Raw genomic sequence first — 51,310 nt, 5'->3', positions numbered from 1 at the left:
CCGGCGAGCCAGCGCCACGGTCTCCGCCGGAATCCCCGACACACCACCAGGACGCAACACGACCCACCCCCACAGACAGCCAACCCGCCCCGACCGGCACACACTTACTGTCCCACGCCCAACCCAACCGACTTCGCCAGCAGAGTCGCCGTTCCGACTTCCTGCGCCGGTAGCCCTACCCGGCGGCTCCTTGCTCCCCGCAAGGAGCCGCCGGGTGGGGATGTTCGTTTCCTCTTGGCGTGAGGCGGAGCCAATGTCCTTGCAGGGGCGTGTTGTTGGTCGGGAGGCCTCGCGATCTTGATCTTTAGTCCGATACGGGAATACCCCCCTTCCGTCGTGGACAGCCGCTGACCAGCCCTCTAGCGTCGTGCCCAGGTGCTCTGGCAGGGCCGCTCTCCAAGGGAGTTGAGATGGACACCAGGTCGGGTCTCACACGGCTGACCAACACGGGCGACGGCGGTGGCTCGGGGGAGTGCAATCAGAACGACTGTCCCAACGTCTACCGCACCGAGCGGGGGACGTTCGTGATCCAGGGGGCCGTCTCCGGCGCCTTCGCGCCGCCCGGCGGCGAGGGCCTGGTGGAGATCCCCGAGAGTGTGCTTCGGGAGGCTGTTCGTGCGCTTGGATGGTGAGGCCTGGCAAGCCAGGTTCCGTCAGTTCGAGACGGAGGCTTGGCGGCTTGAGACCCTTCCGGCCTACAGGGTTCCGCAGGAGGAAGAGGAACTGCGAGCCTTTCGAGCCGGTGAACGGATCGACCCGCATGCGCATTCCAACGAGTACACGGAAGACCTCAAGCGCGTGCGGCGGGAGGGGAAAACCAAGGGGCGGGTGCACATCGTCACGCGACCGCTCTCCGAATACCTACGCTACGAGTTCATGTACTACCTGCCGCATGTGTGGGCCGGCGAGGACGTCCGGATCATGGACGTCACGGATCGGCCCAACCCGTTGGCGGGAGTCACTGACTACTGGATGTTCGACAAGGCGGAGGTGGTGCTCATGAACTACCTTCCCGACGGAACACAGATCGACCGCACCGTGTTCGAGGGGGATGTCGACCCGTTCATCGAATACCAGCGGATCGCCATCGCCGAATCGGTGCCTTTCGAGGAGTACGTGAAGGGAATTGGCGCTTGATCCGCAGGATCTAGGCCGATCGAGTGCGGACCTGGCGGCGATCCTTCAAGAGCTTCGCAAGCGAGCTGGACTCTCCGGGGTCCAGCTCGCTCGGCGTGTCAACATGCCGCAGTCAAAGATCTCCAAGATCGAGACCGGCAAGGTCATACCGTCCCTCGTCGATGTCGAACTGATTCTGCGGGCGCTCGATGCGCCGGCGGAGCTGATCGCGCGGGTGACCGCTCTCGCTCGCATCGCGAACACGGAGTGGCAGGATGCCAAGGCCTTGCGCCGAAAGGGACTGGACAAGAAGCAGGTCGAGCTGGCCGCCCTTGAACGGCACTCGACGGAGTTCAGGTACTTCCTGCCGACCATGATCACCGGTCTGCTCGCGACGCCCGAATACATCAGGGCGAGCCTCGCCCTGTTCCCCGGCGATCATTCGGAGGCCATCGCCAGGAAGCTGGAGAGGCAGGCCGTTCTCTATGAGAGGGCCAAGAGCTTCACCTTCATCCTGACCGAGCAGGCCTGCCTCTGGCCGCTCGTCTCGGAACAGGCCATGGCCGTGCAGCTCGATCGACTGGTGTCGGTCTCCCGGTTGCCGAATGTCCGGCTGGGGGTCATCCCCATGGCCGGCCGCATGCCATGGGCTCCGCTGAATGTCTTCACGGTCTACGATGCCGTTCTGGCCACCGTGGAAGTGTCCACCGGCGCGCTCGTTTTCCGTGATCCGAGGGATGTTCAGGAGTATCTGAACGAGTTCGGGAGATTCGAAGGCTACTCGCTCTGGGGTGATGAGGACCGCGTCAGGCTGGAGGAGTGGGCCGCCCGTTTTCGAGGGGGCCGGCGAGATCTTTAGTCGATTTCCGGAATAACGTTGATGGGATTTCCGAAATTCCCCTAACCTGATTTCTGCATGAAGGGCGGGTCCATGAAGAAGGTCGCCGTGAAGCTCTGGCGGATCATCCGTGGTCCGATGCAGTGGCGCGTTCTCTGGCTCTGGCACTCGAAGTTCATGGTGGGCGTCACGGGCATCGTGCGTCACCAGGACGGCCGGGTCTTGCTGCTGAAGCACCGGATGTGGCCGGAGGGCCGGCAGTGGGGCTTGCCCACGGGCTACGCGAACGCGGGCGAGAGCTTCGAAGACACGATCGTGCGTGAGGTCCGGGAGGAAACGGGGCTCACGGTGAAGGTGTGCGAACTGGCGCACCTGAAGAGCGGCTACAAGCTGCGCGTCGAAGTCGCCTACGAGGCCTTGTACGTCAGTGGACAGACCAGCGCCCCCTCGTTCGAGATCCTGGAGGCTCAATGGTTCTCACCGGACGAACTCCCCGACGGATTGCAGGAATCGCACCGGCAGTTGATCAGCCGTCGACGTCGCTGACCCTCGGCCGCTCGCTCACGCCCTCCTGCCTGGGCCCGAACGAGCACCTGGCGGGCAGCCCGGACGAACGGGCTGAACTGGCACATCTCCTGGCCGTACGGCGGGCGACCGCCGCACTCGGCCAGGCGCACCCGCACATCGCGTTCTCGCTCCTGCACTGGGTTGTCGAGGCGTGGCAGGACGAGGGGGCCCGGGAGGTGTTCCGGCAGGGAGCGGCTCTTCTGGCCGATCGCTACCGTGAATTGGGGCTGAGCCGGATGCTGCCGATCGACCGGGTGTGGGTGGGGGTGCGTTCGACGCGCCCGGACGCGTTCGGCGGTTTCCACCACCCGAATCAGGGCTACCGGCATGTGCAGTTGGCGTCGGTGATCACGAGGTACGGCCGGCTGAGTGATCCTCGATGGGCATCGCCGGAACTCGTGGCACTCGACCTACTGCGGTCCTACGCCCATGACTGCCTGCACTGGGGCTCGTTCCGGGAGTACCGGCTCCGGGGCGGCCAGGTGGTTCGTAGCCGTTACGGGATCAACTGTGTGGACGCGGAAGGGCGTACGTACTCGGCGAGGGACGGCGATGGAGCCTCCTCGACGCGGAATCTCGGCATCATCATGGAGGGGGCCACCGACCGGGAAGCACGGTCGATCGCCGCTGCGGTGGCCGATCTCCTCGGCATCGCCGAGCGCATCGAACCGGATGACCGTCTGGCCTTCCGAGACACCACCGGGCAGTTGGAGGCGGTCGACTTCGACCGTGTCGAACCGGGTGTTGCCACCGACTTCCATCAGGCCCTGGCCGGATACGAGTGTGGCGTCGGCATGAGGTACCAGTGCTTCCTCACCGATACGGGTGGAACCGCTGCGAACACCCTGCACGCACTCATCCTCTCCGCCATGATCAGCGGAGACCTGTCCTGCCTGACCGACTGGCTCGACCAGCGGCACGGGCCGGAGGCGTTCCGTCGGCGTTTCCGCTCGCCGGTCTACACGGGGCCGGACCCCGGCAAGCAGGTCTCCCCCTGAGGTGAACCCCAGTGGGCTGCTGCCATCTGCGACTACTTGGAAGGGGTCCGTCAGACATGACGACTGTCCTCCACAGCGAAGACCAACTCCTGCGGGCGCGGGTCGCGTTGGCCTCGGAGATCGAGCGGGTGAGCGCGGTGCTGTCTCGCGGGTGGTCGAGGCGTTCCTCAATGTGCCGCGGCATCGGTTCGTTCCGGTGTTCTACCGGGAGGAAGGGGGTGTGCACCGCCCCTGGCCGGCCGGTGAGGCGTGGCTGCGGGAGGTGTACGCGGACCGGGTGCTGGTCACCGAGGTGGGCGGCGTGCACGCGGAGGATGCCGGGCCGGACGGCGTCCGCGGGGTGGCGACCTCCTCCTCCACGCTGCCGAGCCTGATGGCCGACATGCTGGACGCGCTGGATGTCCGGCCCGGGGACCGGGTGTTGGAGGTCGGGACGGGGACGGGCTACAACGCCGCTCTGCTCTGCCACCTCGCGGGGGCGGCCCACGTCACGACCGTCGACCGCACCGAGCACCTGGTGGCGACCGCCCGTGCCCGGTTGGGCGAGGCCGACTTCGCGCCCGCAGTGGTTCGGGCCGACGGCGCCGACGGGTACCCGCCGGGGGCGCCGTACGACCGGATCATCGCCACCTGTGGTGTCCGTCGTGTGCCCCGGGCGTGGCTCGACCAGTGCGCGCCGGGTGGCCTCGTCGTCGCCCCGCTGGGTGGTGCGGTGGCCAGGCTCACCAAGGTGTCGGATGGCCGCGCGGTCGGGCGTTTTCTGCACCGTCCGGCCGCCTTCATGCCGTTGCGCGGCGGAGGGGACGCGGCCCCGGGAGTACCGGAGCCGCAGGCGGACAGCCGGAGGACGGAGATCGGCGCTCGCGTCCTGGACGACCCGGGGTTCGCGTTCTGGGCCGACCTCCACCTCGGTCCCACCGTCGTCCGGGACGGCCACGTCCTTCGCGACGTCGCGGACGGCTCGACCGCCCACGCGCACGGCGGCACCGTCGCCCGCAGCGGCCCCCGCGACCTCTGGCGAGCGGTCGAAGCCGCCCACCGGAGCTGGCTGGGCCAGAACCGCCCCCGCCGTGAGTGGTTCACGGTCGAGGCCGGGCCGGAGGGGCAGTTCGTGAGCTACTCGGCACCGGACGGCGGCGTGACCCGCTGGGCGCTCTGAGCGCACAGGAGTCGGCCATGTCGACTTCCTGCGCAGGGAGTTGTGGGATCCGGGCGGTGCTCAGTCGAGGCAGAACTCGTTGCCCTCGACGTCCTGCATCGAGAGGCACGACTCGTTCTCCTCGTCGGCGACCAGCAGCTGGACGCGGGTCGCGCCGAGGGCGACCAGCCGGGCGCACTCGGCCTCCAGGGCCGCGACGCGCTCCGCGCCGACCAGGCCGGTGCCGGCCCGTACGTCGAGGTGCACCCGGTTCTTGACGACCTTGCCCTCGGGGACGCGCTGGAAGTACATGCGCGGGCCCGCACCGGTGGGGTCACTGGCGGCGAACCACGAGCCCCGCTTCTCGGGCGGCAGCGAGCGCTGGTAGTCGTCCCAGGTGTCGAACCCCTCCGGCGTGGACGGCGGGACGTACCCCAGGGCCTCGCACCAGAAGCGGCCGACGCGCTCGGGCTCCGCGCAGTCGAAGGTGACCTGGAACTGCTTGATCGATGCCATCGGGCCACCATAGCCATGACAAGAAAGTCACACCGCTCAATTTCCGGCACCGCACAGGGGGGAGAGAACGACGCCGCCCCGCCGAGCCGGTGCTCGACGGGGCGACGTGCGAGGCGACGCGCGGGGAACGGGGCGTCAGGGCTGCTGGTCGTTCTCGGTGGTCGCCGGGCCCGCCGGGGCGGTCGCCTGGCCCCCGGGGGCGCCGGTGCCGGTGCCGGACGGGGTCTTGTTCGGGTCGGTCCGGGGGGCCGGGTCGGGGATGTCGGCCATCGGCAGGGACTGCTTGGGGGTGCCGCGCAGGGCCTGGTTCATGGCGTCCCGCCAGATCGGGCCGGGGCCGTCGGCGCCGAACACCTCGGCCCGGTACTTCCCGTTGATGGTGATGTTGCGCATCTCGACGCCGCCCTGGGGGCCGCCGATCCAGACGGCGGTGGCGAGCTGCGGGGTGTAGCCGTTGAACCAGGCGGCCCGCTTGCGGTCCGAGGTGCCGGTCTTGCCGGCGATCTGCCGGTTGTCGTCCAGGCTGAGCGCCGCGCCGGTGCCGTTGTTCTCGGTGACGCCGTTCAGGACGGTGTTCAGCGCCCGTGCCGTCGAGTCGGAGAACGCCTTCTCGCACTGGGAGGACGGGACGGGGACGTCCTTGCCCTCCACGGTGGTGATCCGGTTGATGGCGACCGGGGCGCAGTGGGTGCCCTGGGCGGCGAAGGTCGCGTAGACGTTGGCCATGGTCAGCGGGCTCATCTCCTCGACGCCCAGGGCCATCGCGGGGACCTCCTCCAGGGGCTTGCCGCTGGCCTTGGTGGTGATGCCGAGCTTGTTGGCCATCTGCTTGACCGCGCAGAGGCCGATCTCCTGCTCCATCTGGATGAAGTAGGTGTTGACCGAGAGGGCCATCGCCATCTTCAGCTGGTACGGGCCCTTCTCGCTCGCGGACTCGTTGGGCACCACCGTCCTGGGCCGGGCCTCGTTCTTCCAGGTGCCCTCGCAGGTCTTCATCGTCGGGTACTCGAGCTTGTTCGGGGACGAGTACTCCTGGGTCGCCGGCAGGCCCGCCTCCAGGGCCGCGGCCGCGACGACCGGCTTGAAGGTGGAGCCGGGCTGGAAGCCGTTGCCGCCGCCCATCGCCGCGTCGACGTTGAGGTTGACGACGGTCTGGTTCTGGTTGGTGTCCAGGCCGTACGGGCGGGTCTGGGCCATGGCGAGGATCTTGCCGGTGCCGGGTTCGACCATGGAGGCGGCGGCGGAGACGCTGTCCGTGACCCGGACGTTGCTGCTCACCGCGTTCTGGGCGGCGGCCTGCTTCTCCGGGTCCAGCGTGGTGTAGATGTTCAGGCCGCCCTGGTTCCAGAACTTCTTGCGCTCGTCGGAGCTCTGGCCGAAGGCCGGGTCCTGCTTGACCACGTGGCGCACGTAGTCGCAGAAGAAGCCCATGCCGGCCTGGGCGGTGATGCAGCCGTTCTGCGGCGCCTTGTAGTTCAGGCCGAGCGGGGCGGCCTTCGCCTCCTTCGCCTGCTCGGCGGTGATGTGCTTGTTCTCCAGCATCTTGTCGATGACGGTGTCGCGGCGGTTCTGCGCGGCCTGCGGGTGCAGCTTCGGGTCGTACTGGGAAGGGTTCTGCACCAGCCCGGCGAGCGTCGCCGCCTCGGCGACGGTGAGGTCCTTGTTGCTCTTGCTGAAGTAGCGCTGGGAGGCGGCCTCCACCCCGTAGGCGCCGTTCCCGTAGTACGTGATGTTGAGGTAGTTGGTGAGGATCTGCTCCTTCGGCACCTCCTCCTCCAGCTTGATCGCGACCTTGAGCTCCTGGATCTTGCGGCCCAGGGTCTTGCGCTGGGCCTCCAGGACGGCGTCCCGGTCGTCGCCGGCCTGCTCGACGTTGACGTTCTTGACGTACTGCTGGGTCAGCGTGGAGGCGCCCTGGGAGGCGGTGCCGCTCTCGGCGTTCTTGCTGATCGCGCGGAGGACGCCCTTGAGGTCGACGGCGCCGTGCTCGTAGAAGCGGGCGTCCTCGATGTCGACCTGGGCCTGGCGCATGAACGGCGACATCTGCTCGGCGGTGATGACGGTGCGGTCGCGCTCGTAGACCTTGGCGATCAGGCCGCCCTTGGCGTCGAAGATCTGGGTCGCCTGGGTGAGCGGCGGGGTCTTGAAGTCGGACGGGACGTCCTCGAACCCCTCCGCCGTGCTCTTGGCCGTCAGCCCGATGCCGCCGGCGACGGGTAGGACGAGGCCTGCCAGCAGCACACCGGACACGACGCTCACCCCCAGGAAGGTCGCACCGAGGCGGGCCAGCCGGAGCGGGGCCTTGCGGGACGGCTGGAGGTCCGCGTTCTCGGAGGAACTCCATATCGGGGGGAGGTTCGATGCCATTCCGGAATGCTAACCCTTGGAAGTCTCCGGTCGAACGGTTTTTCGCGTGCGGCTGTCACGGCTCTGCAACAGGCTCCGGGGTCGATTCCCGGGGGGTGAATCGCATACGTACCGAATGAATTCGGGGGAATTCGGCGGCCGGCCTCCGACTCGGTCCGCCCCGCCCCGCCCCCGGCCGCCCTGGTCCGCCCCGTCTGCGGCGCCCCTCCCGTGGCCCGACCCCTACCAGGTTGATGCCGTGAGCGGGCCGAAAGGTTGCGGCGCCCGGACGGTCAGGTGCCCCGGACGGTCAGGTGCCGCGGACGGTCAAGTGCCGCGGACGGTCAGGTGCCCCGGACTGGCAGCGCCGCCACGGCCGGGCCAGGCTGGTGGGGACGGACCGCCCAGCCGAGGAGGCAGCTATGACCGGCGAGCCGATCCCGGGAATCGACCCCGCCGCGGTGCCCAGCGGCGACGGCTGCGCGGAGTGCCTGGCCGGCGGCGGATGGTGGTTCCACCTGCGCCGCTGCGCGGCCTGCGGCCACATCGGCTGCTGCGACTCCTCCCCCGCCCAGCACGCGACGAAGCACGCGCGCCAGGCCGGCCACCCGTTCCTGGTCAGCTTCGAGCCCGGCGAGGAGTGGTTCTGGAACCTGGACACCGGCGAGTACTACGAGGGCCCGCCGCTGGCACCGCCCACCGCCCACCCGGTCACCCAGCCCACCCCGGGCCCGGCCGGCCGGGTCCCCGTCGACTGGCAGTCGCAGCTGCACTGACGATCCCCACCGCGACGGCCACCGCCTCCTCCCCGTACGAGGCGGTCGGCCGACGGCGACCGCACCGTTCCGGCGGCCCCTCGCACCGCGCAGGGGCCGCCGACCCCTGTCCGCCGTCCGCCCGGACACCGGCCGCCGTCCGCCCGGACACCGGCCGCCGTCCGCCCGGACACCGGCCGTCGTCCGCCCGGACACGAGGGAAAACCCCGCGACTCCCACGGGCTTGATCCTCTACGGTGAACGCGCCCAGGGCGGCCGTTTACCGCCCGTCGACGTGGCGCGACCAACGCGCCCGCAAACCCGGGGAGTTCCCTGTCATGACGCGCACCCTTGTCGCCGAGCTGCCCGCGCACCTGGAGGAGACGGTCACCGTCTACGGGTGGGTGAACACGCTCCGACTCCAGCGGCGCATCCAGTTCGTCCTGGTCCGGGACCACACCGGTCTCGTGCAGGTCACCCACCTCCGGGGTGGGGAGGGCGACGTCATCGAGGCCGCCTTCGAGGGCGTGACGGTCGAGTCCGCCGTGAAGATCACCGGCCGGGTGGTCGCCAACCCGCAGGTCAAGCTCGGTGGTCTGGAGATCGTCCCGACCCGCGTGGAGGTCGTCTCACCGGCCGAGCCGAAGCTGCCGATCGACGAGAAGACGGGGATCGACCAGCGCCTGGACTGGCGGTTCCTCGACATCCGGCGGCCCTCCCAGCAGCTGGTCTTCGACGTCCAGACGACCGTCGAGCGGGCGATGCGGGAGGTGGCGGCCGAGGAGGGCTTCACCGAGCTGCACACGCCGAAGCTCATGGGGACGGCCTCCGAGTCGGGCGCCGAGGTGTTCGAGGTCGGCTACTTCGGCCGGACCGCCTACCTCGCCCAGTCCCCGCAGTTCTACAAGCAGATGGCCATCGCGGGCGGCATCGACCGGGTCTTCGAGATCGGGCCGGTGTTCCGTGCCGAGCCGTCCTTCACCTCCCGGCACGCCACCGAGTTCACCGGGGTCGACGTCGAGATCGCCTGGGTCGACGGGGTCGAGGACGTGATGGCCTTCGAGGAGCGGATGCTGCACCGCGTCCTGACCGCCGTGGCCGAGCGCCACGGCGCGGCGATCGCCGAGCACTTCGGCACCCGGGTCGTCGTCCCGGAACTGCCGTTCCCCCGGATCACGATGGCCGACGCGCTGGCCAGGCTCCGCGCCACCGGCTGGGACCCGGAGGGCGTCAAGGAGGACCTCGACCCCGAGGGCGAGCGGGCGCTGTGCGGCCTGATCGCCGAGGAGACCGGGCACGAGTTCGTCTTCGTCACCCGCTTCCCGGCCGCCGTGCGGCCGTTCTACCACCTGCGGCCGGAGGACGACTCGACCGTCACCGAGTCCTTCGACCTGCTGTGGAAGGGCGTGGAGATCACCACCGGCGCCCAGCGCGAGCACCGGTACGACCGCCTCGTCGCCCAGGCCCGGGAGAAGGGCATGGACACCGGCCCGCTCTCCGGGTACCTCGACTGCTTCCGCTACGGCACCCCGCCGCACGGCGGGCTCGGTCTGGGGCTCGGCCGGCTGCTGATGCTGGCGCTCGGCCTGCCGTCGATCCGCGAGGCGACGTTCCTCTTCCGGGGCCCGCACCGCCTCGAACCGTAGGGCGTCGAACCGTAGGCGGGGGACCGAGAGACGGAACGGGCCGCGCCCGAGGAGATCCTTTCCTCGGGCGCGGCCCGTTCCGTTCGTGCGTTCCGGCCGCGCTGCCCGGCGGTCAGCTGCGGCGGAGGGCCTCGGTGAGCCGGTTGGCGGCCTCGATGATGGCCTGGGCGTGCAGGCGACCCGGGTGGCGGGTGAGCCGCTCGATGGGGCCGGAGACGGAGACTGCGGCCACCACGCGGTTGGACGGCCCGCGGACGGGGGCGGAGACGGACGCGACGCCCGGCTCGCGCTCCCCGATGGACTGGGCCCAGCCGCGGCGGCGGACGCCGCTGAGCGCGGTGGCGGTGAAGCGGGCGCCCTGGAGGCCTCGGTGGAGGCGCTCGGGCTCTTCCCAGGCGAGGAGGACCTGGGCGGCGGAGCCGGCCTTCATCGGCAGGGTGCTGCCGACGGGGACGGTGTCGCGCAGACCGGAGAGTCGTTCGGCGGCGGCGACGCAGATGCGCATCTCGCCCTGGCGGCGGTAGAGCTGCGCGCTCTCCCCGGTGACGTCGCGCAGGTGGGTGAGGACGGGGCCCGCGGTGGCGAGCAGTCGGTCCTCGCCGGCGGCGGCGGAGAGTTCGGACAGGCGGGGGCCGAGGATGAAGCGGCCCTGCATGTCGCGGGTGACCAGGCGGTGGTGTTCGAGTGCGACGGCGAGTCTGTGGGCGGTGGGGCGCGCCAGACCGGTGGCGGCGACCAGCCCCGCCAGTGTGGCGGGGCCCGACTCCAGTGCGCTGAGCACCAGAGCGGCCTTGTCGAGAACGCCGACGCCGCTAGTGTTGTCCATAGCATGATATTGCAGTCTCAGGTAGCGAGACGCAAGTCTGTTTCGATGTCCGCCATCCTCTCAGATGCCCGCAAAGCACCACTTCCGGGACTCGGCGTCTCGGATGGCGGACGCGCCGCTGCGGGCGGGTCGGCGCCCGTACCGGGGGCGGGGAACGGCCGGGGAACGGCCGGAGAAACGCAAAAAGCCCCTGCCGTGTCTCTTGCGAAACACGGCAGGGGCCGTAAGAAGAATTCGGCGGCGTCCTACTCTCCCACAGGGTCCCCCCTGCAGTACCATCGGCGCTGAAAGGCTTAGCTTCCGGGTTCGGAATGGAGCCGGGCGTTTCCCTCTCGCTATGACCACCGAAATGATCGGGCCGGGCAATTGCTCGAAAGCACTGCCTACGCCTCGCTGTAAATCATAGCAGGAGGAAAAGCGAACGGATTCCGCGGTCCCGAGGGGCCGGTCGCGTCCGGGGGGTCGCTCGCGTCCGGGGGGTCGGGCCGACCGGCGGGCGGTGTCCACCCACCGGCTCCCGTCGACCCGCTCGGAGGGGGAGCCGGCACACCGAGGGGGCGCGTCACGCAGCGTGCGCGCCCCGTCCGTCGTGTCCACGCCCGTGCGCACACCACCGACCCCACCCCTGTGCGCCGATCGCCCAAAAACCGACCGATAAGGTGTTAATCCAACATTCATCCATGCCGCATAGCCTCCGGGGGCTAGCCTCATGCTGAACGTCATCGTCCGACCGGGAGGCGAAAGCCCCGTGCAAGGCACTGTCACCACACCAGGCGGTTCCACGGTGCCCGGCGGCCAGGGCGAGGCGTTCCTGCTCGTCGTGGACGACGAGCCCAACATCCGCGAGCTGCTCTCCGCCTCGCTGCGCTTCTCCGGCTTCCGCGTCGCCTCCGCCGCCACCGGCACCGAGGCGCTCGAACTGGTCGCCGCCGAGCGCCCGGACCTGGTCGTCCTCGACGTGATGCTCCCCGACCTCGACGGCTTCACCGTCGTCGAGAAGCTGCGCGAGCGCACCAGCCGCGGGCAGATAGCCGGGCCGGCCCACGGGCACCCCGCCGACCACCTGCCGGTGCTCTTCCTCACCGCCAAGGACGGCGTCGGCGACAAGGTCCAGGGCCTGGCCGCCGGGGCGGACGACTACGTCACCAAGCCCTTCAGCCTGGAGGAGCTGATCGCCCGGATCCGCGCCATCCTGCGCCGGGCCGGCGGGCCCGCCGAGGACGGCCGACTGGTCGTCGCCGACCTCAGCCTCGACCCCGTCGCCCACGAGGTCACCCGGGGCGGCACCCCGGTCTCGCTCTCCCCGACCGAGTTCAAGCTGCTGCACTACCTGATGGCCAACGTCGGCCGGGTGGTCTCCAAGTCGCAGATCCTCGACCACGTCTGGGCCTACGACTTCGGCGGGGACCTCTCCATCGTCGAGTCGTACATCTCCTACCTGCGCCGCAAGCTCGACTCCGGCCCGGCGCACGGCCCCAAGCTGATCCACACCGTGCGCGGCATCGGCTACGCCCTTCGCCGCCCCCCGCAGGGCTGACCGGACCCGCTCGTGCCCGCCCGCTTCTCCTCCCGGCTGTCGCTGCGCGCCCGGCTGCTGGTGCTCGTGTTCGCGCTGGTCGCCACCGGGCTCGCGGTCAGCGACACCTTCGTGCTCGGCGCCGTACGGACCCAGCTGGTGGAGCAGCTGGACGAACAGCTCCAGCGGTACGGGCTGCCGCTCTCCCGCAAGCCCCCGAGCCAGGTGGTCGCGCCGGCCGCCGGGAAGCCCCTGGTCGCCGGGCGGCGGGTCAGCCTGCCCAGCCAGTACCTGGTGCAGTACCTCTCCTCGGACGGCAAGGTCCAGGCGCTGATGCGCCAGCCCGTCTCGGACAGCGACCCGGCGCCCCAGCTGGCCGGACTGGACCCGACCCGGACCGCCCCCGACGTCCCCTTCGACCTGCCCGACCAGCGCGGCCGGCACAGCTGGCGGGTGCTGGTGCTGCCGCTCCAGGCCCCCCGCGGGCAGGCCGCCAACCCCAGCGCGTACGCCTCGCCCGCGGTCACCCCGACCTACGTCATGGTGGCGGTCTCCCGCGAGGACATCGACGCCACCATCGGCAGGCTGAGCACCTCCTTCCTGGCCATCGGCGGCGGCGTCCTGGTGCTGATCGCCGCGCTCGGCTTCTTCGCGGTGCGCGCCGGGCTGCGGCCGCTGCGCCGGATCGAGGCGGGCGCCGAGCGGATCGCGGCCGGCGAGCTGTCGCACCGGATGCCGGAGCTCTCCCCGGGCACCGAGGTCGGCCGGCTGTCGATCGCGCTCAACGGGATGCTCACCCAGATCGAGGCGGCCTTCGCGGCCCGCGCCGAGTCCGAGGCCCGGATGCGGCGCTTCGTCGCGGACGCCTCGCACGAGCTGCGCACCCCGCTGGCCGGCATCCGCGGCTTCGCCGAGCTGTACCGGATGGGCGCGCTGCCCACCGAGGCCGACGTCAAGCGGACCATGACCCGGATCGAGAGCGAGGCCGACCGGATGGGCGCCCTGGTCGAGGACCTGCTGGTGCTCGCCCGGCTGGACGAGGAGCGCCCGCTCGACCTCGCCCCGATGGACCTGCGCACCCTCGCCGCCGACGCGCTGCACGACCTCACCGCCCTCGACCCGAGCCGCCCGGTCGCGCTCACCGGCCCGGCCGGCACCGGCGCGCCCGGCGCGGCGCCCGTCCTCGGCGACGAGGCGCGGCTGCGGCAGGTGGTCACCAACCTGGTCGGCAACGCGGTCAAGCACACCCCGGCTGGCACCCCGGTCCGGATCGGGGTGGGCGCCGGCCCCGGCGGCGTCTGCCTGCTGGAGGTCGCCGACTCCGGCCCGGGCCTCACCGAGGAGCAGGCCCAGCGGGTCTTCGACCGGTTCTTCCGGGTCGACGCCTCCCGCAGCCGCGACAACGGCGGCGGCGCCGGCCTCGGCCTCGCCATCGCCACCGCCCTCACCCGCGCCCACGGCGGCACCCTCACCCTGCACACCGCCCCGGGCGAGGGCGCCACCTTCCGCGTCGAACTCCCCCGGCAGCGCTGACCGGATTCCCGCGGGGCCGAATGCCGCGAATTCGGCCCCGCCGACCCGAATGCCACGAATTCGGGCGTTCGGGGCGCGCTTTTGCCCTAGCTTTGTCGACTCGTCAATTCCCCGGCGAACCCGGAAGGTTGGACGCCCGGTCATTGCCGGAATCCGGCATGGAGCGTTAAGAATGCGTGTGCCTATGATCGGCGTCGTCCGGCCGTGAGGAACCCTCCGGCCGTGACCCTTGCTTTTCCTTTCGACCCGAAAGGGGTCATCGTGAACCTCCGCCGTTCGCTGGTCTCGGCCGTCCTCGTCGCCGCCGTCGTCTCGCCCGCCGCCGTGCTCTCCGCCGCGCCCGCCTTCGCGGAGTCGGCGTCGGTGACGCAGACCCGGAGCGACAGCGGCTCGATCGCCGAGCTGGAGCAGGCCGCCGCGGCCGCGGCCAAGGCCCACACGGCGGCCGTCGCGAACGAGGCCGAGGTCACGGCCGAGGCCACCGCGTTCCTGAAGGACCCGCAGCCCTACCAGGGCAGGCTCCAGGAGGCGCGGGCCGCCGCCAAGCAGGCCGCCGCGACCAGGGAGACCACCGACAAGGAGGCCGAGGAGGCCGCCCGGGCGTACGGCACCGCCAAGGAGGAGGACCTCCCCAAGGCCAGGGAGCGGATGCTGAAGGCGTTCGAGGCCGCCAACGCCGCCACCGCCGCGGACGAGAAGGCCAAGGCCGCCGTGACCGCCGCGGGCAAGGCCCTGGACGACGCCAAGGTCGAGGCGTTCCGGCGGATCTCCACGGCCCAGGAGGCCACCAAGGCCGCGGCCGCCACCAAGGCCGCCGCGGACAAGGCGCTCGCCGACGCCCGGGCCGCCGCCGCGAAGCCGGTCGAGAAGCCCGTCGAGAAGCCGGCCGAGCAGCCTGCCGCCGGCACCCCGGCCTCGGACACCGCCGCGACCAAGGCGTCCACCTCGACCAGGGCCACCACCGCCTCGAACACGTCGACCACCTCGACCAGCACCGCGACCGCCACGCAGGCCGCCACCACCGGCTCGGCCACCGAACTCGCCGACACCGGTTCCAACCCCGCCACCCCGTACCTCGCCCTGGGCTCCGGCCTCGCCCTCGGCCTCGGCGCCGCCGCCCTCTACGTCTCCCGCCGCAAGCCGGCCCGCTCGGCTTCCTGACCCACCCCGCCCCACCCGGCTCCGCACCCGCCCGGAAGGCGGGCGCGACCACCCCGAACCGCAGGACAGGCCCCGGCCCGCCCTGCGGTTCCGGCGTTCCCGGCCCCGAAACTCCCCGATCGAGTGAACCCGTTGCCGTTCACCCGGCCGACCCCCAGGTCGCGTGCGACCGTGCTGCCGTTGCTCGCGCGGGCTCGCGCGGGCCGATCACTGGACGGGAAATTGGGGTGTTCCGATGAGCGCGGTTGCTGTTGAGGAGACCGGCGTGGACCTGGACCAGGCGCTGTGGGAGATGTGGAAGTCCATGGACGTCCCCGAGGGCATCCATGTGGAGATCATCGAGGGGTTCGACGCCGTCACCGTCCTCACCGGCCCCGACCCCGAGCGCCGTGCCTACGCGACCTCGACCCGGGTCCCGTACGGCAAGGAGGCCGTGATCCCCGAGGGCCCCGCCAAGGGCTTCGTGATCGGTCCCGAGATCACTGGTGAGCGCCGTGGCTGAACGCGGCGCGTCGTTCAGGCGGGACCTGTCGGAGTGGCGGATCGTGCTGGTCGCGTGGCGGCTGCTGGTGCTGCAGGCGGCGGATCCGGTGGTGGCGGCGGGGATGGCGGAGCACTCGACGTACCGGGCGCACCCGTGGCGGCGGGTGGAGCACACGCTGGGCAGCGGGCGGCGGCTGTTCTACCAGGACGCGGACGCGCTGCGCCGGGAGGTCGCGCGGCTGGAGCGGGCGCACAAGCGGATCCGGGGGACGGGGCCGGACGGGCGGCCGTACGACGCCGGGGACGCGGCGACCAGGGCGTGGGTGCTGCTGACGCTCTTCGAGGGCGTGGTCGCGATGCGCCGGCTGGGCGGGGACCGGTACGACGCGGGGGAGTTGGCGCAGGCGTACGCGGAGTTCCGGGAGGCGGTCGCCGTCTTCGACCTCCCGAAGGGCGAGATCCCGGAGACCGTGGGGGAGTTGCCGGCCTACTTCGCCCGGTACGCGCGGGAGCGGCTGGAGCACACCGAGGCGGCGCGCCACCTGTTGGACGACCTGCTGCGCGAGGCGCCCGCGCCGCGCCGGCTCCGGTTCCTCGGCGACGCGGGCTGGCGGGTGGTGCGGGTGGTGGTCGCCCGGGCGATCCGCGAGCTGACGGTGGCGGACCTGCCGCCGGCGGTGCGGGAGCGGTTCGGGCTGGTCCGGACCCGGCGGGCCGCGCTGCTGTCCGCCGTGCTGCACCGCGGTGCCGGTGCGGTCGTCCCGCTCCTCCCGGACCGGCTGCGCTACCGCTCCCCGGAGGAGCACCGGGCGCCGAAGCGTCACCGCCCGCACCGGGACGGCCGGGGGCCCCGGCTGGACCGCTTCTTCCACGAGGTGCTCGACCAGACCGGCGACGGCTTCATCACCGCGCACGACCTGCGGGCGATGGCGCACAACGTGTGCTGGCAGCTGGAGTTGGACGAGGCGGGCGAGGCCCGGGTGTACGAGGCCTTCGACAGCTGGTGGGAGCAGCTGCGTGCGGTGATGGACGCGAACGGGGACGGGAGGGTCAGCCGGGAGGAGTTCGTGGCGGCGACCCTGGCCGGCCTGGACCGGGACGAGGCCTACCTGGAGCGGGGGCTGCTGCCCGCGCTGCGGGCGGTGTTCACCGCGGCCGACACCGACGGCAGCGGCTTCCTGGAGTTCGACGAGTACCGCGCGGTGTTCGGCGGGCCGCGCGTGCACCCGGCGGAGCTGTCGCACGGTTTCCGCCGACTGGACGCCGACGGGGACGGGCGGATCACCCGGGAGGAGTTCCTGGCCGGATTCACCGGGTTCTTCACGGCCCGCGCCGATTCCGTCCCGGGCACCGAGCTGCTCGGCCGCCCGTAGGGCGTGGCCCGTAGAGGCGAGTCCGAAGACAGCCCCTAGCACGCGGATCCCGTCGGGGCGACCGGGTCGCGGGCCTGTCAAGCGCCGGTTCGGCCAACAACTTCCGGCCGTCCGCCCGGTCGTTCGTTGCCCCGGCCCGCGGTGGGTCCGCAGACTGTGCGGACCGCGCCGCGGCCCGTGACGCAGCGCACAGCCTGTCAATCCCACCCCACCTGCGGTTCCCCCGTAAGGATGGTGGATACTGCTCCTTGTGAACGTGTTCACGTTCACAAGCGGACAAGCTTGCGTGGTTGAGCAACGGTCTACGGCTATAGATGAAGTTTGTCCGGAAGATGCCCGTCGTCACGCGGGCAGGTTGGGAGAGAGGGCGACGTGGAACTGGCAATCGCTCACGAAACCATCGCGCGATGGCAATTCGGCATCACCACCGTCTACCACTTCCTCTTCGTCCCGCTCACGATCAGCCTGGCCGCGATCGTGGCCGGTCTGGAGACCGCCTGGGTGCGGACGAACAAGGAGAAGTACTTCCACGCCACCAAGTTCTGGGGAAAGCTCTTCCTCATCAACATCGCGATGGGCGTGGTCACCGGCATCGTCCAGGAGTTCCAGTTCGGCATGAACTGGTCCGACTACTCCCGCTTCGTCGGCGACGTCTTCGGCGCCCCGCTCGCGATGGAGGCGCTGATCGCCTTCTTCTTCGAGTCCACCTTCATCGGCCTGTGGATCTTCGGCTGGGACAAGCTGCCGAGGAAGATCCACTGCGCCTGCATGTGGATGGTGGCGCTGGGCACCGTGCTCTCGGGCTACTTCATCCTGGCCGCCAACTCCTGGATGCAGCACCCGGTCGGCTACGCGATCGACCCGGTCACCGGCAAGGCCCAGCTGACCGACGTCGTCCGGGTGCTGTTCCAGAACACCACCCTGGTGGTCGTCTTCCACACCCTGACCGCCGCCTTCCTCACCGGCGCGGCCTTCGTCGTCGGCATCGCCTCCTTCCACCTCTGGAAGGCCAAGCGCAAGCCCGAGACCGCCGACCCGAAGAAGACCGCCGCGATGCGCACCTCGCTGCGGCTCGGCCTGGTGCTCGCGGTCGTCTTCGGCGCCGGCACCGCGCTCAGCGGCGACACCCTGGGCAAGGTCATGTTCGAGCAGCAGCCGATGAAGATGGCCGCCGCCGAGGCGCTGTGGGAGACCCAGGCGCCGGCGCCGTTCTCGGTCTTCGCGGTCGGGGACGTCAGCAAGGGCCACAACTCGGTCGCCCTGGAGATCCCCGGGATACTCTCCTTCCTCGCCCACAGCGACTTCAGCTCGTCCGTCCCCGGCATCAACGACACCGCCGCCGCCGAGGCCGCCCAGCACGGCGGCGACCCCAAGGACTACATCCCGAGCATCTTCGTCACCTACTGGGGCTTCCGCCTCATGATCGGCTTCGGGATGACCTCCTTCCTGGCCGGCCTGATCGGCCTGTGGACCACCCGGAAGAAGCTCTTCCTGCACCCCGAGTTCCGCACCGGCGAGACCGAGGTGCCCCGGCTGATGCTCACCCCCAGGCGCGAGCTGGGGCCGCAGCTGACCAAGTGGAGCTGGCGGATCGGCATCCTGACCATGGGCTTCCCGCTGATCGCCAACAGCTTCGGCTGGATCTTCACCGAGATGGGCCGTCAGCCCTGGGCCGTCTTCGGCCTGATGACCACGGCCAGCGCGGTCTCCCCCAACGTCAGCGTCGGCACCCAGATCGGGGCGCTGGCCACCTTCACCACGCTGTACGCGATCCTCGCCGTCATCGAGGTCCGGCTGCTGGTCAAGTACGCCAAGGCCGGCCCGGTGGTGACCGAGCAGCCGCCCACCAAGGACCCGTCGTTGCGCGGACCGTCCTCGGACGAGGACGCCGACAAGCCGCTCGCCTTCGCCTACTGAGGCGCCGGGACACCGGGGAACTGAGGATCTGACATGCAACTCCACGACGTCTGGTTCGTGCTGATCGCGGTCCTGTGGATCGGCTACTTCTTCCTGGAGGGCTTCGACTTCGGGATCGGCGTGCTGACCAAGCCGCTGGCCCGCAACACCGCCGAGCGGCGGGTGCTGATCAACACCATCGGCCCGGTCTGGGACGGCAACGAGGTCTGGCTGCTGACCGCCGGCGGCGCCACCTTCGCGGCCTTCCCGGACTGGTACGCGACGCTCTTCAGCGGCTTCTACATCCCGCTGCTGGTCATCCTGGTCTGCCTGATCGTCCGCGGGGTGGCCTTCGAGTACCGGGCCAAGAACGACGGCGCCCGCTGGCAGCGGAACTGGGAGGAGGCCATCTTCTGGACCTCCCTCCTCCCGGCCTTCCTCTGGGGCGTGGCCTTCGCCAACATCGTGCGCGGCGTGGACATCGACGCGCAGAAGAACTACGTCGGCACCCTCTGGGACCTGCTGAACCCGTACGCCCTGCTCGGCGGCCTGGTGACGCTCGCCCTGTTCACCCTGCACGGCTCGGTGTTCGCCGCGCTCAAGACGGTCGGCGAGATCCGCGAGCGGGCCCGCAGGTCCGCCCTGGTCTCCGGCCTGGCGACCGCCGTGCTGGCGCTGGCCTTCCTGACCTGGACCCAGGTGGACCACGGCAACGGCCGCAGCCTCGCCGCGATGATCGTCGCGGTGGTCGCCCTGCTCGGCGCCCTGGCGGCCAACCAGCTCGGCCGCGAGGGATGGGCGTTCAGCCTCTCCGGGGCGACCATCGTGGCCGCGGTCGCGATGCTCTTCCTGGCGCTCTTCCCGGACGTCATGCCCTCCACGCTGAACCCGGAGTGGAGCCTGACCGTCAGCAACGCCGCGTCCTCGCCGTACACGCTGAAGGTGATGACCGTCGTGGCGGCGATCTTCACCCCGCTGGTGCTGCTCTACCAGGGCTGGACGTACTGGGTGTTCCGCAAGCGGATCGGCGTCCAGCACATCCCCGGGCACAACCCGGCCGCCCCGCTCGACCAGGCCTGACGCCGTGAAGCCGGTCGACCCCCGACTCCTCGGGTACGCCCGCACCACCAGGGCCTTCCTCGCCGGATCCGTGCTGCTCGGCGCGGTCGGCGCGGCCCTGGTGGTCGCCCAGGCGAGTCTGATCGCCGAGATCGTCGTCCGCGCCTTCCAGCGCGGGGCGACGCTCGGCGAGCTGACCACGCCGTTGCTGCTGCTCGCCCTGACCGCGGTCGGGCGCGGGCTGGTCGGCTGGCTCACCGAACTCACCGCCCACCGGTCCGTCGCCCGGGTGAAGTCCACCCTGCGGCGCCGGCTGCTCGACCACGCCACCGCGCTCGGCCCGTCCTACCTGGCGGGCCGGCGCACCGGCGAACTCACCACCCTCGCCACCCGCGGTATCGACGCGCTGGACGACTACTTCGCCCGCTACCTGCCGCAGCTGGCGCTGGCCGTGGTCGTCCCGGTGATCGTGCTGCTGCGGATCGTCGGCGCCGACTTCACCTCGGCCGCGGTCATCGCCGGGACGCTGCCGCTGATCCCGCTGTTCATGGTGCTGATCGGGATGGCCACCCAGTCCCGGATGGACCGGCAGTGGAACACCCTGTCCCGGCTCTCCCACCACTTCCTCGACGTGGTCGCCGGACTGCCCACCCTCAAGGTGTTCAACCGGGCCCGCACCCAGGCCGCCACCATCGCCCGGATCACCGCCGACTACCGCCGGGCCACCCTGCGCACCCTGCGGATCGCCTTCGTCTCCTCCTTCACCCTGGAGCTGCTCTCCACCCTGTCCGTCGCGCTGGTCGCCGTCACCGTCGGCTTCCGGCTGGTGGACGGCACGCTCGACCTGGAGACCGGGCTGCTGATCCTGGTGCTCGCCCCCGAGGTGTACTTCCCGATCCGCCAGGTCGGCGCGCTCTACCACTCCAGCGTCGAGGGGCTGACCGCCGCCGACGAGCTGTTCCGGGTGCTGGAGACCCCGCTGCCCGCGGCCGGCACCACCCCGGCACCCGACCTCGCGAGCGCCGTGATCGCCGCCGAGGGCCTGGTCGTCCGGCACCCCGGGCGCACCGAGCCCGCGCTGGACGGCGCCGCGCTGACCCTGCGCCCGGGCTCCAGCACGGCGCTCACCGGCCCCAGCGGCGCCGGCAAGTCCACCCTGCTGGCCGTGCTGCTCGGCCTCACCGCCCCGTCGTCGGGCACCGTCCGGATCACCGCCGCCGACGGCCGTACGACGTACGACCTGGCCGAGCTGGAGCCGGAGAGCTGGCGGCGGCAGATCGCCTGGGTGCCGCAGCACCCGCACCTGTTCGCCGGGACGGTCGCCGAGAACCTGCGGCTCTACCGGCCGGAGGCCACCGACGAGCAGCTGTGGACGGCGCTGCGGGCCGCGCACGCGCTCGACTTCGTGACCGACCTGGCGGCAGTCCTCGGGGAGGACGGCGCCGGGCTCTCCGCCGGGCAGCGCCAGCGCCTCGCCCTCGCCCGGGTGCTGCTCGCCGAGGACCGGCCGCTGGTGCTGCTGGACGAGCCGACCGCCAACCTGGACGGCGCCTCCGAGGCGGCCGTGGTGGACGCCGTCCGGGCGCTCGCCGCCGACCCGGCGCGCACCGTGCTGGTGGTCGCGCACCGGCCCGCCCTGCTGGCCGTCGCCGACCGGCGGGTACGGCTGGCGGGAGCCCCGTCGGCCGCCGCCCCGGCCGCCCCGGTGGCGCCGCTCGCCCACAGCGGCCGCCCCACGCCCGCCCCCGCCGTCGCCGAGGAGCCCCGGCCCGAGGGCGGCGGCACCCCCCGGCTGGCGCTCTCGATCCTGCTCGGCGCGCTCGCCCTCGGCTGCGCCGTCGCGCTGATGGCCACCTCCGGCTACCTGATCTCCCGGGCCTCCGAGATGCCGCCGGTGCTCTACCTGATGATGGCCGTCACCTCGGTACGGGCCTTCGGCATCGGCCGCAGCGTCTTCCGCTACGCCGAGCGGCTGGTCTCGCACGACGCGGTGCTGCGCACCCTCGGCACCCTGCGGGCCGCCGTCTACCGGCGGCTGAGCGCGCTCGCCCCGGCCGGACTGCCCGCCTTCCGGCGCGGCGACCTGCTCTCCCGGCTGGTCGCCGACGTGGACGCCGTCCAGGACCACTACCTGCGCTGGCGGCTGCCGGCCGCGGTGGCCGGCCTGGTCGCGCTGGCCTCGACCGCGGCGATGGCCGCCTTCCTGCCGGCCGCCGGGCTGGTGCTCGGCCTCGGACTGCTGCTCGCGGGCGGGCTGGTGCCCGCCCTGGCCGCCCGCTGGTCGGCCGGCGCCGAGCGGCGCCAGGCCCCGGCGCGCGGGCGCCTGGCCACCGCCGTGGTGGACGCCTTCACCGGCACCGCCGAGCTCACCGTGGCCGGCGCGCTGCCCGGCCGGCTGGCCGCCGTCCGTAGCGCCGACGCCGCGCTGACCGGGCTGGCCGCCCGCTCGGCCGCCACCACGGCGCTCGGCACCGGGCTGATCGCCCTGCTCACCGGGCTGACCGTGACCGCCGCGGCCGCCGTCGGCGTCCAGGGGGTGCGCGACGGGGTGCTGGCGCCGGTCTGCCTGGCCGTGGTGGTGCTGACCCCGCTGGCCGCCTTCGAGGCCGTCACCGGGATGCCGCTCGCCGTCCAGGCCCGCCAGCGCAGCCGCGCCGCGCGGGCCCGGCTGGACGAGGTGCTCTCCGCCGAACCCCCGGTCGCCGAGCCCGCCGAACCGGTGGCACTGCCCGAGCGGCCGCTGCCCGTCGCGGTGCGCGGGCTGACCGTACGGCACCCCGGGCAGACGGCGGACGCGCTCGTCGGGGTGGACCTCGACCTCGCGGCCGGCCGCCGGATCGCCGTGGTCGGCCCGTCCGGCTCCGGCAAGACCACCCTCGCCCAGGCGCTGCTGCGCTTCCTGGAGCCGAGCGCCGGGACGGTGCGGTTCGCCGACGGCCGCCCCGAGGCGGTGGACAGCCGCGCGCTGGCGGGCGAGTCCGTCCGCCGGGTGATCGGGCTCTGCGCCCAGGACGCCCACGTCTTCGACAGCTCGCTGCGGGAGAACCTGCGGCTGGCCCGGCCGGCGGCGGGGGAGGAGGAGCTGCGCGCCGCGCTGGCCGCCGCCCGGCTGCTGGAGTGGACCGAGGGCCTGCCGGACGGCCTGGACACCATGGTCGGCGAGCACGGCGCCCGGCTCTCCGGTGGCCAGCGCCGGCGGCTGGCGCTCGCCCGGGCGCTGCTCGCGGACTTCCCCGTGCTGGTCCTGGACGAGCCCGCCGAGCACCTCGACCTGCCCACCGCCGACGCCCTGACCGCCGACCTGCTGGCCGCCACCGAGGGCCGCACCACCGTGCTGATCACCCACCGGCTGGCCGGGCTGGACGACACCACGGTGGACGAGGTGCTGGTGCTGGACGGCGGACGGGTGGCCGAGCGGGGCCGCTGGTCGGAGCTGGTCGCCGACCCGGACGGGCGGCTGCACGCGATGTGGCGGCGGGAGCGGGAGGCGGACGGGCTGCTGGAGCCGGTTCCGGCTGCCGCCGGCCGGGCCGTCACCCGTTAGTCGCGCCGTCCTTCGGCTGAAAAGCGTACAAACGTAGGCTTTCTTCATGGACCCCACGCCGGACCTCCCGCCCGACCCCGTTCCGGACCTCCCGCCCGACCCCGTTCCGGGCCTCCCGTCGGACCCCGTTCCGGGCCTTCCGTCGGACCCCGTTCCGGGCCTTCCGTCGGACCCCGTTCCGGGCCTCCCGTCGGACCTCCCCGGGGCCGCCGCCGAGCAGACGCCCCACCAGGTGCCGGAGATCGCCTCGCTCGGGCTGGACACCCTGGTCACCGAGGTCGCCGAGCGCCTCCAGTCGGCCGCCGCGGTCACCGACCGGATGCAGCGGCTGCTGGAGGCGGTGGTCTCGATCGGGGCCGGGCTGGACCTGCACGCCACCCTGCACCGGATCGCCGTGGGCGCCGCCGAACTGGTCGACGCCCGCTACGCGGCGCTCGGCGTGATCGCCCCCGGCGGCACCGGCCTGGCCGACTTCATCCACGTCGGGGTCGACGACGAGACCGCCGCCGAGATCGGCGAACTGCCCGCCGGCCGGGGCATCCTCGGCGCGCTCATCGACCGCCCCGAGCCGCTGCGGCTGGCCGACCTCCGCACCGACCCGCGCTCCTCCGGCTTCCCGCCGCACCACCCCTGCATGAGGACCTTCCTGGGCGTGCCGATCCGGGTCCGCGCGGAGGTGTTCGGCAACCTCTACCTCACCGAGAAGAAGGGCGGCGGCGCCTTCACCCCCGAGGACGAGCAGGTGGTGCACGCGCTCGCCGCGGCGGCCGGCGTGGCCATCGAGAACTCCCGGCTGTACGAGGAGGGCCGCCGCCGCGAACGCTGGATCGCCGGCGCCGCCGCCGTCGCCACCGCCCTGCTCTCCGCCGAGCAGGCCGAGAGCGCGCTGACCGTCGCCGCCGAGCAGGTACGGGAGCTGGCGGACGCCGCGCTCGGCATGATCCTGCTGCCGACCGGCCCGGAGGGCGGCGGCGAGGGCGACGGGCAGATGCGGGTCGCGCACGCCTCCGGCGAACTGGCCGAGTACGTCCGCGGCGAACTGCTGCCCAGGGAGAGCTTCGCGGCGCGGCTGCTCGCGGGGGAGAGCGTCTACCTGGACGACATGTCCAGCGACCCGACCGTGGTGATCCGGCTCGCCCGCCGCTTCGGCCCGTCCATGGCCGTGCCGATGGTCGCCGCTGGGCGGGTGCTCGGCGGGCTCTGCGTCTGGCGCCCGCACGGCGCGGTGCCGTTCACCGACAGCGAGAAGCAGCTCGCCGAGACCTTCGCCTCGCAGGCCGCGCTGGCCCTGCGGCTCGCCGAGGGCCAGCGCGACCAGCAGCGGCTGGCCGTCTTCCAGGACCGCGACCGGATCGCCCGCGACCTGCACGACCTGGTGATCCAACGGCTGTTCGCCACCGGGATGATGCTGGAGAGCGCCGCCCGGCGGGCCGTCGTCCCCGAGGTCAGGGTCGGCATCGGCAAGGCGGTGGACGAGCTGGACGCCACCATCCAGGAGGTCCGCACCACCATCTACGCCCTCCAGCACGACGACCACGGCGACGCGCCGGACACCCTGCGCACCCGGGTGCTGCGGGAGGCCAGCCAGGCCGCGGCCGCGCTCGGCTTCAAGCCCTCGGTGAGCTTCGTCGGGCCGGTGGAGAGCCTGGTCGGCGAGAAGACCGGCCGTCAACTGCTCGCCGCCCTGCGCGAGATGCTCTCCAACACGGCCCGGCACGCGCGCGCCTCCCGGGTCGGCGTGGAGATCGACGCGACCACCCACCTGGGCGAGGACGGCCGCCCGGTGGGCGGCGACCCGGACTCGCTGGACCGGGGCGGCCGGCCCGGCGTGCTGCTCACCGTGACCGACGACGGGGTGGGCATCCCGGCCGGCGGCCGGCGCAGCGGCCTGCTCAACCTCACCCGGCGCGCCGAGGCGCTCGGCGGCGACGCCTGGCACGAGAGCGGGCCGTACCGCAAGGGCACGATGGTGCGCTGGACGGCCCGGCTCTGAGGGTTCCGACCGGGACTACCACCAAGAACCGGTGAAAGTTAAACGAGAGAGAACTTCCCGACCAACAGCGCAAGTTGTGAACGTTCTGGGCTTTCGGGGGCTCCGTGTGCACACATAGCTTTGCTCCGCTCGGAGGGGAAACCGGAGGGCAACCGGACGGAGGGGGCAGTGAACGCTGCCGGCCGCGGTCACACCGCAGCAGGGGCAAGTCGAGGGGGTTTCCGCGCCGAACGGGCAGCGGACGGGCGCTACCGCTGGCAACTGAAGGCGTCCAACGGCCGGGTGGTCGCGATCACCCCGGCCGCGTTCGAGACGGCGGGCGAGGCCGAGCGGGGCTTCGACGGCCTGCGCGCCGCGGCGCCCGGGCTCACCGCGCGCATCACCCACGTGCGGGAGGGCATCGGCTGGATCTGGGTCGTCCCGGGCTCGCGCGCCCTCCCCGAGGTGCGCTCCAGCCGCGCGTACGAGCGGTACGCGACCTGCCAGAACGCCTTCCGGCGGTTCGTGGTGCTGCTCTCCAAGCAGCCTCCGCACGAACTCCCGGAGCCCGCCGTACCGTTGAGACGCACCGATGGCCGCTGAGCGACGCGGCCCGCGACTGCTGATCGTGCCGGCGGCCGACCGCTGCCTCGGCTGGGCACTGCGGGCCGCCAACGGGAGGCCGCTCGGGGTCGGCGTACGGACGTACCGCAGCGAGGACGAACTCGCCGAGGCCGTCCGGGTGCTGCTGATCGAACGGGCCGCGCTGCGGTGCTCGGTCGGGCAGTCCGAAGGACGTCAGTGGGTCTGGGCCGCCTACCTGCCGGTGCGCAGCACCCGGCCGGGGGCGGCCGACGCCGTCCCGGTCGCCCGCAGCGCCCGGGGATACCTGCGGCGGGACCAGTGCCAGGCGGGGATCGAGGGGTTCCTGGCCGGACTGCAGTGGGTGGGGCAGGAGTTGCGGCGATCGGGGCGGGACGGCCGCCGGCCGCTGTAGGAGACCGCGTGCATGGCGGTCCGTCGAACGCGACGGACCGCCATGTCGGCATGTCCGGAGGCGTGTCCGGGGCGTATCCCGGGCGTATCCGGAGCATGTCCGGGGGCGCGTCCGGAGGCGGCGGTTCCGTCCACGGCCCCTGTCCGTGCAGTTCCGGTGAAGGGCAGGTTTCCGGCAACACCCCGAGCAGCTTCCTGGAGAAGAACGTCGACCGGGTTCGGAGGGCCGGTAGTGCCCCTGTCACGTGCACGCTGACCAGTGGCTAAACCTCGTCGAACCGATGAGTCGACATTCCCCGGCCGGACCCGGCCTCCCTTCCGGCGGAACCTCCCCGCCGGACAGGATCGGCACTGCCGGCGAGGCCGCAGCGGACGCGGCCACACGGCCCCGAACTCCCGAACGGAGTAAGGGTTTCACGCGATGTACGTCTCTCCCCCGGAGGAAGAGGAACATGCGTAAGACCGCTGCCAAGCTGCTCACCGTCGCCGCCCTGGCGACCTCCATCGCGACCGTCGCCGGCGGCACCGCCGTCGCCGACCCGGCCGCCGGCGTGACGCCGCGCGCCATCGACTTCGTGGGCACCGGCTCCGACACCACCCAGGCCGTCGTGAACCAGCTCGCCGCCGACTACAACGCGTCGCTGACCGACCCGAACGCCCCCCGCGTCTACAGCTGGGACGCGACCCCCACCGGCACCACCATCACCCCCAAGGCCGGTTCCGCCGCGATCGCCCGCCCGAACGGCTCCGGCGCCGGCATCAAGGCGCTGGCCACCTACACCAACACCACGGTGGACTTCGCCCGCTCCTCGCGCGGCCCGCAGTCGAGCGACCCGAGCAGCGACTACTTCGTCAGCCTGGCGAAGGACGCCGTCGCCTGGGCCGCCCCGGCCACCGGCAACGCCCCGGCGAACCTGACCACCGGGAACCTGAAGGACATCTTCACCTGTGCGGTGACCAACTGGCACGACATCGACGCGTCGCTGCCGAACGCCACCATCAAGCCCTTCCTGCCGCAGACCGACTCCGGCACCCGCTCCTACTTCCTGACCACCATCGGTGGCGGCGTCGCGGTCACCCCCGGTGGCTGCGTCACCAGCGGCACCCAGGAGAACCAGGGCAGCGACTCGGTCCTGGCCGACCCCAACGCGCTGGTCCCCTACTCCGTGGCCCACTACATCGGCCAGGTCTACTACGGCCAGGGCAGCGGCACCGACGTCCAGGGCCCGCTGACCATCCGCAACGTCAACGGTGTCCTGCCGGTGGACACCACGGCCAAGACGATCAGCGCCGCCTTCGCGGCCACCCCGTACTCCCGCGTGGTCTACAACGTCTTCCGTGACACCGAGTGGAACTCGAACGCCACCCTGCGCGCCATCTTCGGCAAGGGCGGCTGGCTCTGCAACAACGGCGCCAACGACCTCAAGAGCTACGGCTTCCTGCCGCTGTCCGCCTTCGCCTGCGGCGCCGTCACCCACTCCTGATCCACCCCGCACCACACCGGCGGCCGCGGGGCCTCGCCCCGCGGCCGCCGGGCCACCCTCACCACGACCGGACGCCGGAGGCGGGCCGATGCGCAGGGCCATGACCATGCTGGGCGGTGCCGCCGCGATCGCCGTCCTGGCGACGACCACCGTCGGCGGTACCGCGCTCGCCGACCCGGCGGCCGGTGTCACACCGCGTGCCGTCGACGTCGTGGGTGTCGGCGACGGGACGACCCAGATCCTGATGAACCGGATCGCGAGCGGCTACAACGCCTCGCTGACGGATCCGGCGACGCCGAGGCTGTACAGCTGGGACACGCGTCCGAGCGGGACCATCACCACCAAGTCGGGTGCCACGACGATCGCCCGGCCCGCGGACCAGCACGCCGGCATGGTCGCGCTGAACGGCCGCACCGGCACCACCGTGGACTTCGCCCGCGCGTCACGCGGCCCGCAGCAGGACGACCTCTCGACGGACGACTTCGTGGCCATCGCCTGGGACGCCGTCGCCTGGGCCGCCCCGGCCACCGGAAACGCCCCGGCGAACCTGAGCACCGGGAACCTGAAGGACATCTACACCTGCGCGGTCACCACCTGGAACCAGATCGACCCGGCGCTGCCGAACGCCACCATCAAGGCCTACCTTCCCCCGCCCGGGACAGGTCTGAGGGCGCACTTCCTGCTCACGATCGGTCGCGGCTACGCGGTCACCCCCGGTGCCTGCGTCACCAGCGGCATCCGGGAGAACCAGGGCAGCGACCCGGTCCTGGCCGACCCCAACGCGTTGATCCCCTACTCGACGGGCTACTACATCGGCCAGGCGTACCAGGGGCAGGGCGGTGGTGAGGACGTGCCGGGTGCCCTGACCCTGAGGTCCGTCGACGGCGTCGCGCCCATCGACCCGCAGACCAGGACGATCTCGGCCTCCGCCGTCACGGCGCCGTACGGGGTCGTGCTGTCGAACGTCCTGCGCGACGCGGAGCTGTACGCCGACAACACCCGTGGTGCCGCGCTGCGCGGCATCTTCGGCCGCGGCGGCTGGATCTGCCGCAACGGCGCGGACGCCATCAGGAAGTCCGGCTTCGTCCCGTTGCCGCAGATCGCCTGCGGCTCCGTCACCCATTCCTGAGCCCCGCCGAACCGCACCACCCGCACATCACCTCTCCCTCTCCCAAGGAGTCCAGCATGTCCCGCATCAGCGCCCGCCTGGCCGCTACCGGTGCCGCCGTCGTCCTCTCCCTGACCGCCGTGAGCGGCGTCGCCGCCGCCGACACGGCCACCACCCCGGCCGCCGGCCAGGCCGTGATCACCACCGACGTCAACTTCCTGACGAACGCCGCGCTCAACGGCATCGTGATCATCCCGCTCCAGCCCGCGGACCCGGCGTACGACCAGACGGCGGGCCTCACCGTGACGCTTCCGGTGACCGGCGGCGCCGCGAACATCCCGAACTTCTACGGCGACGTGCAGTTCGGTGGCGGCCTGCTCTTCCTGAACCTCAAGACCGGCAAGAGCGTGGCCTTCAAGCAGCTCGACTTCTCGGTCGACAACGGCTACTTCACCGCCGTTCCGAACGGCTCGACCACGCCGGTCCCGCTGCTCGACCCGTCCGGCGACAACGTGATCACCCGCAGCGGCCTCACCCAGAACCTGACCTCCTCCAGCTTCGAGGTGGACGCGGCCGGCGCGCAGTACCTCGACACCAAGCTGGGCACCGGCTACTTCACCGCCGGCCAGAAGATCGGCAAGCTCGCGCTGTCCTACACCCCGGCGCACTGAACCACCCGGTACCGCTCACCCGGTACTGAACCGCAGGTCGGCGGGCCCGCGCCTCGGCGCGGGCCCTTCGCTTGCGGAGTTCCCAACTCCGGTACGGAGTCGTCGCGTTGTGGTCTCGTACATCTGGTCGACCGGATCCCGCCATGTCCGGCTGGCCGAATAGTACGCACGGAACCGTCCGTCCCCAGCGCGATCGACGCCCTCGTGCCGCCTCCCTCGGCGGCCCGCATCTCCCGGAGGCCTCGCCATGAGAAACCGCGTACCCGACCCGAGAGGCCCAGGGAGGTGGCGCCGTCGACTACCGGCCCTGGTCCTCGCCAAGGCCGTGGTGGCGGCGCTCGCCGTCATTCCGATCGGGTTGGGCGCGGCGCCACAGGCGCACGCCGACTCGGCGGTGACCGTCCCGGGCCCGAAGGTCTGGATTCCGTCCGCCAAGAAGTACGGCACCGAGGGCAGCGTGACCGTCTCCCAGACGGCGAACCTGACCAACCAGGTCCTCCAGGTCTCCTGGAGCGGCTTCACCCCGACGGTCTACCTGGGCACCAACGATCCCGCACCGACGGCACAGTCGCTGTCGACCCACATCCTCTACGCGGTGCGGATCTACCAGTGCCGGGGCACCGACCCGGCGGTGACGGACTGTTACGGCAGCACCCTCTACGGCGGCGACCGGACGAAGGGCTTCGAGCAGCCGCCCCGGCCGACGCGCACGGAGGTGCCGGAGTGGCCCACCAACCAGGTGATCGCCGCCACCGGCCCGGACGGCTCGGGCAGCGCCTCGATCGAGGTGTGGAGCGCGAAGGAGAGCTCCACGCTCGGCTGTGACGCGACCCACCCCTGTTCCCTGGTGGTCGAGCCGAACTACGGCGGCGACCCACTGGACCTCTTCCAGGTCCTCGACGGCAAGGCCGACTGCGAGTTCCACGACCTGGACGCCGACCCGGACGGCTACACCGCCGCCGACGGGATCATGACCCCCGGCAACCAGAACTGGAAGACGGGCAACCGGACCAGCGAGCAGTGCGCCTGGCAGCACCGGACGGTGGTCCCGCTGTCCTTCGCGCCCACGGCGGACTCCTGCACGGTGAGCAACCAGGCCTTCGGTGCCGCCGGTCTGGAGATGGCCAACCGGGCCATGCAGCAGTGGCGGGCCGGCCTGTGCCTGGGCGACTCGCCGATGACCGTGGGCTACGTCCCCTCCGGTGGTGAGCCGCAGGCCCGTGCCGCGTTCCTGGGGGGCAGCAGCAGCACGGAGGTCGCGCTGACGGCGCGGCCCGACCGTTCGCCGCCCACCCGTCCGTACGTCTACGCCCCGCTCGCGACGACCGGCATCTCGGTCACGTACCTGATCGACGACCCGAAGACCGGTCGGCAGATCCGCGACATGAAGCTGAACGCCCGGCTGGTCGCCAAGCTGCTCACCCAGTCCTACGCCTCGCCGGGCATGAGCATCCCCTCCGTGGCCGGCAACTCGACCTGCCTCTACACCGACCCCGAGTTCAAGCAGCTGAACCCGGAAACGGCGGCCAACGGGATCCACTGGCCGACGAGCTGCGGCGGCACCCTGACGGTCTACCCCGGTGTTCCCGGTGGCACCACCGACTTCACCTACCAGCTGACCTCGTGGCTCGCCGCCGATCCGGACGCGAGCCGCTTCCTCGACGGTGAGCCGGACCCGTGGGGCATGCGCGTCGACAGCTTCTACCTGAAGCCGAAGTTCGCCGGCTACCCGGCGGAGGCGTTCCAGGTCCAGGACTACTCCGGGCCCGCGCAGGGCAGCGCGGGAGTCGACTTCAAGCACTGGAAGCAGTACGAGTGGAACCCCTCGCTCGACGGTCTCGGGCGGGTGGCGCGCAACCTGATGCAGTACCAGCCGAACTGCCAGCAGCCGAACAGCGAGTCCGACGGCAGCCACAAGCCCTGTTTCACGCAGATCCCCGGCGTGCGCTCGCTGCTCGCCATCATGGACACCGCCCAGGCCAAGGCGTTCTCGCTCCCCGAGGCCTCGCTGCTCAACCCGGCCGGCTCCTTCGTGTCGCCCGGCACGGCCGGCTTCCAGGCCGCCGTCGGCGACATGCCGACCGACGCCGCCACCGGGGTCCAGCAGCTGCCCTACGGCACGCCGGACACCGCGTTCTCGCGTGACCAGCGGGCGTACCCGCTGACCGCGGTGCAGTACGCGATGGTGCCGACCGGCGGCGTGCCCGCCGAGAAGGCCGCGTCGATCTCGCAGTTCCTCAAGACCGTGACCACCGACGGCCAGACCTACGGCCTCGCGCCGGGGCAGCTCGCCCAGGGCTACCTCGCGCTGACCGGCGCCCAGCGGCAGCAGGCCCAGGAGGCCGTGCAGCACGTCGCGGCCCAGGACGGCAAGCTGCCCGGCAACCAGACCGCCCCTCCGCCCGGCGGCGAGCCGGGCACCCCGGAGAGCGGCAACGGTTCCTCCGGCTCCGGCGGCACGGGCGACGGCACCACCCCGGTGAGCAGCTCCGGCACCGGCGGCACCACCGCCGACGGCAACTCCGGCGGCACCGGCTTCGGCTCCTCCGACGGCCTGTCCGGCGGCGGCCTCTCCGGCACCGGCTCCACCGGGACCGGCACGGCCGGCGGTGCCGCGGCTCCCGGCGCGGCCGGCGGCGCCAAGCCCGGCGCGGGCGCCGCGCCCTCCGGCAACGCGATCGCCGCGGCCCCGGTCGGCACCCCGGTGCCCGACCGTCCCGGCACCGCCCGCCTGCTGCTGCCCGTCGCGCTGATCGCCGGCCTGGTGCTGCTGGTCGGAGGACCGGCCGCGCTGGTCCTGGGCGGTACCCCGGCCGGGGCGAAGGTGCTGACCGGCGCCCGCGCCCAGTGGTCGCGACTGCGCCGCAAGTAGGAACCCGCGCTCGGCGGGGCCGCCGTTCCGGCCCCGCCGAGCGCTTTCCCTCCCGCCGAGGCAGCGCCCCGGTCCCTCACCGAGCACGCCCGTTCCCGAGCACGGAGAGCACACCATGACATCCGCCGCCGAGCCCGCGGCACCGTACGCCGGGGCACCACGCCAACCCGACCACGGGCCCGACCAGGACGTGCCCCGCACGATCACCTCCCCCGCGACCCCGGGCGACCGGGTGTTCCGCGGCGTGCTGCGGCTGGCCGGCTTCTCGGTCTTCGCGATCATGGGACTGATCGCCTTCTTCCTGATCCTGCGCGGCTCCGACGCGCTGCGCGCCGTCGGCCTGTCCTTCCTGACCGAGCAGAAGTGGCAGACCGCCGCCCACAACTTCGGCATCGCCGCCGTCCTGCCCAACGGTCTGCTGATCGCGGTGATCGCGCTGGTCATCGCCGTCCCGGTGGCGATCGGCACCGCGATCTTCATCTCCGAGTACGCCCCGGTGCGGCTGCGGGCCGCCCTGGTCTCGCTGATCGACCTGATGGCGGCGATCCCCAGCATCGTCTACGGCCTGTGGGGCCTGTTCTTCCTGCAGCCGCGGATCATCGGCTTCGTCCGCTGGCTGGCCAACCACCTGGGGGAGTACATCCCCTTCCTCAAGGTGCGGACCGGCGACATCGGCACCTCGTACACCTCGTCGACCTTCATCGCCGGCGTGGTGGTCTCCCTGATGATCATCCCGATCGTGACCTCGCTCAGCCGGGAGGTGTTCTCCCAGGCCCCGCAGGGCGAGCGGGAGGGCGCGTACGCGCTCGGCTCGACCCGGTGGGGGATGGTCCGCGCGGTCGTCCTGCCGTTCGGCAAGGGCGGGGTCATCGGCGCGGTGATGCTGGGCTTCGGCCGGGCGATGGGCGAGACGATCGCCGTCGCGCTGATCATCTCGCCGAACTTCAAGGCCATCACCCACATCCTGGAGAACGGCGCCAACTCGATCTCCGCGCTGATCGCGCTGCGCTTCGGCGAGTCGGACGCGCTGTCGCTCTCCGCGCTGATGGCCGCCGGCCTGGTGCTGTTCGCGCTCACCCTGCTGGTCAACGTGCTGGCCGGGATCGTCATCAACCGCTCGCGCTCCGGCGCCGCGACGGCGGACTGAGCATGACCGACCGTCAGTCCGCCCACAGGGCACGCAGCCGTCCGCACCGTGAAGGGACCATCCGATGACCACGCTCGACCTGCCGCCGGTCGCGGCGTCCGGGCCCGCCGGCGAGCCCTCGCCCCCCGCGTCCCCCGGGCCCGCCGGGCCCGCCGCGGCCGGGACCCCGGGCCCCGAGAAGAAGCTGCGGATCGGCGGCGTCACCCGCGACGACGTCCTCACCGTGGCGGGTGCGGCGGTCGGCTCGCTCGCGCTGGACTGGGTGCTCTACGAGCGGGTGCTGCCGTTCAGCGGCGCCTTCGGCTTCCTGCTCTGCTGGTACCTGCTCTTCCTGGCCGGCTACTACCTGCTCGGCCGGCTCCAGTGGAACCCGATGATGGTGCGGGACCGGCTGGTCGCCGTGGTCGCCTGGAGCTCCGGGCTGCTGGTGGTCGCGCTGACCGCCGACCAGATCGGCTACGTCGCCAGCCGGGGCTGGGAGGCGGCCCAGCACCTCAACTTCTTCACCGAGTCGATGGAGCGCACCGGCCCGCTCGACCCGCTCACCTCCGGCGGCGCGCTCAACGCGATCGTCGGTTCGCTCGAACAGCTGGGCCTGGCCTCCCTGTTCGCCGTTCCGCTGGGCATCGCGGCGGCCGTCTTCATGTCCGAGGTCGGCGGCCGGGCGGCCCGCCCGGTGCGCACCCTGGTCGAGGCGATGACGGCGCTGCCGTCCATCGTGGCCGGCCTGTTCGTCTACGGCATCGTGATCCTCACCTTCGGCTTCGAGAAGAGCGGCTTCGCGGCCTCGCTCGCGCTCACCGTGATGATGATGCCGATCGTCACCCGGGCCGCCGAGGTGGTCATCCGGCTGGTGCCCGGCACCCTGCGGGAGGCCTCCTACGCGCTCGGCGGCAGCCAGTGGCGCACGGTGTGGAACGTGGTGCTGCCGACCGCCCGGCCCGGTCTGGTGACCGCGGTGGTGCTCGGCATGGCGCGCGGCGTCGGCGAGACCTCGCCGGTGCTGCTCACCTCCGGTTTCACCCCGCGGTTCAACGCCAGCCCGTTCGACGCGCAGCAGGTGTCGCTGCCGCTGTACATCTGGAACTACGTCAAGCAGCCGTACGACGGGATGATCGCGCGCGGCTTCGCGGCCGGCCTGACCCTGATGGCCGTGGTGCTGATCCTCTTCGTCACCGCGCGCATGCTCGGCGGCCGCCGTCCCGGGCAGCTGACCCGGGCCCAGAAGCGCCGGATCAACCGGGAGGCCCGCCGCCAGGAGGCGGCCGCCCTCGGTGGCATCGCCCGTCCGTACGCCCTCCACTCGCAGGCGAAGCACTGATGTCCAGACCAACCACCCTCCGTACCAGAGGAGTTCACATGTCCAGGGGCCTCAGTCGCTCCGTGGCCCGGCTGCTGGCGGGGACGATGTCCCTGATGCTCGCGGCGGCCTCCCCGCTGCTGGGGCAGTCCCCGGCGTTCGCGGCCTCCGTCTCGCTGAGCGCGGACGGCTCCAGTTGGGCCGGTCCTGCCATCGACCAGTGGCGGCAGGACGTCTCCCCGCAGGGCATCCAGATCAACTTCAGCCCGGTCGGCTCCGCGGCCGGCCGCACCGCCTGGTCGAACGGGCAGGACGACTTCACGGCCTCGGACGTGCCGTTCCGCTCGGGGCAGGACAGCGGGGTGGGGCAGGGCGGCCAGGCGTCCGGGACCGGAAGCGCGGAGAAGCCGACCTGGGGCTTCTCCTACGTCCCGATCACCGCGGGCGGCACCACCTTCATGTACAACCTGGTGGTCGGCGGCAAGCAGGTCCGCGACCTGCGGCTCTCCCCGCAGACCGTCGTGGACATCTTCACCAACAAGATCACCAACTGGAACGACCCGAAGATCACCAACGACTACGGCAAGCCGCTGCCCAGCCTGCCGATCACCCCGGTGGTCCGCTCCGACGGCTCCGGCGCCACCGCGCAGTTCACCCGCTGGATGGAGCACACCCACAAGGACCAGTGGGACGCCTACTGCAAGTCCGTCAACGGCGTGAGCTGCGGTGACTACACCGAGTTCTTCCCGCCCTCCGGCCGGATGACCGCGCAGAACGGCTCCGACGTCGTGGCCGGCTACATCAAGTCCCCGACCAACGTCGGCACCATCGGCTACGACGAGTACGCCTTCGCCAAGCGCAGCAACTGGCCGGTCGTGAAGGTGCTCAACCAGGCCGGCTACTACGCGCTGCCGACCGCCTCCAACGTCGCCGTCGCGCTCACCGCCGCCAAGATCCGCGGCGTGGACGACGGCACCCCCGCGAACGACCCGAACTACCTGCAGCAGAACCTCGACGGCGTCTACACCATGGACGACCCGCGCGCCTACCCGATCTCCAGCTACAGCTACCTGATCGTGCCGCGCGCCGGAGCCTCGGCGCCCCCGCCGCCGCGCTTCAACAACGACAAGGGCTCCGCGCTCAGCCGCTTCCTCTCCTACGTGCTGTGCGAGGGCCAGGGCAAGGCGGACGACCTCGGCTACTCGCCGATCCCGCGCGGCCTGGTCAAGGGCGGTCTGCTGCAGACCAGGAACATCCCCGGCAACGCCAGCCCGGTCGACCCCGACACCCTCGCCAACTGCGCCAACCCGACCTTCAACTCGGCCGGGGAGCTGACCGTCCTCAAGAACGCCCCGATGCCGAGCCCCTGCGACAAGGCGGGCAGCCCGCTGGACTGCACCGTGAAGGACGGCCAGCCCGTCAAGACCGGCTCCGGCTCGGGCGGTTCCGGCGGCGCGGCCGGCGGCTCCGGCGGTGCGGCGGGCGGCTCCGGCGGCACCGGCGGGTCCGGTGGCACCGGGGGCACCGGTACCGGCGGTGCGGCGGGCGGTACCGGCGGCGCGGGTACGGCCGGCGGTGCCGGCGACCCGAACGCCGCCGGAGCGGCCGGCGGCGACCCGAACGCGCCCGGCGCCGGTGACGGCACCGAGGACGTGATCGACCCGCAGACCGGCCAGGTGGTCGCCCGCGGCCGCGGCGGCGCCGCCACCGAGGTGGCCGCCAACGTGGTCGAGATCAGCGGCAAGCCCGAGGACTGGATGCTGTCCTCCCTCACCGCGCTGGAACTGCTCGCCGTGGTGCTCGTCCCGCCGCTGCTCGGCCGCCGTCTGCTGCGCCGCCGCAACGGCTCGGGCGGCACCTCGTGACGGCCCCGGTGCTGGAGAAGCCGGTCGAGCGGAGCGCCCCGGCGCAGCCGGCCGCCCCCGCCGCCCCCGCCGCGTCCGACGCCCCGGTCCGGCCCACCGTCTCCCCCGGGCGGCGGCGGTTCCTCCAGGGCGCCTGGGCGGTCAGCCTCGCGGCCGCGCTGGTGCTCGGCTTCGTCGGGTACCTGTTCACGCTGTCGCACGTCCAGCAGCGGCACTACCAGTCCACCGGGTACAAGACCTTCCGCGACCAGCTGGCCCGGGCGGTCGCCCCGACCGGCGCGGCCGCCGACGGCGACCCGGTGGCGCTGCTGGACATCCCGGCGATCGGCCTGCACCAGGCCGTGGTCGTCGAGGGCACCACCGGCCGGGACCTGATGCGCGGCCCCGGCCACCGCCGGGACACCGCGCTGCCCGGCCAGCGCGGGGTCACCGTGCTCTTCGGCCGCGGCGCCACCTTCGGCGCGCCGTTCGCCGACCTGTCCAAGCTGCGGGTCGGCGACAAGATCGAGACCACCACCGGCCAGGGCAAGTTCAGCTACACCGTCAACGTGTACGGCGACGGCGACCACCCGATCGTCGACCCGGCGGCCGGCAACCGGATGGTGCTGGTCACCGGCGACTCCGACTGGATCCCCGGCTCCACCGTGCTGATCGGCGCCCGGCTGGACGGCGACCCGGAGCAGAACCCCGGCCGCCGGCCCGCGACCGTCCCGTACGACAAGGCGCTGGCCGCGGACAAGGGCGCGCTGGCCACCCTCCAGCTCTGGTCGCTCGGCCTGCTCGGCGCGGTGGCCGGCGCCCTGGTGCTGGCCCGGTACTGGCGGCGCTCGGCCGCCTACCTGAGCCTCGCGCCGGTGGTCGGCGCGCTGCTCTGGGCGGTCTACGAGAACGCCGCCGCCCTGCTGCCCAACCTCTACTGACGCGCGCCCGGAGGACCGTTCCGATGACCGACGCACCACTGACCGACACCCCGCAGGCCGAGTTCTCACCGACCGACCCGGTCGCCGACACCATCACCCTCCCCCCGGTCGCCCCCGACCCGTACGCGGACCAGCCGTACGGGCAGGACGCGGACGGCCACCCCGACGGCGGGCCGCTCGCCGGGCTGGAGACCCGGGAGGTCTCCGCCTGGTTCGGCAGCCGCAAGGTGCTGGAGCGGGTCTCGCTGGCGATGCCGGCCGGCGAGGTCACCGCGCTGATCGGCCCGTCCGGCTGCGGCAAGTCCACCTACCTGCGGATCCTCAACCGGATGCACGAGATGGTGCGCGGCGCCGCCCTCGCCGGCGAGGTGCTGCTGGACGGCGACGACGTCTACCGGCCCGGCCGCCGGCCCGCCGAGGTGCGGCGCCGGATCGGCATGGTGTTCCAGCGGCCCAACCCGTTCCCGGCGATGTCCATCCAGGACAACGTCTCCAGCGGGCTCAAGCTGGCCGGGATCAAGGTCTCCAAGGAGGAGCGCCAGCACCTGGTGGAGACCAGCCTGCGCCGGGCCGGGCTCTGGGACGAGGTGTCCACCCGGCTGCACACCCCGGGCGGGGCGCTCTCCGGCGGCCAGCAGCAACGCCTGTGCATCGCACGGTCGTTGGCCGTCTCGCCGGACATCCTGCTGATGGACGAGCCGTGCTCCGCGCTCGACCCGACCTCCACCCGCCGGGTCGAGGAGACCATCGCCGAACTGCGCGGGCGGCTCACCATCGTGATCGTCACCCACAACATGCAGCAGGCCCAGCGCGTCTCGCAGACCTGCGCGTTCTTCCTGGCCACCCACGACACCCCGGGGCGGATCGTCGAGGCCGGGCCGACCGGGCAGATCTTCGGCAGCCCGCGCGACCAGCGGACCTCGGACTACGTCAACGGCCGCTTCGGCTAGGGCCTGTCCTCGGCCACCGACCGGCTGGAGGAGCCCCGGGTTCAGCCGAGCCCGAGCAGCTCCTCCAGCACCGCCGCGACGCCGTCCTGCTCGTTGCTCACGGTGTGCAGCGGCACCGCCGCCAGCACCTGCGGGTGCGCGTTGGCGACGGCGTACGCGGTGCCGGCCCAGGCCAGCATCTCCAGGTCGTTCGGCATGTCGCCGAAGGCCACCACCTCGCTCCGGTCGATCCCGTGCCCGGCGCACCAGCGGGCCAGCGTGCTGGCCTTGGTGACGCCGGGCGCGCTGATCTCCAGCAGCGGGATCGACGCGGAGCGGGTGATCTCGGCCAGGTGCCCGGCCGCCGCCCTGGCCTCGGCGAGGAACTTGTCCGGGTCGAGGTCCGGGTGCTTGGCCAGCAGCTTGAACAGGCCGCGGACCGACCCGCCGGCCCCCAGCAGCTCCTCCGCCGGGCCGACCTCGTGCTCCATCTCGTCGCCCCACATCGGCACCGCGTAGCCGGCCTCGCGGGCCCAGCCGCCCGGGTACTCGAAGGCGAACGCGGTGCCGGGCAGCGCGGCCCGCAGCGTCTCGACCACCGCCAGGGTGGTCTCCACCGGCAGCGGGAAGGTCTCCAGCAGCTCGCCGCGCCGCACGTCCACCACCGCGCCGCCGTTGGAGCAGATCGCCACCCCGTGGCCGCCGATGTGCGGGCTCACCTGCCGCATCCAGCGCGGCGGCCGCCCGGTCACGAACACCACCCGCACCCCGGCCGCCTCGGCCGCCGCCAGCGCCGCGGCGGTGCGGTCGGTGACGGTGCCGCCGGAGCAGAGCAGGGTGCCGTCCAGGTCGGTGGCGATGAGGCGGGGCGCGGTGCGGGATTCGGTCACCGGTCCATCTTCGCCCATCGGCGCGGCCGGGGCACCGGCCCGGGTCCGCGGCCTCCGGACGCCCCCGCAGTGATCAAGCCCTTCATGCGCCGTTTCCGGCCGATCCGCCCGTACCCGGGGTGTTCGGCCGACCACGGCGGGCATGACTGCCCACGGCAACCCCGTCGGCAGGAAGAGCCATGCCCACACGCCAGCTCCGTGACCAGCCGCCCCCGCCCGCCCGTCCCGACACCCGCGACCCGCAGGCCACCGAAGCGCCGCGGGCACCCGAAGCCTCGCGCGACCCGGTCCTGCTCGGCGACGTCCTCTTCCACACCCTCGCCGACCTCGCCCGCCGCACCTCCGCCCCGTCCCTCCCCGCCCAGCGCACCCGCCCGCACCCGTGACCGCGCCGCGCGGACGTAGGGTCGGGGGCATGCGACTGAGCACCGTGATCCTCCCCGTCCACCGGTGGAGCGAGGGGCAGAAGACCTGGCGGCGGGCCGAGGAACTCGGCTTCCACACCGCGTACACCTACGACCACCTCTCCTGGCGGTCCTTCCAGGACGAGCCCTGGTTCGGCTCGCTGCCGACGCTGACGGCGGCCGCCTGCGCCACCGAGCGGCTGCGCCTCGGCACGCTGGTCACCTCGCCGAACTTCCGGCACCCGGTGACGCTGGCGAAGGAGCTGATCACGCTGGACGACGTGTCCGGCGGGCGGGTCACGCTGGGCATCGGGGCCGGCGGGACGGGCTTCGACGCGACGGCGCTGGGCCAGGAGGCCTGGTCGCCGAAGGAGCGGGCGGACCGGTTCGGGGAGTTCGTGCCGCTGCTGGACGAGCTGCTGACCAACGACGCCACCACCCGCGAGGGGACGTACTACTCGGCGGTCGAGGCGCGGAACATCCCGGGCTGCGTGCAGGCCCCGCGGGTGCCGTTCTACGTGGCCGCCGCCGGCCCGCGCGGGATGCGGCTGGCCGCCGAGCACGGGCAGGGCTGGGTGACGTACGGCGACCCGAAGGGCCCGGCGGACGTGCCGGTGGCGGAGGCGCCCGGCGTGGTCGCCGCGCAGATCGGGAAGCTGACGGCGGCCTGCGAGGCCGTCGGGCGGGACGCCGGGACGCTGGAGAAGGTGCTGCTCCAGGGGTCGACGGCGGAGAAGCCGCTGCAGTCGGTGGACGCCTTCGTCGACTGGGCGGGCACCTACCGGGAGGTGGGCATCACCGAGTTGGTGATCCACTGGCCGATCCCCGACTCGATCTTCGAGAACGACCTCACCGTGTTCGAACGGATCGCCACCGAGGGCCTCGCCCAGCTGGGCTGAGGCCGCGGGCCCACGGAGCCGGAGCACCCCCCCGGGGAGCTCCGGCTCCGTCGTGTCGTCGGCTGGCGCTAGGATCTGGCCGATTTCCCGGGGGATGGTTCTGGAGTCCGTGATTCCGCATGCCCCGGCCGCGTGTGTCGAGTCCGAGACGAAGGACAGCATGACCAGAGACATATCCCGAGGCGCTCGGCTGCGCAGGGCCACCGCGGTGGCCCTGACGGCGGTGACCGGCCTCGCGGCGGCGGGCCTCGCCGCCCCGGCGGCCTCGGCCGACGCGGGCCCGGTCCACAGCGTGATCTCCACCGGTGCGGTGTGGACCGCCGACACCCGCGTCTACCTCCAGCCCGACGGCGGGGACCGGACGTTCTGGTTCTTCGTCAAGGGGACGGGGATGACCGGCGGGAACAGCGTCACCTTCACCTCCTCGACGGACCCCTCGCAGACCGTGAAGGCGAGCTTCGGCGGCGACGGGCAGGGCGCGCCCTGCTGGACGCCCCAGGGGTCGCCGAACAGCAACTGCCGGGTGACGGTGCACTTCCCGGGCGGCAGCGCGCTCGGCCACTGGGAGATGACCCAGGTGGAGCTGGCCCAGCCCGACGGCTCGGTGTACCGGCAGCCGGTGACGTCCGCCATCGGGACCCAGCTGAAGGTGCCGTCGGTGGAGCTGACGGCCGGCGCCAACCCGATCCAGGCCTCCGGGTTCACGCTGGGCGCCACCACGGCGGACAACCGGGCCCAGGCCCAGACCGTGACGATGTCGATGAAGGCCACCGACACCGCCGGCCGGATCACCCAGGTCGGCCCCGAGCTGACCGGGGACTGCTGGGGCAACGTCGGCGACCTCTCCTGGTCGGGCGACACGGTCACCATGAAGATCACGGTGCCGACCAGCGCCACGACCCCGTGCGTGGTCACCTCCGTCCGGGTGACCGACGACAGCCAGCGGAACTTCGAGGCCAAGGCCCCGGCCGGGCTGGTCATCACCCCGCTGCAAACCCCGGCCACCGCCCTGACGATCGGTGACGTGTCCTTCCAGCGCCGGCTGTCGCCGGACGGGGGCACCGTGCCGGTCTCCTTCCCGGTCTCCGACACGGTCCCGATCTCCCAGGTCGCGGTGACGGCCCACGGCCCGGTCGCCCCGGGCTGCGCGCCGACCGCCTCGACCACCGTCCCGCCCGGCACCCTCACGACGAACGTCTCGCTGTACCTGCCGTTCGCCGCGGCCGGGACGACCCCGGACGGCTCGAAGCCGACGGGCTGCCAGCCCGGCCTGTACGCGCTGGAGATCGCCGTCACCGACGCGAACGGCACCCACAGCTACGGCGCGGTCGGCACCCCGCTGGCCAAGCCGCTGGACATCTCGGTGGGCAGCGCGGGCACCTACGTGGCGATGGCGCCGCAGCGCCTGCTGGACACCCGGACCACCGGGACGCTCCGGGGCCGCGGCGTCGCCCCGCTGAAGGTCGCGGGCACCGCGGGCATCCCGGCCGACGCCGTCGCCGTGGTCATGAACGTCACCGCGACCAACGCCAAGGACACCGGGTTCGTCACCGTCTACCCGGCCGGCGGGTCCGCCCCCGTCACCTCCAACCTGAACCACACCGCGGGGCAGACCGTCCCCAACGCGGTGACGGTCCAGCTCGGGGCCGGCGGCGCCGTCGAGCTGCTCAACGGCTCGGACGGCGACCTCGACCTGATCGCCGACGTCACCGGCTACTACGTCCCGGACACCACGGGCTCCGTCTACACCGGCTTCACCCCCAAGCGGGTGCTGGACACCCGGCCCACCCACGTGCCGTCCCGCGGCACGGTCACGGTGAACCTGTGCAACCAGGCCCGGATCCCGTACAACGCGACGGCGGCCGCGCTCAACGTGACCGTCACCGACCCCAAGGACGTCGGCTTCCTGACGGTCTACCCGCACGGCCAGGCGCTGCCGAACGCGTCGACCCTCAACTTCACACCCGGGCAGACGATCTCCAACATGGCGGTCGCCCGGCTCGGCGACGGCTGCCTGGTGGACGTCTTCAGCTCGGCCTTCGCGCCGGTCGACATCGTGGTCGACACCTCGGGCTACTTCGTCCCGGACGACAGCGGCCAGACCACCGACGGCGTGCTGGTCACCGGCACCCCCGTGCGGCAGTACGACAGCCGCCAGGGCGGTGGCCCGGTCCCCGGCGGCAGCTCCCTGCTCGGCTGGGGCCTGAAGCCGCGCGACTGGGGCATCGGCTCGCTGCTGCTCAACGTGACGGTCACCAACCCGACCGCGGACAGCTTCGTCACCGTCTACCCGGACGGCGGGCCGGCGGACTCGGCCCCGACCGGCGCCGGGCTGCCGGACGCCTCGAACCTGAACTTCACCGCGGGCCAGACCATCCCCAACATGGTCAACGCCTCGGTCGGGGCCAACGGGTACGTGGACTTCTTCAACCACGTCGGCAGCACCGACCTGGTGGTCGACATGTTCGGGTACTACACCACGGGCGTCGGCGCGAAGTCGGCCGCGGCCACCGCCAGGTCGGCCGCCGTCGCGCCGTCCGCCGCGGCACCCGGGACGGTCGCGCTGCCGGAGGCGAACCCGCTGCGGCTGCCGGTCGCGGCCGCGCGGACGGCGGCGGGCCGCCCCTGATCCACCGCCCGCCCCGGGCGACCTGACGGACTGACGGGTGCCGCTCCTCCGGGGAGTGGCACCCGTCGCCGTCGCGGCGGCCGAAGGGGGCCCGGCGCCGGGCGGCTCACACCACGTCGAGCCGCTCGGCGCCGCCCGCGCAGCCGAGCTGCTGCCCGGCGGCGCGCTCGGCGAAGCCGCGGGCGGCCTCGCCCATCCGCTTGCGGCCGGGCCCGTCCGGGAGGAGCTTCCCGTCCTTGCCGGTGAGCCTGAGGACGGCGCGGTAGCCGGTGCGCCGGCCGTCCACGGTGCACTCGAAGCCCACCGCGCCGAGGCTGTCGCCGCCGGAGAGCACGCCGCCGAACGACGCCTCGGCGGTCAGCAGCCGGCCGTCCCCGCCGTTGACCGAGCAGCGCACGGAGGCCGGGGCGTCGGGGGTCGCCGCCCGGTAGGCCGTCTCCACGAAGACCCGGGGGGCGCCGCCGAGCAGCCCGGTGACGGCCGGGTCGTCGAGCAGGCCGCGGCACTCGCCGTGCGACAGGGCGACGGCCGGCGGCCGGTAGGCGGTGTGGTCGAGGTACAGGTGCCAGCCGAGCAGGCCGCCGCCGAGCAGCAGCGCGGACCCGCCCGCGATCAGGGCCCGGGGGTGCTTCACCGGCAGAGCTCCTTCGTCTTCGCCGCCAGCGCGGCGCGGGTGACCTCTTCGAGCGCCTGTCGGCCGTCCGCCCCGTCGGCGCGGGCCGCCTCCCCGGCGGTGACCCGCACCTCGATGTAGCCGCTGGGCCCGGTCACGCAGTACTGGGCCGCGGTGGCGCCGCCCGGCCAGGCCGCGGACAGGCCGGGCAGGTCGAGCGGGCGGGCGTCCGGGCGGGTGGCCTCCGCGGCGGCCAGGGAGAGTTCCCCCTCGCGCCGGACGGCGGTGAGGGTGAGCACGGCGCGGCCGTCGATCCGGACGGCGCAGCTCTGCTGGTCGGTGTCGCGGACGCCGGAGCTGGTCCGCTCCTCGGAGTCCTGGTCACCGGGTGGCAGCAGCCGTCCTAGCGGGGTGTCGGCGCCGGTGGGCAGGCGGCAGAGGTGGGCGGACCGGCCGGGGGGCTCGGACGGGCGGTGGCCCTGCCAGTCCCGGTAGCCGACGAACCCGGCGGCGGCCACCGCCACGACCAGCACGGCGGGCAGCAGCAGCGGGTCGTGCAGCCGCCCGGCCCAGCGGCCCGCGAGGAGCCGGGCCCAGCGGGCCGCGGGCCCGGCGCCGGACCCGCTCACGCGTCGCCCTTCGCGTTGGTGGACGAGTTGTTCGCCGTCCCGCGCGACATGCCCTGGAGCGCGCTGTCGCGGGCGCTGTTGGCGAGCCGGTCGATGTCCTGGCGGGCGATCCCGGTGCCGCTGCCGGCGTCCCGGACCGCCTGGTCGGCCCCCCGCGCCACCCGGCCCTCGGCCTCGGCGGTGTGGTTGCGGCTCTCCTGGCGCCCGTCCTCGGTGGTGTCCTTCTTGTTGGCCTCGATGACGCTGTCGGCGATCGAGTCGACGATCTGGTCCGCGATCTCGCCGCCGAGCGGGATCTTCTCGGTCACGCTGCCGATGACGGCGTTGAAGGCGTCCTTGCCGTAGCCGACGTTCTTCTCCAGCGCGTCGTTGAACTCCTTGTCGGAGGCGGCGTGTTCGTTGTGCACCTCGTCGATGCGGGCCTGGTTGAGGTAGCCGCTGACGACGCCGCCGGACTCGGCGTTGTGCTTGATGTCCGACTCCAGCCGGGCGAAGTCGCTCTGCCCGCTGTCCAGGTGGCCGCGGATGAGGGCGGTGGTGTACGCCTGGTTGGCGTTGGTCACCGCGCCGTAGGCGTCCGGGTCGCGGCCGAGGGCGTCGAGCAGCCCGGCCACGGAGGAGGCGTCGAGGGAGGCCGGGGAGCCGTTGACCGGCAGGTCGGTGCCGTGGGAGAGCGAGTTCTGCACGTCGCCGATGTACTCGGCGGTCATGTGCCCGAGGCTGCCCCGCATGGCGGCGAGCTTGCCGTCGCCCTTGATGTCGTCCAGTGCCCCGTCGTCGCCGTGCCGGCCGAAGGTGTCCACGACCCGCTTCATCAGGTCGGCCTGCTCGGTGGTGTGCCGGTCCGGGGGGACGGGGCCCGGCTCGTCGTACGGGTGGCCGGTGGTGGCGGCCTCCAGGGCGCGGCCGAAGGCGGCCGGACCGGCCTGCTTGCTCGCGTCCCACACCTTGGAGTCCCGGGAGGTGGTGTCCGGGATCCAGTCCTTGTCGTGGGAGTAGTAGGAGAAGTAGTCCGAGGGCTTCGGCTTGCCGCCCTGGTTGACCGTGCCGTCCTGGTTGTAGGCGGTCGGCTGCTCGGTGAAGAACCTGTTGGCCGCGTCCGGGCTGTGCGCGAGCGCCTCCAGGATGGCCGTGGTGGGGCGGAAGCCGGAGCCCGCCTCGTCGCCGCCGGTCAGGTTGAAGCCCTGGATCCTGGAGCCGGGCATCGGGGCCGGCCAGTACCGGTCCTGGGTGTCGAGCTGGGTGACGTGCTCGGCGATCGGGTTGATGAAGTGGGCGTCGTAGTTCCCGTTCATCAGGATGCCGGAGAGCACCTGGTAGCCGTACGGCACGTAGTCCAGGCCGGAGGCCCGGTACGGCTTGTCCCAGACCGGCTGGGAGCCGGCCTTGCGCAGCGCGGCGGCCCACTCGTCGGACAGGTGCGGCTCGTTGGTGGTGCGGGTGGCGGTGGCCAGGCCGAGTCCGAGGTTCTTCTGGAGGTCCTGGTAGGCCTTCCAGCGCGGGTCCTTGTCGTCACGGGGGTGCGCCGGGTCGCCGACCATGCTGTTCCAGGACTTGATCAGGCCGTCCGGGCCGAGGTCCTGGTAGAACGTGGTGGCGAACTTCGGGTCGTTGCCGTGCGAGGCCAACAGCGAGTTCAGCTCGGTGAGTTCGGGCTCGGTGATGTCCCCGCCCCGGGCCGCGAGCTGGGCGGCGCGCCGGCCGTCGGCCTCCGGGCCGCCGCCGATGGCCTTGCCGTTGAAGGACTTCTGACCGTCCGTCATGCTGTCGGAGCGCAGCGCCCAGGCGATCCGCTCGTCGGCGGCGGTGGCCTCGGCGACGGCGGAGTCGATCGCCTTGCGGGCGGCCTCCGCCTTGTCGCCCCACTCCTTCTGGTAGTCCCGGAGGGCCTCGTAGTCGTGCCGGGTGGCGTTGTCGGCCGGGGGCCAGCTCACGGTGCCGTTCTCGGTGACGGTCAGCCCGGCCGTCCGGGCGTCGGCGACCGCCTTGTCCAGCTTGGTCTTCGCGGCCTTGAACTCGGTGGACGCCTCGGTGAAGATCGAGGCGAAGGCGTTGGCCTCGGTGACGGCGGCGGTCAGCTGCTCGTTGGTGCGCTGGAGGCCGGGGCGGGCCTGGTCGGCGGCGGGGCCGCTCCAGCAGGCGGAGTCGACCTGGGCGATCACCGTGGTGTCCCAGTCGCCGTCCATCGCGTGGAGCTTCTGGGCGACGGTGGTCCAGGCGGTGGCGGCGGTGTCCAGGACGCCGAAGTCGGCGGTGCTGAGCTCGTGGAAGTCGACCATCTCGGTGGTCCTCTCAGTTGCCGAGGTCGTGCTGGACGGCCGACTCGTTCTGCCGGTAGTTGGCGGCGGTGGCGCGCAGCGCCTGGGTGGTCTGCCCGATGGTGCCGCCGAGGGCGGCGACGCACTGGTCCCAGGTGCCGGCGGCGCCCGCCGCGGCCTTGCCGGTGCTCCAATTGGCCAGCGAGGTGGACACCTTGGCGGTGGCCTCGTCGGCGCCCCGGCCCTCGGTGTTGAGGCGGGCGTGGATCTGGTCGGAGTTGTTCCCCGCGGTGGTGAGCGCGTTGGTGTCGGCGCTGAAGCCGCCCCCGCCTCCGCCCCCGCCCCCGCCCCCGCCGCCGGACGCCGAGGCCGAGTTGAGCTGTGTGCGGGCCGCTTCCCGGGCGCGGGCCGAGTCGGTCAGGTTCCCGTCCGCGTCGTAGGCCCAAGGGTTCATCATCCGGTCGAACGCGGTCGCCCGATCAGACATGTCGATCGTCCCCCTCCGTGCCGGGGCGCTGCTCCGGCACCCCCGTTGGCAAAGAGTCAGGCAAGTGTGTAAAGAGATCCGACAAAGGGTACAGGTGGATTCCGCTTTTTCTAACCCCTAGGGGTGAGGGGCTCCGACGTCATACCGCAGCAGCAGACGGCCTCGTCATTCCAGCTCATGACCCGTACCGCACAAGGCCGTTACGTTTGGTCCCGTGTCCACAGCTGTCATCAAGACGGACGGCCTCACCAAGAGGTATCCCCGTGTCACCGCGCTCGACCAGCTCACCGTCGAGGTGCGGCCGGGTGTGGTCGGTCTGGTCGGGGCCAACGGCGCGGGCAAGTCCACTCTCATCAAGATCCTGCTCGGGCTCGCCCCGGCGACCTCCGGCCGCGGCGAGGTCCTCGGCCTGGACGTCGCCACCCAGGGCTCCGAGATCCGCGCGCAGGTCGGCTACATGCCCGAGCACGACTGCCTGCCACCGGACGTCTCCGCGACGGAGTTCGTGGTGCACATGGCGCGGATGGCGGGCCTGCCCGCCACCGCCGCCCGTGAGCGCACCGCGGACACCCTGCGGCACGTCGGCCTGTACGAGGAGCGGTACCGCCCGATGGGCGGCTACTCGACCGGCATGAAGCAGCGGGTCAAACTCGCCCAGGCGCTGGTGCACGACCCGAAACTGGTGCTGCTGGACGAGCCGACCAACGGCCTCGACCCGGCCGGCCGGGACGAGATGCTGGCGCTGATCCGCCGGGTGCACACCGACTTCGGCATCTCGGTGCTGGTCACCACCCACCTGCTCGGCGAGCTGGAGCGGACCTGCGACCACCTGGTCGTGATCGACGGCGGCAAGCTGCTGCGCTCCTCCTCCACCGCCTCCTTCACCGAGGCGACGGCCGTCCTCGCGGTCGAGGTCGGCGACTTCCCGGAGGACCACGGCCGCGAGCCGGGTCCGGCGGTCCGCGAGCGGCTCGCCGCGGCCGGACTGTCCGTCCAGCCCGAGGGCTCGCACCTGCTGCTGGTCCGGCTGGCCGACGAGTCGACGTACGACACCATCCGCGACGCCGTCGCCGGACTCGGCCTCGGCCTGGTCCGGCTGGAGCAGCGCCGGCACCGGGTCGCCGAGCTCTTCACCGACGCCCAGGACACCGAGCAGAGCAAGGGAGGGACGAACGATGCCGCTGCCTCCTGAGACCAGGTCCGCCGACACCGGCGTCATCCACGACATCGGCTACCGCGGCTACACCGGCCCCCGGCTCGGCCGCACCTACGCCACCCGCGCGCTCTTCACCCAGAGCCTGCGCGCCGCGTACGGCCTCGGCCGCTCCGGCAAGTCCAAGGTGCTGCCGATGCTGGTGCTGGGCGTGATCACCGTGCCCGCGCTGATCTTCGTGGCGGTCTCGGTCGTGATGAAGCGCGACGAGCTGCCGGTCGAGTACGCGGGCTACCTCTCCATCTTCAGCCTGGTGATCTCGGTCTTCCTCGCCTCCCAGGCGCCGGTCCTGCTCTCCCGGGACCTGCGCTACCAGACCGTCCCGCTGTACTTCTCCCGCCCGATCACCCGCACCGACTACGTCCGGGCCAAGTTCGGCGCCATGGTCTGCGCCCAACTGCTGCTGATGGCATCCCCGTTGCTGGTGCTGTACATCGGCGCGCTGCTCGCCGGGATGGACTTCGGGCACAACACCGCGCACTTCCTGTACGGCCTGGTCGCGGCCGTGCTGTACGCCCTGGTGCCGACCTCGGTGGCCGTGGTGATCGCGGCCGCCACCCCGCGCCGCGGCTTCGGCGTGGCCGCCATCATGGGCTACCTGGCGGTCAGCGCCGCGCTGGGAGCGGCCGCGGTCGGGATCAGCAACCGCAGCACGACCGGCTCCGACGCCCCGCAGTGGATGTCGCTGATCTCGCCCACCGACCTGGTGGAGTCCCTGGTCAACGAGCTGTTCGGGCTCGGCGACGGCTTCGACCGCCGGCACGCCCCGGGCGGCCTCGGTCTGGCGGTGTTCGCGCTCGTCGCGGTGGCCATGGTGGTCGGCTCGTACCGGCTGCTGCTGCGCCGCTACCGGAACGTCTGAGAGGGCGGCATGGCCACCATCAGCATCGACAAGGTCTCCCGCTGGTTCGGGAACGTGGTCGCGGTCAACGACATCACCATGACCATCGGCCCCGGCATCACCGGCCTGCTCGGTCCCAACGGGGCGGGCAAGTCCACCCTCATCCACATGATGAGCGGCTTCCTGGCCCCCTCCAGCGGCTCCGTCACCCTGGACGGCGCGCCGATCTGGCGCAACCAGCAGGTGTACAAGCAGATCGGCCTGGTGCCCGAGCGGGAGTCGATGTACGACTACCTGACCGGCTGGGAGTTCGTCCTCGCCAACGCCGAACTGCACGGCCTGCCCCAGCCGGGCGCCGCCGCCCGCCGGGCGCTGGACCTGGTGGAGATGGACTACGCCAAGGACCGCCGCACCGGCACCTACTCCAAGGGCATGAAGCAGCGGGTCAAGATGGCCTCGGCGCTGGTCCACGACCCGTCCGTCCTGCTGCTCGACGAGCCCTTCAACGGTATGGACCCGCGCCAGCGGCTCCAGCTGATGGACCTGCTGCGCCGCTTCGGCGCCGACGGCCGGACGGTGCTGTTCTCCTCCCACATCCTGGAGGAGGTCGAGCAGCTGGCCCGGCACATCGAGGTGGTGGTCGCCGGACGGCACGCCGCCTCGGGCGACTTCCGCAAGATCCGCCGGCTGATGACCGACCGCCCGCACCGCTACCTGGTCCGCTCCAGCGACGACCGCCGGCTCGCCGCCGCGCTGATCGCCGACGGCTCGACCAGCGGCATCGAGGTGGACGAACGGGAGCGGGCGCTGCGGATCGAAGCGGTGAACTTCCAGGGCTTCACCACCCTGCTGCCCAGGGTCGCCCGGGAGGCCGGCATCCGGCTGTACACCGTCTCCCCGGCGGACGAATCGCTGGAGAGCGTCTTCTCCTACCTGGTCTCCGCGTGAGCGCCGTCGGCAGGACCACTGTCGGCGGGACCGCTGCCGCCAGGACCGTTGTTGCCCAGGAAGGGGCCGACCGACCATGAACCCCACCGTCGCCAGGCTGACCCTGCGCGGGCTGCTGGGGCGCCGCCGCGGCCTGCTGCTGCTGGTGGCCCCCGCCCTGCTGCTGGTCGTCGCGGCCGTCGCGAGCGTGTCCAGCGCCGACCCGCACGACATGGCCAACAACATCCTCGGCGCCCTCGGCCTCGGCACCCTGATCCCGATCCTCGGACTGGTGGTCGGCACCGGGGTGATCGCCAACGAGATCGACGACGGCTCGATCGTCTACCTGCTCGCCAAGCCGCTGCCCCGGTGGCGGATCGTGACCACCAAGCTGGTCGTCGCGATCGGCGTCACCTGGCTGTTCTCGGTCGTCCCGACGCTGCTGGCCGGGCTGCTGCTGGTCGGCACCCAGGACGGCGTGGCGCTCGGCTACACCGTGGCCGTGCTGGTCGCCGGGGCCGCGTACAGCGCGCTGTTCCTGCTGCTCGGCGTGGTCACCCGGCACGCGGTCGTGGCCGGTCTGGCGTACGCCCTGATCTGGGAGTCGACGGTCGGCAACTTCGTCGAGGGCGCCCGGACGCTGAGCATCCAGCAGTGGGGCCGCTCGGTGGCCGAGGCGGTCGCGGGACAGAACGCGATCAGCTCGGACGTCTCGCTCGGAGCGGCCGTGCCGCTGCTGCTGGTGGTCACCGTCGCGGCGACGGTGCTCGCCTCGGTGAAGCTGGCCGGGATGACCCTCGCCGGCGAGGAGTGAGCCCCGTACCGCGCAAGCGGTGAGCCCCGGACACCTGTGCTTGGGTTCTAACGGTCGTCGCAACACCTCAGCTCAAGGGGTGCGATGGACTTCGAGATCCGCGGGGAGCGGAAGCCGCAGGGGCGTAGGAA

Annotated in this window: 43 protein-coding genes and 1 rRNA gene; 35 read left to right on the top strand and 9 right to left on the bottom strand. The window is 72.4% G+C overall.

Annotation, left to right across the window (positions count from 1 at the left end; genetic code table 11):
- Window positions 1-410 precede the first annotated feature (410 nt).
- From ACFY4B_RS41100 to ACFY4B_RS41075, 6 genes are all read left to right on the top strand, one after another.
- Window positions 411-632, top strand: coding sequence for a hypothetical protein (locus ACFY4B_RS41100; RefSeq protein ID WP_074001993.1), 222 nt, complete (start codon window positions 411-413; stop codon window positions 630-632).
- Window positions 616-1,137, top strand: a complete 522-nt coding sequence (locus ACFY4B_RS41095; protein WP_074001994.1) for a DUF6879 family protein — start codon at window positions 616-618, stop codon at window positions 1,135-1,137. The genes ACFY4B_RS41100 and ACFY4B_RS41095 overlap by 17 nt, the downstream gene beginning before the upstream one ends.
- Entirely contained in the window at window positions 1,127-1,975 is an 849-nt protein-coding gene (locus tag ACFY4B_RS41090) for a helix-turn-helix domain-containing protein (protein WP_387976644.1), read from the top strand. Before ACFY4B_RS41095 ends, ACFY4B_RS41090 begins: the two co-directional genes overlap by 11 nt.
- 72 nt (window positions 1,976-2,047) lie before the next feature.
- Window positions 2,048-2,500 (top strand): NUDIX domain-containing protein, encoded by a 453-nt coding sequence (locus ACFY4B_RS41085; protein ID WP_387976642.1) that lies wholly within the window; start codon window positions 2,048-2,050, stop codon window positions 2,498-2,500.
- A complete protein-coding gene (locus ACFY4B_RS41080; protein ID WP_387976639.1) occupies window positions 2,425-3,519 on the top strand; it encodes a hypothetical protein in 1,095 nt (364 codons plus the stop codon). The genes ACFY4B_RS41085 and ACFY4B_RS41080 overlap by 76 nt, the downstream gene beginning before the upstream one ends.
- 1 nt (window position 3,520) lies before the next feature.
- Window positions 3,521-4,678: a methyltransferase domain-containing protein gene (locus tag ACFY4B_RS41075; RefSeq protein WP_387976636.1), complete on the top strand. Its 1,158-nt coding sequence runs from the start codon at window positions 3,521-3,523 to the stop codon at window positions 4,676-4,678.
- Window positions 4,679-4,738: 60 nt separating this feature from the next.
- Here the strand turns inward: ACFY4B_RS41075 and ACFY4B_RS41070 are convergent, their stop codons facing one another.
- Window positions 4,739-5,173 (bottom strand): VOC family protein, encoded by a 435-nt coding sequence (locus ACFY4B_RS41070; RefSeq protein ID WP_074001997.1) that lies wholly within the window; start codon window positions 5,171-5,173, stop codon window positions 4,739-4,741.
- Window positions 5,174-5,308: 135 nt separating this feature from the next.
- The gene (locus ACFY4B_RS41065) at window positions 5,309-7,540 is read right to left on the bottom strand and encodes a transglycosylase domain-containing protein (protein WP_387976633.1); all 2,232 of its coding nucleotides are present in this window, start codon (window positions 7,538-7,540) and stop codon (window positions 5,309-5,311) included.
- A gap of 401 nt (window positions 7,541-7,941) precedes the next feature.
- Here ACFY4B_RS41065 and ACFY4B_RS41060 point away from each other — a divergent pair, with 401 nt between their 5' ends.
- A complete protein-coding gene (locus ACFY4B_RS41060; protein WP_049651258.1) occupies window positions 7,942-8,295 on the top strand; it encodes a UBP-type zinc finger domain-containing protein in 354 nt (117 codons plus the stop codon).
- Between the two features lie 317 nt (window positions 8,296-8,612).
- On the top strand, window positions 8,613-9,920 hold the full coding sequence (gene aspS / locus ACFY4B_RS41055) for an aspartate--tRNA(Asn) ligase (protein WP_387976630.1): 1,308 nt from the start codon (window positions 8,613-8,615) through the stop codon (window positions 9,918-9,920).
- Window positions 9,921-10,032: 112 nt separating this feature from the next.
- Here aspS and ACFY4B_RS41050 read toward each other — a convergent pair whose 3' ends face one another.
- Window positions 10,033-10,746 (bottom strand): IclR family transcriptional regulator, encoded by a 714-nt coding sequence (locus ACFY4B_RS41050; RefSeq protein ID WP_030246527.1) that lies wholly within the window; start codon window positions 10,744-10,746, stop codon window positions 10,033-10,035.
- Between the two features lie 232 nt (window positions 10,747-10,978).
- Window positions 10,979-11,095: ribosomal RNA gene (gene rrf, locus ACFY4B_RS41045) — 5S ribosomal RNA — on the bottom strand.
- 399 nt (window positions 11,096-11,494) lie between these two features.
- Between rrf and ACFY4B_RS41040 the strand changes: the two genes are divergently transcribed.
- The 20 genes from ACFY4B_RS41040 (at window position 11,495) to ACFY4B_RS40945 (ending at window position 38,596) form a co-directional block, all read left to right on the top strand.
- On the top strand, window positions 11,495-12,283 hold the full coding sequence (locus ACFY4B_RS41040; RefSeq protein WP_304414264.1) for a response regulator transcription factor: 789 nt from the start codon (window positions 11,495-11,497) through the stop codon (window positions 12,281-12,283).
- A gap of 12 nt (window positions 12,284-12,295) precedes the next feature.
- Complete coding sequence (locus ACFY4B_RS41035) at window positions 12,296-13,795, top strand: cell wall metabolism sensor histidine kinase WalK (protein ID WP_117488840.1); 1,500 nt, start codon at window positions 12,296-12,298, stop codon at window positions 13,793-13,795.
- Between the two features lie 261 nt (window positions 13,796-14,056).
- Window positions 14,057-14,956 carry an LAETG motif-containing sortase-dependent surface protein gene (locus tag ACFY4B_RS41030; RefSeq protein ID WP_387976627.1) on the top strand — a complete coding sequence of 300 codons (900 nt, stop codon included), beginning with the start codon at window positions 14,057-14,059 and terminating at the stop codon, window positions 14,954-14,956.
- 265 nt (window positions 14,957-15,221) lie between these two features.
- Complete coding sequence (locus tag ACFY4B_RS41025; RefSeq protein WP_074002003.1) at window positions 15,222-15,458, top strand: hypothetical protein; 237 nt, start codon at window positions 15,222-15,224, stop codon at window positions 15,456-15,458.
- Window positions 15,451-16,812, top strand: a complete 1,362-nt coding sequence (locus tag ACFY4B_RS41020) for an EF-hand domain-containing protein (protein WP_234348349.1) — start codon at window positions 15,451-15,453, stop codon at window positions 16,810-16,812. The genes ACFY4B_RS41025 and ACFY4B_RS41020 overlap by 8 nt, the downstream gene beginning before the upstream one ends.
- A 372-nt stretch (window positions 16,813-17,184) precedes the next feature.
- On the top strand, window positions 17,185-18,729 hold the full coding sequence (locus ACFY4B_RS41015) for a cytochrome ubiquinol oxidase subunit I (protein ID WP_049651270.1): 1,545 nt from the start codon (window positions 17,185-17,187) through the stop codon (window positions 18,727-18,729).
- 33 nt (window positions 18,730-18,762) lie between these two features.
- Window positions 18,763-19,788 carry a cytochrome d ubiquinol oxidase subunit II gene (gene cydB / locus ACFY4B_RS41010; RefSeq protein WP_074002005.1) on the top strand — a complete coding sequence of 342 codons (1,026 nt, stop codon included), beginning with the start codon at window positions 18,763-18,765 and terminating at the stop codon, window positions 19,786-19,788.
- A 4-nt stretch (window positions 19,789-19,792) separates the two neighbouring features.
- Entirely contained in the window at window positions 19,793-23,311 is a 3,519-nt protein-coding gene (gene cydD, locus ACFY4B_RS41005; RefSeq protein ID WP_387976622.1) for a thiol reductant ABC exporter subunit CydD, read from the top strand.
- Between the two features lie 46 nt (window positions 23,312-23,357).
- Window positions 23,358-25,304, top strand: coding sequence for a GAF domain-containing sensor histidine kinase (locus ACFY4B_RS41000; RefSeq protein ID WP_387976619.1), 1,947 nt, complete (start codon window positions 23,358-23,360; stop codon window positions 25,302-25,304).
- 168 nt (window positions 25,305-25,472) lie between these two features.
- Complete coding sequence (locus tag ACFY4B_RS40995; protein WP_074002007.1) at window positions 25,473-25,886, top strand: DUF1508 domain-containing protein; 414 nt, start codon at window positions 25,473-25,475, stop codon at window positions 25,884-25,886.
- Window positions 25,876-26,280, top strand: coding sequence for a hypothetical protein (locus ACFY4B_RS40990; RefSeq protein WP_049655595.1), 405 nt, complete (start codon window positions 25,876-25,878; stop codon window positions 26,278-26,280). Before ACFY4B_RS40995 ends, ACFY4B_RS40990 begins: the two co-directional genes overlap by 11 nt.
- A 451-nt stretch (window positions 26,281-26,731) precedes the next feature.
- The gene (locus tag ACFY4B_RS40985) at window positions 26,732-27,763 is read left to right on the top strand and encodes a PstS family phosphate ABC transporter substrate-binding protein (protein ID WP_049655594.1); all 1,032 of its coding nucleotides are present in this window, start codon (window positions 26,732-26,734) and stop codon (window positions 27,761-27,763) included.
- A gap of 88 nt (window positions 27,764-27,851) precedes the next feature.
- Window positions 27,852-28,892, top strand: coding sequence for a PstS family phosphate ABC transporter substrate-binding protein (locus ACFY4B_RS40980; RefSeq protein WP_387976616.1), 1,041 nt, complete (start codon window positions 27,852-27,854; stop codon window positions 28,890-28,892).
- Window positions 28,893-28,948: 56 nt separating this feature from the next.
- A complete protein-coding gene (locus tag ACFY4B_RS40975) occupies window positions 28,949-29,542 on the top strand; it encodes a hypothetical protein (RefSeq protein WP_049655591.1) in 594 nt (197 codons plus the stop codon).
- 247 nt (window positions 29,543-29,789) lie between these two features.
- Window positions 29,790-32,414, top strand: a complete 2,625-nt coding sequence (locus ACFY4B_RS40970; RefSeq protein WP_143204523.1) for a hypothetical protein — start codon at window positions 29,790-29,792, stop codon at window positions 32,412-32,414.
- A 115-nt stretch (window positions 32,415-32,529) separates the two neighbouring features.
- Window positions 32,530-33,561 (top strand): phosphate ABC transporter permease subunit PstC, encoded by a 1,032-nt coding sequence (gene pstC, locus ACFY4B_RS40965; RefSeq protein ID WP_049661130.1) that lies wholly within the window; start codon window positions 32,530-32,532, stop codon window positions 33,559-33,561.
- A 64-nt stretch (window positions 33,562-33,625) separates the two neighbouring features.
- Window positions 33,626-34,882, top strand: coding sequence for a phosphate ABC transporter permease PstA (pstA, locus tag ACFY4B_RS40960; protein WP_117488857.1), 1,257 nt, complete (start codon window positions 33,626-33,628; stop codon window positions 34,880-34,882).
- A 38-nt stretch (window positions 34,883-34,920) separates the two neighbouring features.
- Window positions 34,921-36,726 (top strand): phosphate ABC transporter substrate-binding protein PstS, encoded by a 1,806-nt coding sequence (locus ACFY4B_RS40955; protein WP_079272017.1) that lies wholly within the window; start codon window positions 34,921-34,923, stop codon window positions 36,724-36,726.
- Window positions 36,723-37,646 (top strand): sortase, encoded by a 924-nt coding sequence (locus ACFY4B_RS40950; protein ID WP_387976611.1) that lies wholly within the window; start codon window positions 36,723-36,725, stop codon window positions 37,644-37,646. Before ACFY4B_RS40955 ends, ACFY4B_RS40950 begins: the two co-directional genes overlap by 4 nt.
- A 23-nt stretch (window positions 37,647-37,669) precedes the next feature.
- Window positions 37,670-38,596: a phosphate ABC transporter ATP-binding protein gene (locus ACFY4B_RS40945; RefSeq protein WP_079272019.1), complete on the top strand. Its 927-nt coding sequence runs from the start codon at window positions 37,670-37,672 to the stop codon at window positions 38,594-38,596.
- Between the two features lie 41 nt (window positions 38,597-38,637).
- On the opposite strand, the gene ACFY4B_RS40940 is transcribed toward ACFY4B_RS40945, so the two are convergent.
- Complete coding sequence (locus ACFY4B_RS40940; protein WP_074002012.1) at window positions 38,638-39,483, bottom strand: HAD family hydrolase; 846 nt, start codon at window positions 39,481-39,483, stop codon at window positions 38,638-38,640.
- Between the two features lie 161 nt (window positions 39,484-39,644).
- Between ACFY4B_RS40940 and ACFY4B_RS40935 the strand changes: the two genes are divergently transcribed.
- The 3 genes from ACFY4B_RS40935 (at window position 39,645) to ACFY4B_RS40925 (ending at window position 43,397) form a co-directional block, all read left to right on the top strand.
- The gene (locus ACFY4B_RS40935) at window positions 39,645-39,851 is read left to right on the top strand and encodes a hypothetical protein (protein ID WP_074002013.1); all 207 of its coding nucleotides are present in this window, start codon (window positions 39,645-39,647) and stop codon (window positions 39,849-39,851) included.
- Window positions 39,852-39,880: 29 nt separating this feature from the next.
- Window positions 39,881-40,768 (top strand): LLM class flavin-dependent oxidoreductase, encoded by an 888-nt coding sequence (locus tag ACFY4B_RS40930; RefSeq protein ID WP_049658062.1) that lies wholly within the window; start codon window positions 39,881-39,883, stop codon window positions 40,766-40,768.
- Window positions 40,769-40,928: 160 nt separating this feature from the next.
- The gene (locus ACFY4B_RS40925) at window positions 40,929-43,397 is read left to right on the top strand and encodes a hypothetical protein (RefSeq protein WP_387976608.1); all 2,469 of its coding nucleotides are present in this window, start codon (window positions 40,929-40,931) and stop codon (window positions 43,395-43,397) included.
- A 106-nt stretch (window positions 43,398-43,503) separates the two neighbouring features.
- Here the strand turns inward: ACFY4B_RS40925 and ACFY4B_RS40920 are convergent, their stop codons facing one another.
- The 4 genes from ACFY4B_RS40920 to ACFY4B_RS40905 are packed head-to-tail and all read right to left on the bottom strand — an operon-like array spanning window position 43,504 to window position 47,384.
- Entirely contained in the window at window positions 43,504-44,031 is a 528-nt protein-coding gene (locus ACFY4B_RS40920; protein WP_117488865.1) for a hypothetical protein, read from the bottom strand.
- Complete coding sequence (locus tag ACFY4B_RS40915) at window positions 44,028-44,639, bottom strand: hypothetical protein (protein ID WP_387976605.1); 612 nt, start codon at window positions 44,637-44,639, stop codon at window positions 44,028-44,030. Before ACFY4B_RS40915 ends, ACFY4B_RS40920 begins: the two co-directional genes overlap by 4 nt.
- On the bottom strand, window positions 44,636-46,918 hold the full coding sequence (locus ACFY4B_RS40910; protein ID WP_387976602.1) for a hypothetical protein: 2,283 nt from the start codon (window positions 46,916-46,918) through the stop codon (window positions 44,636-44,638). Before ACFY4B_RS40910 ends, ACFY4B_RS40915 begins: the two co-directional genes overlap by 4 nt.
- A gap of 13 nt (window positions 46,919-46,931) precedes the next feature.
- Complete coding sequence (locus ACFY4B_RS40905) at window positions 46,932-47,384, bottom strand: hypothetical protein (RefSeq protein WP_387976599.1); 453 nt, start codon at window positions 47,382-47,384, stop codon at window positions 46,932-46,934.
- Between the two features lie 214 nt (window positions 47,385-47,598).
- On the opposite strand from ACFY4B_RS40905, the gene ACFY4B_RS40900 reads away from it, so the two are divergent.
- The 4 genes from ACFY4B_RS40900 (at window position 47,599) to ACFY4B_RS40885 (ending at window position 51,179) form a co-directional block, all read left to right on the top strand.
- Window positions 47,599-48,576, top strand: coding sequence for an ABC transporter ATP-binding protein (locus ACFY4B_RS40900; RefSeq protein ID WP_049652877.1), 978 nt, complete (start codon window positions 47,599-47,601; stop codon window positions 48,574-48,576).
- Complete coding sequence (locus tag ACFY4B_RS40895; RefSeq protein ID WP_049652874.1) at window positions 48,560-49,459, top strand: ABC transporter permease; 900 nt, start codon at window positions 48,560-48,562, stop codon at window positions 49,457-49,459. The genes ACFY4B_RS40900 and ACFY4B_RS40895 overlap by 17 nt, the downstream gene beginning before the upstream one ends.
- Window positions 49,460-49,468: 9 nt before the next feature.
- Window positions 49,469-50,386 (top strand): ABC transporter ATP-binding protein, encoded by a 918-nt coding sequence (locus tag ACFY4B_RS40890; protein ID WP_049652871.1) that lies wholly within the window; start codon window positions 49,469-49,471, stop codon window positions 50,384-50,386.
- 76 nt (window positions 50,387-50,462) lie between these two features.
- A complete protein-coding gene (locus tag ACFY4B_RS40885) occupies window positions 50,463-51,179 on the top strand; it encodes an ABC transporter permease (protein ID WP_049652868.1) in 717 nt (238 codons plus the stop codon).
- Window positions 51,180-51,310: the final 131 nt, after the last annotated feature.

The sequence above is a fragment of the Kitasatospora sp. NPDC001261 genome (genome assembly GCF_042896795.1).
GTDB lineage: Bacteria > Actinomycetota > Actinomycetes > Streptomycetales > Streptomycetaceae > Kitasatospora.
This window is presented reverse-complemented; position numbering and strand designations above follow the sequence as displayed.

Excerpts from the sequence above, each read along its gene's own strand:
- ACFY4B_RS40930 (WP_049658062.1), top strand. The coding sequence starts at position 39,881 with ATGCGACTGAGCACCGTGATCCTCCCCGTCCACCGGTGGAGCGAGGGG.
- ACFY4B_RS40955 (WP_079272017.1), top strand. The coding sequence starts at position 34,921 with ATGTCCAGGGGCCTCAGTCGCTCCGTGGCCCGGCTGCTGGCGGGGACG.
- ACFY4B_RS40895 (WP_049652874.1), top strand. The coding sequence starts at position 48,560 with ATGCCGCTGCCTCCTGAGACCAGGTCCGCCGACACCGGCGTCATCCAC.
- ACFY4B_RS41070 (WP_074001997.1), bottom strand. The coding sequence starts at position 5,173 with ATGGCATCGATCAAGCAGTTCCAGGTCACCTTCGACTGCGCGGAGCCC.
- aspS (WP_387976630.1), top strand. The coding sequence starts at position 8,613 with ATGACGCGCACCCTTGTCGCCGAGCTGCCCGCGCACCTGGAGGAGACG.
- ACFY4B_RS40885 (WP_049652868.1), top strand. The coding sequence starts at position 50,463 with ATGAACCCCACCGTCGCCAGGCTGACCCTGCGCGGGCTGCTGGGGCGC.
- ACFY4B_RS40980 (WP_387976616.1), top strand. The coding sequence starts at position 27,852 with ATGCGCAGGGCCATGACCATGCTGGGCGGTGCCGCCGCGATCGCCGTC.
- ACFY4B_RS40990 (WP_049655595.1), top strand. The coding sequence starts at position 25,876 with ATGGCCGCTGAGCGACGCGGCCCGCGACTGCTGATCGTGCCGGCGGCC.
- ACFY4B_RS41060 (WP_049651258.1), top strand. The coding sequence starts at position 7,942 with ATGACCGGCGAGCCGATCCCGGGAATCGACCCCGCCGCGGTGCCCAGC.
- ACFY4B_RS40970 (WP_143204523.1), top strand. The coding sequence starts at position 29,790 with ATGAGAAACCGCGTACCCGACCCGAGAGGCCCAGGGAGGTGGCGCCGT.
- cydB (WP_074002005.1), top strand. The coding sequence starts at position 18,763 with ATGCAACTCCACGACGTCTGGTTCGTGCTGATCGCGGTCCTGTGGATC.
- ACFY4B_RS40935 (WP_074002013.1), top strand. The coding sequence starts at position 39,645 with ATGCCCACACGCCAGCTCCGTGACCAGCCGCCCCCGCCCGCCCGTCCC.
- pstA (WP_117488857.1), top strand. The coding sequence starts at position 33,626 with ATGACCACGCTCGACCTGCCGCCGGTCGCGGCGTCCGGGCCCGCCGGC.
- ACFY4B_RS41000 (WP_387976619.1), top strand. The coding sequence starts at position 23,358 with ATGGACCCCACGCCGGACCTCCCGCCCGACCCCGTTCCGGACCTCCCG.
- ACFY4B_RS40975 (WP_049655591.1), top strand. The coding sequence starts at position 28,949 with ATGTCCCGCATCAGCGCCCGCCTGGCCGCTACCGGTGCCGCCGTCGTC.
- ACFY4B_RS40940 (WP_074002012.1), bottom strand. The coding sequence starts at position 39,483 with ATGGGCGAAGATGGACCGGTGACCGAATCCCGCACCGCGCCCCGCCTC.
- ACFY4B_RS40910 (WP_387976602.1), bottom strand. The coding sequence starts at position 46,918 with ATGGTCGACTTCCACGAGCTCAGCACCGCCGACTTCGGCGTCCTGGAC.
- pstC (WP_049661130.1), top strand. The coding sequence starts at position 32,530 with ATGACATCCGCCGCCGAGCCCGCGGCACCGTACGCCGGGGCACCACGC.
- ACFY4B_RS40905 (WP_387976599.1), bottom strand. The coding sequence starts at position 47,384 with ATGTCTGATCGGGCGACCGCGTTCGACCGGATGATGAACCCTTGGGCC.
- ACFY4B_RS41100 (WP_074001993.1), top strand. The coding sequence starts at position 411 with ATGGACACCAGGTCGGGTCTCACACGGCTGACCAACACGGGCGACGGC.
- ACFY4B_RS41065 (WP_387976633.1), bottom strand. The coding sequence starts at position 7,540 with ATGGCATCGAACCTCCCCCCGATATGGAGTTCCTCCGAGAACGCGGAC.
- ACFY4B_RS41050 (WP_030246527.1), bottom strand. The coding sequence starts at position 10,746 with ATGGACAACACTAGCGGCGTCGGCGTTCTCGACAAGGCCGCTCTGGTG.
- ACFY4B_RS40890 (WP_049652871.1), top strand. The coding sequence starts at position 49,469 with ATGGCCACCATCAGCATCGACAAGGTCTCCCGCTGGTTCGGGAACGTG.
- ACFY4B_RS40985 (WP_049655594.1), top strand. The coding sequence starts at position 26,732 with ATGCGTAAGACCGCTGCCAAGCTGCTCACCGTCGCCGCCCTGGCGACC.
- ACFY4B_RS41085 (WP_387976642.1), top strand. The coding sequence starts at position 2,048 with ATGAAGAAGGTCGCCGTGAAGCTCTGGCGGATCATCCGTGGTCCGATG.
- ACFY4B_RS41080 (WP_387976639.1), top strand. The coding sequence starts at position 2,425 with ATGGTTCTCACCGGACGAACTCCCCGACGGATTGCAGGAATCGCACCG.
- ACFY4B_RS40925 (WP_387976608.1), top strand. The coding sequence starts at position 40,929 with ATGACCAGAGACATATCCCGAGGCGCTCGGCTGCGCAGGGCCACCGCG.
- ACFY4B_RS40945 (WP_079272019.1), top strand. The coding sequence starts at position 37,670 with ATGACCGACGCACCACTGACCGACACCCCGCAGGCCGAGTTCTCACCG.